The 57671-nt window shown below is 46.7% G+C and carries 55 protein-coding genes and 1 other RNA gene (2 of these 56 running past the window's edge); 48 read left to right on the top strand and 8 right to left on the bottom strand.

The window, feature by feature from the left end; all coding sequences use genetic code 11:
• The 6 genes in view from polA to AC4OGX_RS21420 are tightly spaced (at most 39 nt apart) and all read left to right on the top strand, a layout consistent with a single transcriptional unit that may run on beyond the window.
• Window positions 1-1168, top strand: the end of a protein-coding gene (gene polA / locus AC4OGX_RS21445) for a DNA polymerase I (RefSeq protein ID WP_493332921.1). Its footprint begins 1448 nt before the window's first position; only the last 1168 of its 2616 coding nucleotides appear in the window; its start codon lies beyond the left edge, outside the window; its stop codon occupies window positions 1166-1168.
• 1 nt (window position 1169) lies between these two features.
• Window positions 1170-1751: a dephospho-CoA kinase gene (coaE, locus tag AC4OGX_RS21440; protein ID WP_493333064.1), complete on the top strand. Its 582-nt coding sequence runs from the start codon at window positions 1170-1172 to the stop codon at window positions 1749-1751.
• Window positions 1748-2545 carry an MBL fold metallo-hydrolase gene (locus tag AC4OGX_RS21435; protein WP_493332920.1) on the top strand — a complete coding sequence of 266 codons (798 nt, stop codon included), beginning with the start codon at window positions 1748-1750 and terminating at the stop codon, window positions 2543-2545. The genes coaE and AC4OGX_RS21435 overlap by 4 nt, the downstream gene beginning before the upstream one ends.
• 20 nt (window positions 2546-2565) lie before the next feature.
• Window positions 2566-2838 carry an ACT domain-containing protein gene (locus AC4OGX_RS21430; protein WP_493332919.1) on the top strand — a complete coding sequence of 91 codons (273 nt, stop codon included), beginning with the start codon at window positions 2566-2568 and terminating at the stop codon, window positions 2836-2838.
• 39 nt (window positions 2839-2877) lie between these two features.
• Window positions 2878-4242, top strand: coding sequence for a PFL family protein (locus AC4OGX_RS21425; RefSeq protein ID WP_493332917.1), 1365 nt, complete (start codon window positions 2878-2880; stop codon window positions 4240-4242).
• Window positions 4243-4258: 16 nt separating this feature from the next.
• The gene (locus AC4OGX_RS21420) at window positions 4259-5116 is read left to right on the top strand and encodes a DegV family protein (RefSeq protein ID WP_493332916.1); all 858 of its coding nucleotides are present in this window, start codon (window positions 4259-4261) and stop codon (window positions 5114-5116) included.
• A 61-nt stretch (window positions 5117-5177) separates the two neighbouring features.
• Here AC4OGX_RS21420 and AC4OGX_RS21415 read toward each other — a convergent pair whose 3' ends face one another.
• Complete coding sequence (locus AC4OGX_RS21415) at window positions 5178-6464, bottom strand: nucleotidyltransferase (protein WP_493332914.1); 1287 nt, start codon at window positions 6462-6464, stop codon at window positions 5178-5180.
• Window positions 6465-6682: 218 nt separating this feature from the next.
• Between AC4OGX_RS21415 and mgtE the strand changes: the two genes are divergently transcribed.
• The 24 genes from mgtE to AC4OGX_RS21295 all read left to right on the top strand — a co-directional run bounded on the left by mgtE (window position 6683) and on the right by AC4OGX_RS21295 (window position 34679).
• Window positions 6683-8017, top strand: coding sequence for a magnesium transporter (mgtE, locus tag AC4OGX_RS21410; RefSeq protein WP_493332913.1), 1335 nt, complete (start codon window positions 6683-6685; stop codon window positions 8015-8017).
• A 154-nt stretch (window positions 8018-8171) separates the two neighbouring features.
• Window positions 8172-9167: a phosphate acetyltransferase gene (gene pta, locus AC4OGX_RS21405; protein ID WP_493332912.1), complete on the top strand. Its 996-nt coding sequence runs from the start codon at window positions 8172-8174 to the stop codon at window positions 9165-9167.
• A 26-nt stretch (window positions 9168-9193) separates the two neighbouring features.
• Complete coding sequence (locus tag AC4OGX_RS21400) at window positions 9194-10384, top strand: acetate/propionate family kinase (protein ID WP_493332910.1); 1191 nt, start codon at window positions 9194-9196, stop codon at window positions 10382-10384.
• Window positions 10385-10615: 231 nt separating this feature from the next.
• A complete protein-coding gene (locus tag AC4OGX_RS21395; protein WP_493332909.1) occupies window positions 10616-11143 on the top strand; it encodes a YceD family protein in 528 nt (175 codons plus the stop codon).
• A gap of 3 nt (window positions 11144-11146) precedes the next feature.
• Entirely contained in the window at window positions 11147-11326 is a 180-nt protein-coding gene (gene rpmF, locus AC4OGX_RS21390; RefSeq protein ID WP_004068723.1) for a 50S ribosomal protein L32, read from the top strand.
• 198 nt (window positions 11327-11524) lie between these two features.
• Window positions 11525-12940 carry a dicarboxylate/amino acid:cation symporter gene (locus AC4OGX_RS21385; RefSeq protein WP_493332907.1) on the top strand — a complete coding sequence of 472 codons (1416 nt, stop codon included), beginning with the start codon at window positions 11525-11527 and terminating at the stop codon, window positions 12938-12940.
• Window positions 12941-13119: 179 nt separating this feature from the next.
• Window positions 13120-15045, top strand: coding sequence for an OPT family oligopeptide transporter (locus AC4OGX_RS21380; protein WP_493332905.1), 1926 nt, complete (start codon window positions 13120-13122; stop codon window positions 15043-15045).
• 66 nt (window positions 15046-15111) lie between these two features.
• Window positions 15112-15471, top strand: coding sequence for a PqqD family protein (locus tag AC4OGX_RS21375; RefSeq protein WP_493332904.1), 360 nt, complete (start codon window positions 15112-15114; stop codon window positions 15469-15471).
• A 1-nt stretch (window position 15472) separates the two neighbouring features.
• The gene (locus tag AC4OGX_RS21370) at window positions 15473-15829 is read left to right on the top strand and encodes a hypothetical protein (protein WP_493332903.1); all 357 of its coding nucleotides are present in this window, start codon (window positions 15473-15475) and stop codon (window positions 15827-15829) included.
• A gap of 259 nt (window positions 15830-16088) precedes the next feature.
• Entirely contained in the window at window positions 16089-17069 is a 981-nt protein-coding gene (locus tag AC4OGX_RS21365; protein WP_493332902.1) for a sugar ABC transporter substrate-binding protein, read from the top strand.
• Window positions 17070-17149: 80 nt separating this feature from the next.
• Entirely contained in the window at window positions 17150-18667 is a 1518-nt protein-coding gene (locus AC4OGX_RS21360; protein WP_493332901.1) for a sugar ABC transporter ATP-binding protein, read from the top strand.
• On the top strand, window positions 18657-19613 hold the full coding sequence (locus AC4OGX_RS21355) for an ABC transporter permease (RefSeq protein WP_493332900.1): 957 nt from the start codon (window positions 18657-18659) through the stop codon (window positions 19611-19613). The genes AC4OGX_RS21360 and AC4OGX_RS21355 overlap by 11 nt, the downstream gene beginning before the upstream one ends.
• 18 nt (window positions 19614-19631) lie before the next feature.
• Window positions 19632-20006: a sensory rhodopsin transducer gene (locus AC4OGX_RS21350; protein ID WP_493332899.1), complete on the top strand. Its 375-nt coding sequence runs from the start codon at window positions 19632-19634 to the stop codon at window positions 20004-20006.
• Between the two features lie 63 nt (window positions 20007-20069).
• A complete protein-coding gene (locus AC4OGX_RS21345) occupies window positions 20070-20855 on the top strand; it encodes an SDR family NAD(P)-dependent oxidoreductase (RefSeq protein ID WP_493332898.1) in 786 nt (261 codons plus the stop codon).
• Between the two features lie 2 nt (window positions 20856-20857).
• Window positions 20858-21922, top strand: a complete 1065-nt coding sequence (locus AC4OGX_RS21340; RefSeq protein WP_493332896.1) for an alcohol dehydrogenase catalytic domain-containing protein — start codon at window positions 20858-20860, stop codon at window positions 21920-21922.
• A gap of 132 nt (window positions 21923-22054) precedes the next feature.
• The gene (locus tag AC4OGX_RS21335; RefSeq protein WP_493332894.1) at window positions 22055-23080 is read left to right on the top strand and encodes a LacI family DNA-binding transcriptional regulator; all 1026 of its coding nucleotides are present in this window, start codon (window positions 22055-22057) and stop codon (window positions 23078-23080) included.
• Between the two features lie 259 nt (window positions 23081-23339).
• On the top strand, window positions 23340-24368 hold the full coding sequence (plsX, locus tag AC4OGX_RS21330; RefSeq protein ID WP_493332892.1) for a phosphate acyltransferase PlsX: 1029 nt from the start codon (window positions 23340-23342) through the stop codon (window positions 24366-24368).
• A gap of 25 nt (window positions 24369-24393) precedes the next feature.
• Entirely contained in the window at window positions 24394-24624 is a 231-nt protein-coding gene (acpP, locus tag AC4OGX_RS21325; protein WP_493332891.1) for an acyl carrier protein, read from the top strand.
• A 55-nt stretch (window positions 24625-24679) separates the two neighbouring features.
• Entirely contained in the window at window positions 24680-25369 is a 690-nt protein-coding gene (rnc, locus tag AC4OGX_RS21320) for a ribonuclease III (protein ID WP_493332890.1), read from the top strand.
• Between the two features lie 12 nt (window positions 25370-25381).
• Window positions 25382-28942 carry a chromosome segregation protein SMC gene (gene smc, locus AC4OGX_RS21315; RefSeq protein WP_493332889.1) on the top strand — a complete coding sequence of 1187 codons (3561 nt, stop codon included), beginning with the start codon at window positions 25382-25384 and terminating at the stop codon, window positions 28940-28942.
• Window positions 28943-29041: 99 nt separating this feature from the next.
• Window positions 29042-29983, top strand: a complete 942-nt coding sequence (gene ftsY, locus AC4OGX_RS21310; protein WP_493332888.1) for a signal recognition particle-docking protein FtsY — start codon at window positions 29042-29044, stop codon at window positions 29981-29983.
• Between the two features lie 21 nt (window positions 29984-30004).
• Window positions 30005-31219, top strand: a complete 1215-nt coding sequence (gene ilvA / locus AC4OGX_RS21305) for a threonine ammonia-lyase (protein ID WP_493332887.1) — start codon at window positions 30005-30007, stop codon at window positions 31217-31219.
• Between the two features lie 84 nt (window positions 31220-31303).
• Window positions 31304-31840 (top strand): DUF1653 domain-containing protein, encoded by a 537-nt coding sequence (locus tag AC4OGX_RS21300; RefSeq protein ID WP_493332885.1) that lies wholly within the window; start codon window positions 31304-31306, stop codon window positions 31838-31840.
• A 187-nt stretch (window positions 31841-32027) separates the two neighbouring features.
• Entirely contained in the window at window positions 32028-34679 is a 2652-nt protein-coding gene (locus AC4OGX_RS21295; protein WP_493332884.1) for a penicillin-binding transpeptidase domain-containing protein, read from the top strand.
• Between the two features lie 63 nt (window positions 34680-34742).
• Here the strand turns inward: AC4OGX_RS21295 and AC4OGX_RS21290 are convergent, their stop codons facing one another.
• From AC4OGX_RS21290 to AC4OGX_RS21280, 3 genes are all read right to left on the bottom strand, one after another.
• Window positions 34743-36467, bottom strand: a complete 1725-nt coding sequence (locus AC4OGX_RS21290; RefSeq protein ID WP_493333063.1) for a BlaR1 family beta-lactam sensor/signal transducer — start codon at window positions 36465-36467, stop codon at window positions 34743-34745.
• A gap of 62 nt (window positions 36468-36529) precedes the next feature.
• Window positions 36530-36913 carry a BlaI/MecI/CopY family transcriptional regulator gene (locus AC4OGX_RS21285; protein ID WP_493332883.1) on the bottom strand — a complete coding sequence of 128 codons (384 nt, stop codon included), beginning with the start codon at window positions 36911-36913 and terminating at the stop codon, window positions 36530-36532.
• A gap of 186 nt (window positions 36914-37099) precedes the next feature.
• Window positions 37100-38269 carry a ribose-phosphate pyrophosphokinase gene (locus AC4OGX_RS21280; protein WP_493332882.1) on the bottom strand — a complete coding sequence of 390 codons (1170 nt, stop codon included), beginning with the start codon at window positions 38267-38269 and terminating at the stop codon, window positions 37100-37102.
• Between the two features lie 461 nt (window positions 38270-38730).
• Between AC4OGX_RS21280 and der the strand changes: the two genes are divergently transcribed.
• The 16 genes from der (at window position 38731) to AC4OGX_RS21200 (ending at window position 53315) form a co-directional block, all read left to right on the top strand.
• Window positions 38731-40059 (top strand): ribosome biogenesis GTPase Der, encoded by a 1329-nt coding sequence (gene der / locus AC4OGX_RS21275; protein ID WP_493332880.1) that lies wholly within the window; start codon window positions 38731-38733, stop codon window positions 40057-40059.
• A 2-nt stretch (window positions 40060-40061) separates the two neighbouring features.
• Window positions 40062-40697 carry a glycerol-3-phosphate 1-O-acyltransferase PlsY gene (gene plsY, locus AC4OGX_RS21270; RefSeq protein ID WP_493332879.1) on the top strand — a complete coding sequence of 212 codons (636 nt, stop codon included), beginning with the start codon at window positions 40062-40064 and terminating at the stop codon, window positions 40695-40697.
• Window positions 40698-40722: 25 nt separating this feature from the next.
• Window positions 40723-41742, top strand: a complete 1020-nt coding sequence (locus tag AC4OGX_RS21265) for an NAD(P)H-dependent glycerol-3-phosphate dehydrogenase (protein ID WP_493333062.1) — start codon at window positions 40723-40725, stop codon at window positions 41740-41742.
• Between the two features lie 72 nt (window positions 41743-41814).
• Entirely contained in the window at window positions 41815-43287 is a 1473-nt protein-coding gene (gene spoIVA / locus AC4OGX_RS21260; protein ID WP_493332877.1) for a stage IV sporulation protein A, read from the top strand.
• A gap of 184 nt (window positions 43288-43471) precedes the next feature.
• On the top strand, window positions 43472-44293 hold the full coding sequence (locus AC4OGX_RS21255; protein ID WP_493332876.1) for a purine-nucleoside phosphorylase: 822 nt from the start codon (window positions 43472-43474) through the stop codon (window positions 44291-44293).
• Window positions 44294-44342: 49 nt separating this feature from the next.
• Window positions 44343-45620 (top strand): amidohydrolase, encoded by a 1278-nt coding sequence (locus AC4OGX_RS21250; RefSeq protein WP_493333060.1) that lies wholly within the window; start codon window positions 44343-44345, stop codon window positions 45618-45620.
• Window positions 45621-45716: 96 nt separating this feature from the next.
• Complete coding sequence (locus AC4OGX_RS21245; RefSeq protein ID WP_493332874.1) at window positions 45717-46181, top strand: MogA/MoaB family molybdenum cofactor biosynthesis protein; 465 nt, start codon at window positions 45717-45719, stop codon at window positions 46179-46181.
• The gene (locus AC4OGX_RS21240; RefSeq protein ID WP_493332872.1) at window positions 46178-46933 is read left to right on the top strand and encodes an MBL fold metallo-hydrolase; all 756 of its coding nucleotides are present in this window, start codon (window positions 46178-46180) and stop codon (window positions 46931-46933) included. The genes AC4OGX_RS21245 and AC4OGX_RS21240 overlap by 4 nt, the downstream gene beginning before the upstream one ends.
• Before the next feature lie 78 nt (window positions 46934-47011).
• Window positions 47012-47494, top strand: a complete 483-nt coding sequence (gene rnhA / locus AC4OGX_RS21235) for a ribonuclease HI (protein WP_493332870.1) — start codon at window positions 47012-47014, stop codon at window positions 47492-47494.
• 95 nt (window positions 47495-47589) lie between these two features.
• Window positions 47590-47963: RNase P RNA component class A (rnpB, locus tag AC4OGX_RS21230), an RNA gene on the top strand.
• Between the two features lie 36 nt (window positions 47964-47999).
• The gene (locus AC4OGX_RS21225; protein ID WP_493332869.1) at window positions 48000-50135 is read left to right on the top strand and encodes a PTS sugar transporter subunit IIC/EAL domain-containing protein; all 2136 of its coding nucleotides are present in this window, start codon (window positions 48000-48002) and stop codon (window positions 50133-50135) included.
• A 158-nt stretch (window positions 50136-50293) separates the two neighbouring features.
• On the top strand, window positions 50294-50575 hold the full coding sequence (locus AC4OGX_RS21220) for a CD3324 family protein (protein WP_493332867.1): 282 nt from the start codon (window positions 50294-50296) through the stop codon (window positions 50573-50575).
• A 166-nt stretch (window positions 50576-50741) separates the two neighbouring features.
• A complete protein-coding gene (locus AC4OGX_RS21215) occupies window positions 50742-51374 on the top strand; it encodes a CatB-related O-acetyltransferase (RefSeq protein ID WP_493332866.1) in 633 nt (210 codons plus the stop codon).
• Between the two features lie 51 nt (window positions 51375-51425).
• On the top strand, window positions 51426-52127 hold the full coding sequence (locus AC4OGX_RS21210) for an alpha/beta hydrolase (protein WP_493332864.1): 702 nt from the start codon (window positions 51426-51428) through the stop codon (window positions 52125-52127).
• A 149-nt stretch (window positions 52128-52276) separates the two neighbouring features.
• Window positions 52277-52768 carry a MarR family transcriptional regulator gene (locus AC4OGX_RS21205; protein WP_493332863.1) on the top strand — a complete coding sequence of 164 codons (492 nt, stop codon included), beginning with the start codon at window positions 52277-52279 and terminating at the stop codon, window positions 52766-52768.
• Window positions 52761-53315 (top strand): flavodoxin domain-containing protein, encoded by a 555-nt coding sequence (locus AC4OGX_RS21200; RefSeq protein ID WP_493332861.1) that lies wholly within the window; start codon window positions 52761-52763, stop codon window positions 53313-53315. The genes AC4OGX_RS21205 and AC4OGX_RS21200 overlap by 8 nt, the downstream gene beginning before the upstream one ends.
• A 20-nt stretch (window positions 53316-53335) precedes the next feature.
• Here the strand turns inward: AC4OGX_RS21200 and AC4OGX_RS21195 are convergent, their stop codons facing one another.
• The 4 genes from AC4OGX_RS21195 to AC4OGX_RS21180 form a co-directional block, all read right to left on the bottom strand.
• On the bottom strand, window positions 53336-53779 hold the full coding sequence (locus AC4OGX_RS21195) for an aspartate carbamoyltransferase regulatory subunit (protein ID WP_493332860.1): 444 nt from the start codon (window positions 53777-53779) through the stop codon (window positions 53336-53338).
• Between the two features lie 33 nt (window positions 53780-53812).
• Window positions 53813-54733, bottom strand: a complete 921-nt coding sequence (gene pyrB / locus AC4OGX_RS21190) for an aspartate carbamoyltransferase (RefSeq protein WP_493332859.1) — start codon at window positions 54731-54733, stop codon at window positions 53813-53815.
• A gap of 38 nt (window positions 54734-54771) precedes the next feature.
• Window positions 54772-55308 carry a nitroreductase family protein gene (locus AC4OGX_RS21185; RefSeq protein ID WP_493332857.1) on the bottom strand — a complete coding sequence of 179 codons (537 nt, stop codon included), beginning with the start codon at window positions 55306-55308 and terminating at the stop codon, window positions 54772-54774.
• Window positions 55309-55427: 119 nt separating this feature from the next.
• On the bottom strand, window positions 55428-55805 hold the full coding sequence (locus tag AC4OGX_RS21180; RefSeq protein ID WP_493332856.1) for a putative ABC transporter permease: 378 nt from the start codon (window positions 55803-55805) through the stop codon (window positions 55428-55430).
• 153 nt (window positions 55806-55958) lie between these two features.
• Here AC4OGX_RS21180 and pheA point away from each other — a divergent pair, with 153 nt between their 5' ends.
• Entirely contained in the window at window positions 55959-57089 is a 1131-nt protein-coding gene (gene pheA, locus AC4OGX_RS21175; protein ID WP_493332855.1) for a prephenate dehydratase, read from the top strand.
• 21 nt (window positions 57090-57110) lie between these two features.
• Window positions 57111-57671: the start of an ATP-binding protein gene (locus AC4OGX_RS21170; RefSeq protein WP_493332854.1), read on the top strand. Its footprint extends 735 nt past the window's final position; only the first 561 of its 1296 coding nucleotides appear in the window; the start codon lies at window positions 57111-57113; its stop codon lies off the right edge, out of view.

Below are 57671 nucleotides of genomic sequence, written 5' to 3'. Positions count from 1 at the left end.
TGATATGGAACAGGCAGGCATCCAGGTGGAGGCGGAAGCCTTGAAGTTCTATGGAGAACAGCTGGGCGGACGCATTGTGGAACTGGAGAAAGAGATTTATGAGGAAGCCGGAGAGACCTTCAATATCAATTCCCCGAAGCAGCTGGGAGTCGTTCTGTTTGACCATATGCAGCTTCCGAACGGAAAGAAGACGAAGACCGGATATTCTACGGCAGCAGATGTTCTGGATAAGCTGGCACCGGATTACCCGGTGGTGGCTAAGATCCTGGAGTACAGGCAGTTATCCAAGCTGAAATCCACCTATGCCGACGGGCTGGCGGTCTATATCGGGCCGGATGGCAGGATCCACGGGAAGTTTAACCAGACCATCACAGCGACGGGACGGATCAGCAGCACAGAGCCCAATCTGCAGAACATCCCGGTACGCATGGAGCTGGGACGTCTTATCAGGAAAGTATTTGTGCCGAAGGAAGGCTGCGTCTTTATCGATGCGGATTATTCTCAGATCGAGCTGAGGATTCTGGCACACTGCTCGGGCGACGAGCAGCTGATTCAGGCATATAAAGAGGCAAGGGATATCCACCGAATGACGGCATCACAGGTGTTCCACACCCCATTTGACGAAGTGACCGATCTGCAGCGCAGGAATGCGAAGGCTGTCAATTTTGGGATCGTATACGGGATCAGCTCCTTTGGACTGAGTCAGGACTTAAGTATCACGAGGAAAGAGGCTGCCCAGTATATTGAAAATTATTTCGAAACGTATCCGGGGATCAAGCGTTTTCTGGATGATACGGTGGCACATGCTAAGGAGGAGGGTTATGTTGTGACTCTGTTCGGCAGAAGGAGGCCTGTGCCTGAGTTAAAGTCCAGTAACTTTATGCAGCGTAACTTTGGGGAGCGTGTAGCGATGAATGCTCCGATCCAGGGCTCTGCGGCGGATATTATGAAGATCGCCATGATCGGTGTAAACCGGGAATTGAAGGAAAAAGGGCTGAAATCAAAGCTGATCCTCCAGGTGCACGATGAGCTTTTGATCGAGGCATACGAGGAAGAAGTAGAGAAGGTAAAGGAAATCTTAAAACGCCAGATGGAAGAGGCAGCAGACCTGGATGTGCCGCTGATCGTGGACATGCATACAGGTGAGAACTGGTATGAGGCAAAATAGAATGAAGGTATTGGGAATTACAGGAGGCGTGGGTTCCGGGAAAAGTGAGGTCCTGCGTTATCTGGAAAAGGAATATGGTGCCGTTGTCTGCCAGCTTGATGAAGTAGCCAAAGAACTTCAGAAGCAGGGCGGGGCCTGTTATCAGCAGATTCTCGATCATTTTGGGACAGAAATCCTCGGAGAAGACCGGGAATTGGACAGACAAAAGCTGGCCATGATCGTGTTCCAGGATGAGAAAAAGAGACAAGTCCTCAATGAAATAGTGCATCCCCAGGTCAAGTGCTGGGTAGAGCAGGATATAAAAGAAAAGAAAGAGCAGAAGGTGCCGCTTTATGTTATTGAAGCGGCTCTTCTGCCGGAAGCAGGGTATGAGCAGATCTGCCAGGAAATGTGGTATATTTATGCCCGTGAGGAGGTCAGGAGGAGACGGCTTGAGGAATCCAGAGGCTATACGGACGAAAAAATCAGCCGGATGATCGCATCCCAGTCTTCAGAAGAAGTATTTAGAAAAACATGTCAGACCGTGATAGATAACAGTGGTTCGTTTGAAGAGACAAAGAAACAAATAGGAGAAAATATATGAGATTATGCAGCATTGCGAGCGGCAGCAGCGGAAACTGCATCTATGTAGGCAGTGAGCGCACACACCTGCTCGTAGATACAGGAATCAGTAAAAAGAAGATCGATGCAGGATTAAAAGAACTGGATGTAAAGGGGGAAGAGCTGAACGGGATTCTGATCACCCATGAGCATTCTGACCATATCCAGGGGCTGGGAGTGTTCAGCCGGAAATATGAGGTTCCCATCTATGCCACGCCAGGAACGATCGAAGGCATTAAAAACTATGGGCCTCTGGGGAAAATGCCGGAAGGGCTTTTAAATCCGATCCATATAGATGAAAGCTTTACCTTGGGCGACATTACGATCGACCCCTTTCGGATCTCCCATGATGCAAAGGAACCCTCCGGTTACCGTATGAACTGTATGGATAAGTCTGTGGCAGTGGCTACAGACCTGGGAATTTATGATGATTATATTGTTGAAAAGCTCCAGAAGTTAGACGCTGTGCTCCTGGAAGCAAACCATGATATACATATGCTTGAGGTCGGTTCCTACCCATATTATTTAAAGCGCAGAGTCATGGGAGATAAAGGGCATTTATCAAACGAATTGTCAGGACGGCTTCTTTGTGATATACTACATGATAATTTGAAGCACATCGTGCTTGGCCATCTCAGCAAGGAAAACAATTATGCGAAGCTTGCTTATGAGACAGTGAAGCTGGAAGTAACTCTTGGCGACAATGACTATAAAGGAGAAGACCTTAATATGGCTGTCGCAAACCGGGATGTGATTTCAGAGATAATTACCGTTTAGATACTTAGGAGGAAGAGAGAATGAAGAAATGTATTGTAACAGTGTTGGGAAAAGACACCGTAGGGATCACCGCAAAAGTATGTACCTATCTGGCTGAACATAACATCAATATTCTGGACATTTCACAGACCATCATTCAGGGGTATTTTAACATGATGATGATCGTGGATGTGACAAGCCTGGAAAAAGATTTTAAACTGGTATGTGATGAGATGGAAGCACTTGGTGAAAAGATCGGAGTAAATATCCGCTGCCAGAGAGAAGAAATCTTCGAGAAGATGCACCGGCTGTAAGACGAACTGTAGAATGACTGGAAGGCGAGGATAAATGCTATGATTAATATGTACGAAGTATCAGAGACGAATAAGATGATTGAGCAGGAAAACCTGGATGTCCGTACCATCACGCTCGGTATCAGCCTGCTTGACTGTATTGATCCTGATCTTAAGGAGCTGAACCGCAAGATATATGAAAAGATCACCAGACTGGCGAAGAACCTGGTTTCAACAGGAAATGACATTGAAAAAGAATTCGGGATCCCGATCGTAAACAAGCGGATCTCTATTACCCCGATCTCATTGATCGGAGGGGCAGCCTGCAAAAGCCCGGAGGATTTCGTGACCATCGCACAGACTTTAGACCGTGCGGCCAAGGATGTGGATGTCAACTTTATCGGCGGATATTCCGCACTGGTTTCCAAAGGGATGACAAAGAGTGATGAATATCTGATCCGTTCCATTCCTCAGGCACTTGCCGTAACTGAGCGGATCTGCAGCTCCGTCAATGTCGGTTCCACAAAGACCGGGATCAACATGGATGCAGTGCGCCTGTGCGGACAGATCGTAAAGGATACGGCGGAGGCAACCAAGGAGAATGACTCTTTAGGATGTGCAAAGCTTGTGATCTTCTGCAATGCACCGGATGATAACCCATTTATGGCAGGGGCATTTTTAGGGGTCACAGAGACAGATGCCGTGATCAATGTGGGAGTCAGCGGCCCGGGAGTGGTAAAAAAGGCACTGGAAAAGGTACGCGGCAAAGGCTTCAAGGAACTCTGTGAGACGATCAAAAAGACAGCATTTAAGGTGACCCGTGTGGGTCAGCTCGTAGCAGGGGAAGCATCCAAGAGACTGGGGGTTCCGTTTGGAATCGTGGATCTGTCTCTGGCACCGACACCGTCTGTAGGGGACAGTGTGGCAGAAATCTTAGAAGAGATCGGCCTGGAACGTGTCGGGGCGCCCGGAACAACCGCTGCACTTGCGATGCTCAATGACCAGGTGAAAAAGGGCGGTGTGATGGCATCTTCTTATGTGGGCGGCCTAAGCGGTGCATTTATTCCGGTCAGTGAGGATCAGGGAATGATCGATGCGGTCAATGCAGGCTCACTGACTCTGGAGAAATTAGAGGCCATGACCTGTGTATGCTCTGTCGGCCTGGACATGATCGCGATTCCGGGAAAGACAACTCCGGCCACCATTTCCGGCATCATTGCAGATGAGATGGCGATCGGTATGGTGAATCAGAAGACAACAGCAGTACGTCTGATCCCGGTCATTGGTAAAGACGTTGGAGATACGGCAGAATTCGGAGGCCTGCTTGGATATGCCCCGATCATGCCAGTGAATGAATTTGGCTGTGATGAGTTTATCAGAAGGGAAGGCAGGATCCCGGCACCGATCCACAGCTTTAAAAACTAAAACAGGGGAATAGTATATGAAAAAAATTGCGATTGTAACAGACAGTAACAGCGGAATTACACAGGAACAGGGAAAAGAAATGGGGATTTCTGTCGTACCTATGCCGTTTTTTATCGATGGGGCTCTGTTTCTGGAAGATATTACTTTGACACAGGAAGAGTTTTATCAGAAGCTGGGTGAGGATTCTGATATCTCCACATCCCAGCCGGCACCCGGGGATATTTTAGATCTGTGGGACCAGCTTTTAAAGGAGCATGATGAAGTAGTCCATATCCCAATGTCCAGCGGGCTGAGCGGCAGCTGTGAGACGGCAGTCACCCTTTCGCACGAATATGAAGGAAAGGTACAGGTTGTAGATAACCAGAGAATCTCTGTTACACAGGTTCAGTCAGTTCTGGATGCAGTGAAATTAAGAGAGGAAGGAAAATCTGCCCTTGAGATCAAGGAAATCCTGGAGAAGGAAAAACGGGAAGCGAGCATCTATATCACCGTGGATACCTTGAAATACCTGAAGAAAGGCGGCAGGATCACCCCGGCAGCAGCGGCTTTGGGGACGGTCTTAAACTTAAAGCCGGTCCTCCAGATCCAGGGAGATAAGCTGGATGCGTTTTCCAAGGTGAGAGGCTGGAAAGCTGCAAAGAGGACGATGCTCAAGGCCATCGAGACGGACCTCAAAGAACGTTTTGCAGGAAAAGAGGATCAGATGGTATTGGGAATGGCATATACCTGCAGCAAAGAGGAAGCAAAGGAGTGGAAACAGGAGATTCAGGAAAAGTTCCCTCAATATGAGATCCTGGAGGGACCCCTTTCCTTAAGTGTTGCATGCCATATCGGCCCGGGGGCGATGGCAGTCACCTGCATGAAGTGCCTGTAGAAGGTTACGGTGAGTATATGACAGAAAAGAAAGGCGGCAGAGATTTGAGATCTGCCGCTTTTTAAATCTTCAGGAGCATCTGGCTGTATTCATTTTGAAAGGCAGTTTTGTACTTATCTGTAATGACAGATTTGTAGAGGTTGGAAGCCAGGATATCATGATTGAGCATTTTCTTTCCGGCATCAGGAATGTCTTCTGTATCATACAGGCTTGTCAGCAGGGGAAGGATGCCGTTTTTTGTTACGCTGCCAAGAATCTTTTCCCGGTCTTTCCGAAAGCCCAGCAGGCGGGCATAGTAGTGGTAACCGCCGTCGATATATTCTTCCACATTCCTTTTCTTGATTCCCAGCATGATGTGCAGCAATGCCCGGTTAATGCGTGTCTGGGTCAGTTCCTTGGTCTTTAAAAGCTCGCAGAACTGTTTATAATTAAAAAAGTTATTTAACTGGCCGCTGATGCGGTTCGCCAGTTCTTCTGATACGTCCAGATAGCGGGTCAGATCCTGGGATGATTTGTTCAAAAGCTTGTACTTCATAAGCAGAGAAAAGTCATTCTGGTATACGGGGTACAGGACATGGTGGTAATCCTTTAAAAGCTCCAGACAGCAGGCGGGAACCTGGTCTTCCAGTTCATTGAGAATATTGGAAAAATGGAGGTTATCAAAGGTCCCCCCGTCCATATGGGTGCTGAGTGCAAAGCTGGAGTAGGCAAGCAGTGAGCGGATGGCAGAGGCGGAGCTGTAGTTATCCTGTAATTGTGTATCATGGTAGTGTGACTCTTCCCGTTTGATAGTGTACGGTCTGATGGAGCTGCCCAGCCGTTTCAGAGCCTTTAAATATTCGATGCCCAGGATGTTGTTTGGATCATTGAGAAGCAGAGAATATCCAGTATCCTCCATAGAAGCAGCGAGAGCCTTTTGTCTTGCTGCCGGGAAAGAAAGCCCTTCCTTTAAATAAGCCTGGAGCAGCTTTTTATATTCTTCTGGCTCTTCACAGAGAATATCAGCAACCGCTCTTAACCCCTCCAGGTCATTGCATTCGCTGCCAAAACAGAGGGAGTCCACGATCCCAAGGCTGTCCAGGAAGGAAACGGCCCCCATGGCAAAGAGCTCGGCACTTCCGGTCGCATAACAGACAGGAAGCTCAAAGACAGCTCCGGCCCCGCATTTTAAGGCCATCTCGGCCCGGATATATTTTGGCATGATAGCCGGAGTTCCTCTCTGTACATAATCTCCGCTCATGATGACAATGGCGGTATCGGCCCCGGTTATTTCCTTTGCTTTTTCTATATGATACTGGTGTCCATTATGAAATGGATTATATTCTGTGATTAAACCGACAATTTTCATAAGAATCTCCTTGTATATCAATTTATTAACCATTATACTATAAAATAGTGGGTTATAGTAGGTAGAGTTTGGTTTATAATATGTGATTTCTGTAAAATATAAGTAAAACAGGAAGAAACAGACCGGATTCTAGTACGGTGAATCCGGAGTAGAAAAGAAACGTTTAGAAATAAAAGACAGCAAGATTATTTAAAATAAAACAAAAGAGGGTGTATGGCATGGAAAATGAGATTGTATTTGAACTGCTTGAGCAGCGGAAATTTAAAGAATTGAAAGAAGAACTGGAAACCATGCATCCCGTTGACATTGTGGAGATGCTGGAGGAGTGTGACCAGAAGCAGCAGATGCTGATCTTCCGTCTTCTGGCCAAGGAAGAGGCTGCGGAAGTATTTACAGATATGAACAGTGACATGCGCGAGAATCTGATCAATGCGCTGACGGATTCCGAGCTGGAAGAGGTCATGGACGAGATGTATGTCGATGACACAGTGGATGTCTTAGAAGAGATGCCGGCGAATGTGGTGGACCGTCTCTTAATGGCGACAGATGAGGAGACAAGAAGAAAGATCAATGTACTGCTGCAATATCCTGAGGACAGTGCCGCAAGTATCATGAATGTGGATTATATCAGCCTTCGCAGGGAGATGACAGTTGCCGATGCTATCTTAAAGATCCGGCAGGTAGGTATTAATAAGGAAACGATCTATACCTGTTATGTGACAGAGAAAAAGAAGCTGATCGGGGCCGTGGACGTCAAAGACCTGCTCACAGCCGGTGAATCCAGGTTCATCGAGGAAATCATGGATGAGAATGTTCTCTGTGCAAAGACATTGGACGATAAGGAGGATGTGGCTACCACGATCAAAAAATACGGTTTGGTAGCGATCCCGATCATTGACCATGAAAACTGCCTGGTGGGTATCGTAACGGTTGACGATGCGATGTTCGTTCTGCAGGATGAGACAACGGAAGATATCAGTATCATGGCCGGTGTAAGCCCGAATGAGGATTCCTATTTCGGAACGTCTGTCTTGAAACATGCAAAGAACCGGAGTCTGTGGCTGATGCTGCTGATGCTCTCTGCCACGGTGACAGGAGAGATCCTGGGACACTATGAGGCTGCCATGGCAGTGATGCCCGTGCTGATCACCTTTATTCCCATGCTGATGGGAACAGGAGGTAACTGCGGTTCTCAGAGCTCCACTTTGATCATCCGCGGTCTGGCAGTCGGGGAGATCCAGTTTAAGGACATTTTCAGGGTCATATTTAAAGAGATCCGTGTTGCTATTGTGGTAAGCTGTCTTCTGGCGATCGTGAACGGGATCCGTATCTACATTATGTACGACCAGAATATTACCTTAGCCTTTGCATTGGGCCTTACCATGATGGCTGTTGTGGTCATGGCAAAATGTATCGGCTGCACCCTTCCTCTTCTCGCCAAGAAGTTAGGCCTGGACCCTGCGATCATGGCCGCACCGCTGATTACGACAATACTCGATACCTGTACCATATTAGTGTATTTTAATATCGTAACGGCGATATTCCACCTGTAAGGGGAGGCACGGTAATCTGCCCGTTCCTCTGCGTAATTTTTCGTTCTTCAAAACTAAAATTGTATTTAAAAATACACACGTTATCTACTTGTATACAAAAAATCTTTGCGTTATAATAAAACAAGTGAGAAAAAATGAAAGGTGGCTTTAAATCATGGGATTTATTGACGAAATCAAAGCAAGAGCAAAATCTGATAAGAAGACGATCGTCCTTCCGGAGACAGAAGACGTAAGAACTTACAAGGCTGCAGAAGCAGTTTTGAAGGAAGGAACCGCAGACCTGATCCTTGTAGGAAGCAAGGAAGAGATCGAGAAGAACGGCGCAGGATATGACATTTCCGGTGCTGTGATCGTAGATCCGGCTACAAGCGATAAGACAGAAGGCTATATCGCGAAGTTAGTAGAATTAAGACAGAAAAAGGGGATGACAGAAGAGCAGGCAAGAGAGATCCTTCTGACAAACTACTTATATTATGGGGTTATGATGGTGAAGATGGGGGATGCAGACGGTATGGTATCCGGAGCATGCCACTCCACAGCAGACACACTTCGTCCATGTCTGCAGATCTTAAAGACAAAACCGGGAACAAAGCTGGTATCCGCTTTCTTTGTAATGGTAGTGCCGGACTGTGATATGGGAGCAGACGGAACCTTTATCTTCGGAGATTCAGGTCTGGAGCAGAATCCGGATCCGGAGAAGCTTGCGAATATCGCAGTTTCCTCAGCAGAGTCCTTCAAGACACTGACAGGAAAGGAACCGATCGTAGCCATGCTGTCACACTCCACAAAGGGAAGTGCAAAGCATGCAGATGTTGACAAAGTAGTAGAAGCGACAAAGATCGCAAAAGAACTGGCACCAGAGTTAAAGCTGGACGGAGAACTGCAGCTTGATGCAGCGATCGTACCTTCTGTTGGAGAGTCCAAGGCTCCGGGAAGCCCGGTTGCAGGACATGCCAACGTACTGATCTTCCCTGACCTGGATGCAGGAAATATCGGTTACAAGCTGGTTCAGAGACTGGCAAAAGCAGAAGCTTACGGACCTCTTACTCAGGGAATCGCAGCTCCTGTCAATGATTTATCCCGTGGATGCAGCGCAGAGGATATCGAAGGCGTTGTAGCGATCACAGCAGTGCAGGCACAGGCACAATAAGAAATGAATTTCAGGAGGGTAAGAAAATGAATGTATTAGTAATCAACTGTGGAAGTTCTTCTTTAAAATTCCAGTTAATCAACTCTGAATCAGAAGAAGTACTTGCAAAAGGTCTCTGTGAGAGAATCGGAATCGACGGCAGCCTCACATATCAGCCGGCCGGCGGAGAAAAAGTAAAATCAGCAAAGGACATGCCTACACATACAGAGGCGATCCAGTTCGTGATCGATGCTTTGACAGATCCGCAGACTGGTGTTGTTAAGAGCTTAGACGAGATCGGAGCTGTGGGACACCGTGTGGTACACGGCGGAGAGAAGTTTGCATCCTCAGTTGTGATCACGGAAGAAGTGAAGAAAGCAGTAGAGGAATGCAATGACCTTGCACCGCTTCACAACCCTGCTAACTTGATCGGCGTGAACGCATGCCAGAAGCTGATGCCGAACACACCGATGGTAGCAGTATTCGATACCGCATTCCATCAGACAATGCCGGAGAAAGCATATATGTACGGACTTCCATATGCTTATTATGACAAATACAAAGTAAGACGTTACGGTTTCCACGGGACAAGCCACAGCTTCGTATCTAAGAGAGCAGCTGAGATCGTTGGAGTACCATATGATGCGACCAAGACTATCGTATGCCACCTTGGAAACGGTGCAAGTGTATGTGCCGTGTTAAATGGTAAATCCGTAGACACATCCATGGGCTTAACTCCACTGGAAGGTCTGGTAATGGGAACACGTTCCGGAGATATTGATCCGGCAATCCTGGAATTCATTGCAAAGAAAGAGAACCTGGACATTGAAGGTCTGATGAAGGTCCTGAATAAAGAATCCGGTGTATACGGACTTTCCAATGGTCTTTCAAGCGACTTCCGTGATCTGTCCGCAGCAGCAGAGGACGGCAACGGGCAGGCAAAGGTTGCTCTTGAAGTATTTGCCTATAGAGTAGCGAAGTATGTAGGAAGCTATACAGCAGCGATGAACGGCGTGGACAACATCGTATTCACAGCCGGAATCGGCGAGAATGACCAGGAGATCCGTGAGGAGATCTGCGGATACCTTCAGTTCCTCGGAATCGAGATCGACAAAGAAGCCAATGCAAAGAGAGGAGAGGAAGTGATCATTTCCACTCCGGACTCAAAAGTAAAAGTACTTGTTATCCCGACAAACGAAGAACTGGCGATCGCAAGAGAAACAGTAGCACTGATCTAATCAGTTTGTTTGACTGGTAAAAAGAAGGGAAAAAGGTGGGCGGACAAACATCCGCTCACTTCCTTTGTCAGAATATTCTGAATATGGAGAGCAAAAGGGTCAGACCCCTTTGCAGCGGAATCGAGCTCACATGGTTGAATAGTTACATTTTCTGTCAGAATCTGCATTTTTCTTGTTGACAAACTAATTTTACATGATATAATAATTTAGGTATGAATAGGAGTAATAAAGATGTTAATTAACCTATCAGACGTTCTGTCAGAACAGCACAAGACAGTGGAAGAGACAGTTGCTTTGGGATTGGAGAGTGTGGATCTAAAGTCCGGCTCGTATCCGATCGTCAGTAAAGAGCCTGTACATGTTGTCGTTTCCCATGTGAAGGACAAGGAGTTACAGATCAAGGCCGAGTGTAAGGTATGTATCATCATTCCCTGCGACCGATGCCTGGAAGATGTAAAGCAGGAGTTCGTACTGGATTTTACAAAGCATGTGGATCTTGGTATCTCAGATGCTGATCTGCCGGAAGGATTAGATGAATCAAATTTCATTGACGGATATCATCTTGACGTGGACAAATTGCTCTTTAATGAGATATTGATAGGATGGCCGACGAAAGTTCTATGCAGGGAAGACTGTAAAGGCATTTGTAACGTTTGTGGTCAGAACCTAAATCTGGGAACCTGTGACTGTGAAGACACGGGGCTTGACCCAAGAATGTCAGTTGTCCGTGATTTGTTTAAGAATTTTAAGGAGGTGTAACCTATGTCTATCTGTCCAAAGAATAAATCTTCTAAAGCTAGAAGAGATAAGAGAAGAGCTAATTGGAAGATGAGTGCTCCAAACCTTGTTAAATGCAGCAAATGTGGAGAACTTATGATGCCTCACAGAGTATGCAAAGCTTGTGGCTCTTACAACAAAAAAGAAATCATTTCTGTTGACTAATGAAAGAAGACAGAACAAAGGCTTTCCGGATGACCGGGAGGCCTTTTTTCGTGTCTTAAGGTGATAAAACTTTTATTTGTATGCAAATTATAGAAAATTTCAATATATATATATGAAAAACCAATTTGCTTTCTTTGCCCGCCTCCTTTAGGATACAAGTTGTGAAAAAATATCGAAAAATACAGAGGAGGTTTTTGAATGGATGCACTTCTAAGTGTAAACTGGACTGCATTAATAGTGCTGATTATTGCGCTGCTAATGTTCAGGGCGCTTAACTGGATCGCATATAAAGTCAATTGGACATTTGTGATCTTGATCAGTATGGTGATGGGAGCGGTGATCGGAATCGTGTTTGCTTCCGAGGGGAACTCCTATATGACATGGCTTTCTCTGCTCGGGAATATTTATGTTAATCTCATCAAAGCGTTAGTTGCTCCGGTTGTTTTGGTCTCAGTTATTTCCGGGCTGATTCAGTTAAATGATAAAGAAAAAATGAAAAGAATCGGGACAAGATCCGTATTTTGGCTGATGTTTTCATCAGCAGCCGCTATCGTGATCACTGTAGTTTTTGGAGGTCTGACAAAGATCGGGAAGGGAGCAGGGGCAGTGTTTGCCGACATCTCCAATGTCGCAGGCTCTACATTGGAGGCTTATCAGGAGATGGAAACATCCTTCGATCAGATCATCTTGAAGCTGTTTCCGACGAACGTTGCAGGCGATCTGGCGGCAGATAACATTGTTGCCATCATTATCATTGCAGTAGCGATTGCAGTTGCATATGTCAGCGTTTCAGCCAAAGAAGGGGAGGATAAAGTAAAGTCCTTTAAAGATCTGATCGAGGCAGTCAAGAAGATTGTTTTCTATATCCTTTCCTATGTGATTGATCTGACACCCTATGCGGTACTCTGTCTGACAGCGGTATCTGCAAGTCAGCTTTCAAGTGATAAAGAGGCTTTAGTGCAGGTGATTCTTCTTGTTGCAATGATTTATGCAGTGTGTCTCGTACAGACATATATAGTAAATGCATTGATTCTTAAGTTTGCGGCAAAGCTAAGTCCGCTCAGGTTCTTTCAGAAAACATTCGATGCCCAGGCCACAGCCTTCACGACACAGAGCAGTGTGGGATCCCTTCCGATCACTATCGACCGTCTGATCCGTAAGGTTGGTGTTGATGAGGAAGTTGCGAACTTTACAGCTCCTCTGGGAACGACCATTGGTATGGTAGGATGCACCTGTATCTGGCCGATCCTGCTGGCGATGTTCTATCTCAATGCAACGGGACAGCACTGGGAAGCCAGCCAGTATCTGGTTATGTGTTTCATGTGCCTGGTACTTGCCATGGGAAGCGCCGGAATGCCGGGAATCGGAATTGTAACGGCGGTGTCGCTTTTTAGTGCAGTAGATCTTCCCATCGCTGCAGTTGTACTGTTGATGCCGATCAACAGTATATCTGACATGGCACGTACACTGACGAATGTTGTGGGAGCAAATGTGGCGGCGGCTGTTGTTGCACGTAAGACAGGTCTTTTGGATGACAGTGTATTTGATGCGGAAGATGGAAGTCCCAAAAAGAAGGAGGCAGAGGCAGGATCAAAAAGTCAGCGGCTGCATTGATTACGTCAGTGTCAGCATAAAACGGAGAGCTCTCTTTCTTTCTGTTTTTTGGAAATTTTATAAAGTAGAAACAAAATGTGACGATAATTTTTAAAATTGTAGGAATTGGTTGTAAAATCCGTACAAAAATGATAAAATTATTAAATAACTATAAAGTTATATAAAGAAGGAGGGTAATTATGGACGACAATAAGAGTTTTAAACCTTATGTCAGTGCGGACAAAGTCATGCCTGAGTTTACTGTAGCATCTATCGTGCTTGGTATTATTCTGGCGATCGTCTTTGGCGCAGCAAACGCTTACCTTGGTTTGAGGGTAGGTCTTACGGTTTCTGCCTCAATTCCGGCAGCCGTTATCTCTATGGGTGTGATCAGAGTTATCTTGAAAAAGAACTCCATCCTGGAGAACAACCTGGTGCAGACGATCGGTTCTGCAGGAGAGTCATTGGCAGCAGGTGCGATTTTTACAATGCCAGCCCTGTTTTTATGGGCAGCAGAGGGGAAAGGGAGTGCACCAGGACTTGTTGAGATCACATTGATCGCATTGTGTGGTGGTATTCTTGGTATCCTGTTTATGATCCCACTTAGAAAGGCCTTGATCGTTAAGGAACACGGCACACTGCCTTATCCGGAAGGTATGGCTTGTGCAGAAGTTCTTCTTGCAGGTGAAGAAGGCGGTGCAAATGCCTCTACCGTATTCACAGGTATGGGATTTGCAGCAGCATTTAAATTCATTGTGGACGGTTTCAAGATTTTTCCAAGTGAGATTACATATGCTCCAAAGGCATATCCAGGCGGTGCCGTAGGTACACAGGTTTATCCGGCCTTAGTCGGTGTAGGCTACATTTGTGGACCAAAGGTATCCAGCTACATGTTTGCAGGCGGTATCCTCGGATGGCTTGTAATTATGCCGGCAATCGTACTGTTTGGTAAGGATATGATCCTGTTCCCGGGTACAGTGCCGATCGGCCAGATTCTTGCAGAGGGCGGTGTCAGTGCAGTATGGACCAACTACATCAAGTATATTGGTGCAGGTGCCATTGCAGCCGGTGGATTTATCAGTCTGATTAAGTCACTTCCATTGATCGTAAGCACATTCCGCGATGCAATGAAGGATTTGAAAGAAAGCAAGAACAGTCCGAAATCTATGTTAAGAACAGACCAGGATCTGAACATGGGAGTTATCCTTGGCGGTGTTTTAGTAGTGGCATTAGCTATCTGGCTGATCCCTGCTATTCCGGTCAACCTGATCGGTGCGCTTCTGATCGTTGTGTTTGGTTTCTTCTTTGCAACTGTATCATCCAGAATCGTGGGATTGATCGGAAGCAGTAACAACCCGGTATCCGGTATGGCAATCGCAACACTTCTGCTTGCTACCCTGATCCTGAAGTCTACAGGCAACACAGGAATCTCAGGTATGACAGGTGCGATCGCTATCGGATCTATCATCTGCGTGATCGCAGCGATCGCCGGAGATACTTCACAGGACTTAAAGACAGGTTATATCCTTGGTGCTACACCTAAGAAACAGCAGATTGGTGAGTTGATCGGTGTTGTTGCATCTGCAATCGCAATTGGCGGCGTACTGTATCTTCTGAACAGTGCATGGGGATATGGTTCAACAGAACTTCCTGCACCGCAGGCAACACTGATGAAGATGATCGTAGAAGGAATCATGGACAGCAACCTTCCATGGACTCTTGTACTGATCGGCGTATTCATTGCTATTATCATTGAAATACTCCAGATCCCAGTTATGCCGTTTGCGATCGGTCTGTACCTTCCGTTCCAGCTGAGTACCTGTATCATGGTCGGCGGTGTGATCCGTCTGGTTCTCGACAAGAGAAAAACAAAGGATGAGGTCGCAAAGAAGAGAGGTATCGACAATGGTGTATTATACTGCTCTGGTATGATCGCAGGAGAAGGTCTGGTAGGTATCTTACTGGCTATCTTCGCTATTATTCCGATGGGAGCAGGAACACTCGGAGATATGCTTGACATGTCAGGCAAACTGAACCTTGGACCAATCGGTTCAATTGTATTCTTTGCAGCACTGCTGTTTACAATGTTCCCGTTTGCTATTAACAAGAAAATGAAAAACAAATAAGAGACAAAAAAGGACAGTCGCTCCATGAGAGGGCTGTCCTTTTAAAAAAGTCAGGCAGGATAGAAAATGAAGAAAAAGAGAATCAATGAAAATTTTCTGGATTTTGTACCAATGAAGAATCCGGCATATGAATGGGATATAAATGAAAAGGGAATCGTAACCGTCCATGTGGTGAATACAGGTTTTTATAATAAAGTGGCACAGAAGTTTTTTCACCGTCCTAAGATCAGCCACATCGATCTGGATCATTATGGAAGTTATATTTGGGGAACGATAGATGGTGCCAATACGGTGCATGATATATCAAAAGAGGTAGAAAAGAAATTCGGAAAAAAGGCAGAGCCCCTGTTGAACCGGTTGGTGGCTTTTTTGGGGATTCTCCATGATCATAAGTTTATCTTCTACAAAGGAAGGGATAAATGGTAATATGTGGGTATATATAATCGGGATCTTACTATTTGCCATAGCCTCGGCGGTTCTGTATGCATGGGGGCTGAACAAGGCCAATACGCAGGATGCGGAGCTGATGGAAAGCCTGTTTATCAAAGGCGCCTCAAAAGTGAGAAAACACTTAAAGCACAGCGGTGTCATCACACTAAAGGAGATCGAGCAGGAGGTTACAGGAATCAAGGCTTCTCTTTTTTACAGCAGGAAGCGTGTAGCCGTGACTAATTCCAGGGAATTTGCAAAAAAATTAGTAGAATATATGCAGGGACAAAACCAGATCGAGCCGGGAGAAGCCGGAGGCAGAAAAGGATATGTTTTAAAGCAGAGACCAGAGTAGAGATGCTGGTCTCTTTTTTTTATCAAAATAGCAAAACCCTCCTTCGTATTTGTCTATATTATATAAAAAGAGGGATAATAATTTGTGTTTATTGTTGAAAATACAAAAATGGCTTGCAATAGGGGGAGTGATATGGTAATATCAAGACATAAAAATGAATCGATTCAATTTAAGAGAAACGCCGTATTTACAAGGGATAAATCATATATAAGTGAATTGATTTATATCCCCTGGTTCCAACCAAGAAGGAGGAAGAAGAATGAAAAAAATTGCTGCATTAGTATTATCGTTATGTATGGTGTTTTCACTTGCAGCCTGTGGAGGCGGCAAGAGTGATGGCGGTCAGTCAAAGGAGAAGAACAATGCACAGGATAGCGGAGGCAGTAAAACCATTGCATTAGTGCCGCCTGCTATGATCTCCCCGTATTACAAGTCCGTGATCTCAGGTGCTCAAGAAGCCTGTGATAAACTGGGTTATGAGTTAAAGACACTGGCTCCGGAATCTGAATCTGATTATGCATCACAGGTACAGATCGTAGAAGATATGATCACCCAGAAGGTGGATGGTATCATCCTCTGTGCGATCAACAGTGATGCAATCGTAGCAGCGGTAAAAAAGGCAAATGAGGCGGATATACCTGTTGTCATGTTTAACACACAGAATGAACTGGCAGGGGGTGAGGTCGCATGCTATGTAAGATATGACCAATACGAAGCAGGGGCCAAGGTATGCGATTTTGTTGCCGAGCAGTTCGGTGACACCTTAAAGGTAGCTATCGTAGAGGGCCTTCCGTCAGACCATACAACAGAGAGAATGGGCGGCTTCGTAGACAAAGCCAAGGAAAAATATCCGAAGATCGAAGTGGTTGCCAGTCAGGCTGGAGACTGGGAGCGCGAAAAGGGCATGAACGCCGCTGCCAATATGCTCCAGGCTAACCCGGATATCAATGTGATCTTTGCTTTATGTGACGAGATGGGACTGGGTGCAGTCCAGGCTGTCAAAGAAGCTGGTTCAGATGCTAAGGTCGTAAGCTTTGACGGAAATCCCAATGCAGTTGCAAGCATCCAGGCCGGTGAACTTGTTTCCACAGTATCCATCGGCGGTCCAGGCACAGGAATGGCATGTGTGGAAGCATTACATAAGATCTTTGAAGGCGAGACAGTAGAGAAGATTGAAAATGTAGATACCGAGATCGTATGGAAAGAGAATGCGGATCAATTTCCGTCAGAGGCTGATTAGACATTTGTAAACGGCAAACATTGTAATGAAGTACGCACAGCTTTGTGCGTACTTTTCTAAAATAGGTCAGGAGGAAGCAAATGACGGATCACTATATTTTAAAAATGTCAAACATTACAAAACGTTTTCCCGGTGTCCTGGCACTTGATCATGTCAGTCTTCGTGTCAGAGAGGGAGAAGTACATGCATTATTAGGAGAAAACGGGGCAGGAAAGTCCACGCTGATGAAGATCCTTGCGGGTGCATATGTGAAGGATGAAGGAGAGATTGAGATTTTTTCCAAGAAGACAGAGCTGGGCAGTCCAAAAGCAGCTGAGGAGCTTTTGATCAGCATCATCTATCAGGAATTAAATCTGATCCCCACATTGACTGTGGCTGAAAACATATTTCTTGGGCGTTATAAGATGAAAAATTCTATCCAGGTGGACTGGAAGGCGGTGTATGAGGAGGCGGAAAAACTGCTTTGTGAACTGGATGTAGATATCAAAAGTACTTCTTATGTAAAAGATCTTGGAATCGCTCAGCAGCAGATGGTGGAGGTCGCGAAGGCACTTTCCATGAATGCAAAGATCATCATCATGGATGAGCCCACCGCTCCTTTGACAGAGAGGGAGACAAAGAACCTGTTTCGGATCGTGAAAAAGTTAAAAGACAATCAGGTTTCCATCATCTACATCTCCCACAGGCTGGAAGAGGTTATGGAGATATGCGACAGGGCTACCGTTATGAGAGACGGCTGTACTATTCAGGAGCTGGACATCCGTGATGTGACGATGGATGAGATCATCCGTCTGATGGTGGGCCGGGAATTAAAAGAAAAATACCCGCGGATCGAAAAAGAGATCGGTGGAGAGGTATTTAAGGTGGACAACCTCTGTGCAGGAACCAAAGTACAGAATATCAGCTTTTCTGTGAGGGCAGGGGAGGTGCTCTGCGTGGGCGGCTTAGTCGGTGCAGGCAGGACCGAGACAGTCAGGGCGGTCTTCGGGCTGGATGCCAAGACGGACGGGCATATCTTGATAGAAGGCAAGGAATGTGTCATTAAAAATCCAAAGGATGCCATTGATGCGGGGATCGGATATGTGACAGAGGACAGGAAAGGCGAAGGGCTGGTTTTAAAGCTGGGAGTCGGAGAAAATGTGACTCTGGCTGCTCTGGATGTATTTCGGTCGGGGATTCATCTGGATCTGGGCAGAGAAAAAAGTACGGTAAAGGAATATGTCAGTAGATTGAATATCAAGACACCCTCTATTTATCAGCGGGTGGAGAATCTTTCAGGAGGCAATCAGCAGAAAGTTGTTCTTGCGAAATGGCTCTTATCAAAATGTAAAGTGCTGATCTTGGATGAGCCGACCCGGGGGATTGATGTGGGTGCGAAAATAGAGGTTTACCATCTGATCAACGAGCTGGCAAAGGAAGGAAAGGCAATACTGGTTATTACATCTGAGATCCCTGAACTATTAGGGATCTGTGACAGGATTATTGTAATGGCAAGAGGAAAGATAAGCGGCTCTCTGACTAGAGAAGAAGCAGATCAGGAATCGGTCATGACGCTGGCTGTGGGTGCAGAGGAAAGGGGAAAACAGAATGAAGATTAAAGCAAAAGAGAGAAAAGGTACAAGCTATGTGGGAATATTGATCGCACTCGTGGTGCTGTGTGTGGCATTGAGCCTGGCCAGCGACAGCTTTTTGACGGCATCCAACCTGCTGAACGTATCCCAGCAGATATCGACAAACTTTCTGATCGCGATCGGAATGACCTTCATTATCCTTCTGGGCGGGATCGATCTTTCTGTAGGCTCTGTCATTGCAGTAACCGGCCTGATGATGGGAATCATGATGAAGAACTGGAACCTGCCGGTCTTTGCAAGCCTGCTTTTAGGCCTTGCTTTTGCTGCAGCGGTCGGACTGGTGACGGGACTTTTGATCACAGGCTTTGACCTGCCGCCGTTCATTGCAACGTTAGGTATGATGTCGATCGCCAGAGGTGCAGCATATACCATCACAGAAGGACAGCCGATCTATACATTCCCGGAAAGCTTCCTGGCTGTCACAGGCAGATACAATGGCATTCCTATCTTTACGATACTGATCATGATCGTAATGTTCATCATTGCCGCATATGTGCTCAAATACACCAAGTACGGAAGGTACATCTATGCGATCGGAGGAAATGAAAATTGTGCCAAGCTTTCAGGGATTAATGTAAAGAAGGTTAAATGTATTGCGTATGTGATCAGTGGCTTCTGCTGTGGTGTTGCAGCGATCGTGCTGACCTCCAGGCTGGATTCCGCGGTACCAACAAATGCGGATGGTGCGGAATTGGATGCCATAGCGGCAGTTGTCATCGGAGGAACTTCCATGAACGGAGGAGAAGGAACCCTGGTGGGGACGATCATAGGTACCATGATCATCGGGATCGTTGCCAACGGCCTGAACCTTTTGAATGTACCGCAGGGGGCGCAGAGAATGGTAAAAGGCGGGATCATCGTTTTGGCGGTAATCGTAGATGTGATCAGGAGAAAGCGCAGCGAGAAGGCTTGATATAAGGAGGAAAAAGAAGTGAAGACCGGTATGGGACATAAAAAATGGTGTATCCCGGATCTGTACATGAAGGAACCAGGTGATATGCCGACGCCGTCACATGAAAGCATTACATTATTAAATACGGGAGAACGTCCGTCTGTTGTTAGTATGGAGCTTTTGTTTGACGGTGGGCTTGGATCCGCAAAGCTGGAGCAGATCCTGGTGGAGCCGAAAACAGCAAGACACATCCGCATGGACCGGCTGGAGGAGTGGAATCAGAAGGTACCGACCTCCACATGTTACTCAGCTATTTTAGTCAGCAGTGAAAATATCGTGGTGGAGTATGCGCGGTTTAACTGGATAGACGGGGCTGCCCAGTCATTTGCAGTGATCCCATATTTTGAGGACTAGGAAAGCGGGGATATTTTTACGAACATAATGACAGCAGGAAGTATAGAGAGGAGCAGATGAAAAATGGAAGAAAAAAGAGTCGCAGTTGTAACAGGAGGTACCCGGGGGATGGGGCAGGCAATCAGCGTGGAGCTTGCGAAGAGAGGTAATATCGTCTGCGCAGTATATCGTTCACAGGAAGAGAGTGCCATAGAGACTTTGAAAAAGCTGAGGGAGCTGGAACCTAAAAGCGGCATCTACCGGGCAGATGTTTCAAAAGAAGAGGAAGTAAAATGTTTGATACAAGAGATTGGAGAGAAATTCGGGCGGATCGATATTTTAGTAAATAATGCGGGGATTTTTGATTTCCGTTTTATTGATGAGATGGACGCAGCATATCTCACCAGGGTATTGGATACGAATTTCAAGAGTCAGTTCTATATGCTTCAGAATGCAGCGGAGTACATGAAGAAAAACAGATATGGAAGAATCGCTAATGCATCCTCTATCTCCGGGCATTTTGCAGACTGCGGGCTTGTGGCATATGCGGCAAGCAAGGCAGGGGTGGACATGCTGACGAAGATCAGTTCTGCGGAGCTTGGGCCCTACAATATCAGTGTCAATGCGTATGCTCCCGGAATCATCCATACGGATATGACAGATGAGATGATACAAAAGCGGGGAGAAGAGCAGGTGCAGGATCTGTGTCTTCGCCGGTTTGGAACGGGAGAGGATGTGGCTGCACTCGTGGGATTTCTGACCTCACCTGAGGGCGGGTATGTCACCGGGGAGATCATAGGGATCGACGGCGGGATGTTTAAAGTCCAGAATACATATCTGGCATATGCCCATGCAGGAAAGGAGGCATAAATATGAGAGGAAAGATGAAAGCGTTATTGTCATATGCACCTTATGATAACCGGCTTTCGGAGGCTGAGATCCCCACACCAGGGCCGGGAGAGCTTCTCGTAAAGGTGGAGGGCTGCGGCATCTGCGCAGGGGATGTGAAGTCCTATCATGGCGGGATCCGTATCTGGGGAACCAATGAGGAAAACCGATACATCGAACCGCCGGTGACAGGGGGGCATGAATTTTTCGGAGAAGTTGTTGAGACAGGCGAGGGGATGGAGGAGTATGTGCCCGGAGACCGGGTGAGTGCAGAACAGATCGTTCCCTGCAGGGAGTGTGAATTCTGCCGGCAGGGGAAATACTGGATGTGTACAAAATCTGCGGTATATGGCTTTAAGCAGCATATCCATGGCGGCTTTGCTAATTACATCAAGCTGCATAAAAACAGTATCATTCATAAGATCCCAAAGTCATTTACAAAAGAGCAGGCAGTCATGATCGAGCCAATAGCATGCGGAATGCATGCAGTAGAGCTGGCAGGGATCGGACACGATGATGTCGTGGTGATCGCAGGACTTGGAGCGATTGGGACCTCTATGGTGAATCTGGCGAAGCTCTGTCTGCCGAGGCTGGTGATCGGGATTGATGTGAAGGAATTCCGTATGGAGATGGGGAAAAAATATGGAGCGGACTATGTATTAAATCCTACGGTGTGCGATGTGGCAGAAGAGATCAAAAGACTGACAGGCGGCTATGGCTGTGATGTATATATAGAAGCTTCCGGAAGTCCGAGAAGTGTCACGCAGGGGCTGGAATCACTAAAAAATCACGGGAGATATATACAGATGGGAGTATTTGCTGAGGAAGTAAAGGCTGACTGGAATGTGATCGGAGACGGAAAGGAACTGATGATCAAGGGATCCCATCTGTCAGCGCTGACCTTCCATTCCGTCATAGAAGGCATAGAAAGCGGACTGATCAAGACAGAGGGGCTGATATCACATACCTTCGCATTAGAGGACTGGGAAAAGGCATTTCGGGCAGCAGAGGAAGATCCTGAGGCAATGAAAATCATGCTGGTTCCCTGAAAAGGAGAAAGAAAAACACCGCAACTGCTGAAAAATACAGAAAAATCTGCTATAATATAGCAGGCTGTCCATATAATAAATCCGTAATACAGGGCAGCTGTTCACCGGTCAACGGAACGGATCTTAAGGCCGGTGGGAAAGGAAACAGTTGTGGCGGTTATAAAAGATGTTGCAAAACTAGCCGGTGTCTCGGTAGGCACCGTATCGAAATATTTAAATACTCCGGAGTTATTAAAAGAAGAGAAGCGGGAAGCAGTTGAGGATGCGATCAAAAAGCTGAATTATAAACCAAACTTATTTGCAAGGAATTTAAGGGTACAGGATTCAAAGACCATAGCAGTCATCGCACAGGAAATCCGAAATCCATTTCATGCTGCGCTGTTTAATACGATCCGCAGAGAGGCGATGAAGTATAACTATTCAGTAGTACTGTATTCGATCAACGATGTAAACGGGAGTATCGATAAACTGTTTGAGTCACTGCCGGTTCACTATTTCAGCGGATTGATCCTTTGTTATTTTCATGATATGGAGCAGTCCATCTCCTTTGCAAAAAGACATGATAAGGTGCCCATGGTTATTATGAGCAATTCGGACAGATTTTTTAGTGAATATGATTCAGAAAAGATCGTCCATGCAGATTTCACACTGGGGATCCAAAAGGTCTGTGAATACCTGATCAGTATTGGTAATAAGAGCATTGCCTATATCGGGTGCAAGACAAAGGATACGGCCCATGAGCCAAAGTTAAAGGGCTTTCTGATGACAATGGAAAAGTATCATTTAGACCCCCACAGTATCATTCGTCTGGAGAAAGAATATACAATGGAAACAGGATACGAATCTGCAGAGCAGATCTTAAAGCAGGATGTACTGCCGGATGCGATCTTAAGTGATACAGATATCATGGCGATCGGAGCCCTGAACTGCCTGCGCGATCATGGGGTCAGAGTTCCGGAGGATATCATGCTTGGTTCTTTTGATAATATTGAATTTTCCAAATACTGTAATCCCAGGCTGACTACAGTGAATGTGCCGATCGAGGCCATGAGTGTAAAAGCAGTGGAGCTGCTTCTCGCCCAGATGGAAAACAGCCAGCCATCGGGCAGCGGGACTGCATTTGACTTGGAGCTGATCGTCCGTGAATCGACCAAATAACAGGAAAATCGGTTGGATGAAAAAGAAAAGAGAGTAAAGGCACCCGTGAAACAGAGGTGTTTTTACTCTTTTTTCTGCCTTTTCATATAGGGAACGTCTTCTATGGCAGCAGATTTCAGGCGGATCAGCGTTTTTGTGCATGCCTGCAGAGAGTGCACAGTGGCAGCGCATCAGGCACCTCCTCAATTATTTCAAATTCTTATTGATTTTTATAATGATGTTTAGTAGAATTAATGCAGTAGCGTTAGGAGGAAGAGAAATGTCTGAGATTACAAGAGTTGCCTTGGATGCAATGGGCGGTGACAATGCACCGGGAGAGATCATCAAAGGTGCCGTGGAGGCCGTGAAGCAAAGAGGTGATATTAAGATCCTGATGACAGGACAAAAGGAGCTGCTTGAGAAGACGTTATCGGAATATGCGTATCCAAAAGACCAGATTGAGATCGTGAATGCGACAGAAGTGATCGAGACTGCAGAACCGCCGGTGATGGCGATCCGCAGGAAGAAGGATTCTTCTATTGTAGTTGCTATGAATCTGGTGAAGAAGGGTGAGGCTGATGCGTTTGTTTCTGCGGGCAGTTCAGGAGCCATCCTGGTCGGGGGCCAAGTCATCGTAGGCAGGATTAAAGGCGTGGAGAGACCGCCGCTTGCCCCGCTGATCCCCACAGCCAAAGGGGTATCATTATTGATAGACTGCGGTGCGAATGTAGATGCAAGACCTTCTCATCTTGTACAGTTCGCAAAGATGGGTTCTATCTACATGGAGAACATCATCGGTAAGAAGAACCCGACAGTAGGAATCGTAAACATCGGTGCGGAGGAAGAAAAGGGCAATGCATTGGTAAAGGAGACGTTTCCGCTGCTGAAAGAATGTAAGGATATCAACTTCGTGGGAAGTGTGGAGGCCAGGGATATCCCGTCGGGAGCCGTAGACGTTGTGGTGTGCGAAGCATTTGTCGGGAATGTGATCCTTAAGCTGTTTGAAGGCGTGGGCGGCACACTGATCAGTAAGATCAAGGGAAGCATGATGACATCCCTAAGGAGTAAGATCGGAGCACTTCTCGTAAAACCGGCGCTGAAAGCTACATTAAAAGATTTTGATGCCAGCGAATACGGCGGAGCGCCGCTGCTTGGTCTCAATGGGCTGGTTGTCAAGACACATGGAAGTTCTACTTCAAAAGAAGTGTGTAATTCAATTATCCAGTGCGTCACATTTAAGGAACAGCGGATCAATGAGAAGATAAGAGACGTGATCACACAGGCGCAGGAAGAAAAAAAAGAAGATTAATGTAACGAAGAAAGGGAAGAGGACAATGGAATTTGAAAAATTACAAGAAATTATTGCAGACGTATTAAACGTTCCTAAGGAAGAGATTACTATGGAGACGACATTTGTAGATGATTTGGGAGCAGATTCATTAGACATTTTCCAGATAATCATGGGGATTGAAGAAGAATTCGACATTGAGATTGACAACGATGATGCAGAGAAGATCGTGACAGTAGGCGATGCGATCGAGCAGATTAAAAAGGCTGTAGAATAATAGGTAACAGATGAAAAAGCCCCTATGGGCTTTTTCATTTTAATAGGAGAAGGAAATGGGCGATAGATTAAAAGATCTGGAGAAAAAGATAGGATATGAGTTTCAGGATTTTTCACTGCTCCGGCATGCGATGATGCACAGCTCTTATACCAATGAGAGGCATCTGGAGAAGCATCACTGCAATGAACGTCTGGAGTTTTTAGGGGATGCGGTGTTAGAGCTGGTATCCAGTGAATATCTGTTTTTAGATTCCCCGAAGGTATCAGAAGGAGAACTGACAAAGACAAGGGCGAGTATGGTGTGCGAACCGGCCTTGGCATTCTGCGCAAGGGATATAGACCTGGGGTCTTACCTGCTCCTTGGAAAAGGAGAAGAGGCGACCGGAGGAAGACAGAGAGATTCCATTACTTCTGATGCAATGGAAGCACTGATCGGGGCGATTTATCTGGACGGTGGTTTTACTAATGCAAAAGAGTTTATTCATCGGTTTATACTGACGGATTTAGAAAATAAAAAGCTCTTTTTCGATAGCAAGACTATTTTGCAGGAGATCGTGCAGGCAAAAATGGATGGGGCGATCTCCTACCAGCTGGTGAAAGAGGAAGGACCAGACCATAATAAGTCTTTTTTCGTTGAAGTCAAGATCGGCGGCGAAGGGTTCGGCATCGGTAAGGGCAGAACGAAAAAGGCCGCAGAGCAGGAGGCGGCATACAAGGCGATCCTGGAGTTAAGAAAAGAAAAATAAAGCAGGTGTTATATGTATTTAAAAAGCATAGAGGTACAGGGCTTTAAGTCTTTTGCCAACAAAATCAAGTTCGAGTTCCACAACGGGATTACCGGCATCGTGGGCCCCAACGGCAGCGGAAAAAGCAATGTTGCGGATGCAGTGCGCTGGGTTCTCGGAGAGCAGAGGGTGAAGCAGCTCAGGGGCGGGACTATGCAGGACGTTATCTTCTCCGGGACGGAGAACAGAAAGCCGTTAAGTTACGCGTCTGTTGCGATCACCCTGGATAATTCGGATCACCAGCTGCCTGTGGAGTATGAAGAGGTGACGGTCACAAGGAAGCTGTACCGCTCCGGGGAGAGTGAGTACTTGATCAACGGTGCGGGCTGCCGTCTTAAGGATATCAATGAGATGTTCTATGACACCGGTATCGGAAAAGAGGGTTACTCCATCATCGGTCAGGGACAGATCGACAAGATCTTAAGCGGAAAGCCGGAGGAGAGGCGTGAGCTGTTCGACGAGGCAGCGGGTATTGTGAAGTTTAAACGCCGTAAGAACCTGTCTCTGAAAAAGCTGGAAGATGAGCGGATGAACCTGACCCGTGTCAACGATATCCTGGCAGAGCTGGAGAAACAGATCGGACCATTGAAACGGCAGTCAGAGGTGGCCAGAGAATATCTGAAAAAGAAGGAAGAACTGAAAACTTACGATATTAATATGTTCCTGTTAGAGACAGAACGGATCAAGGACCAGATCAGGGACGTTGACGGGAAACTTACGATCGCCGGTGACGAGCTGGAGGAGACCAGCATTAAGTATGAGAATATGAAGACCGAATACGAGGCCATCGAGGAGGAAGTGGATGAGATTGATTTCTCGATCGAGAAGGCCAAGGGCCAGCTCAATGAGACCACTCTTCTAAAGCAGCAGCTGGAAGGCCAGATCAATGTCTTGAAAGAGCAGATCAATACGGTCCGTATGAATGATGAGCATTATGACAACCGTTTGAATACGATCCGTGTGGAGATCGAGACAAGAAAGGCACAGCAGGAGGAGCTGACGCGCGAGAAAAGCGAGGTCGCAGGCAGGCTTGCGGAGGCTACAAAGAACGACACCCAGGCAAAGGAAGCCCTGATTGATGTTCAGACACGAATCGCCGGACAGACGGCTCAGATCGAGCAGAATAAGGCGGAGATCATGGAGCTCTTAAATAACAGGGCATCCACGAAGGCTAAGATCCAGCATTATGATACGACTCAGGAACAGATCACCACAAGAAAAGCCGAGATCGGAAGAAAGATCATTGAGGTTTCCTCCGAGGCGGAGAAGCAGAATGCAGTGCTTGCCTCTTATGAAGAAGAGGTGAAAAAGATCTCTGAGGAGATCGCAGGGTTTACACAGAAGGTCCAGGTCAATGAGCAGAAGATCGACCAGCTGCAGCAGGAACTGTCCAGGAAGCAGGAGCAGCTGCGGATCGGGCAGACCGCTTATCACAGAGAGTCTTCACGGCTGGAGTCTTTAAAAAATATTACAGAGCGCTATGATGGGTATGGCAATAGTATCCGTAAGGTCATGAGCAACAAGGACAGGGAAAAGGGACTGATCGGTGTTGTAGCGGATATCATTAAGGTTGACAAAGAATATGAGATCGCAGTGGAGACGGCACTGGGCGGCAGTATCCAGAATATTGTCACGGATAATGAGGAGACTGCAAAGCGCATGATCGCATACTTGAAGCAGAATAAGTTTGGGCGTGCCACATTTCTGCCGCTCACCAGCATGCATGGGGGCGGAGGCATCCGGCAGACGGAAGTATTGAAAGAGCCGGGAGTGATCGGCCTTGCAAATACACTGGTTGATGTGGAGCCGAGGTTCAAGGGGCTGGCCGAGCAGCTTTTGGGAAGGACTATCGTGGTCGAACATATTGACCACGGGATCCGGCTTGCCAGAAAGTACCATCAGTCACTTAGACTGGTCACTCTGGAGGGAGAGCTGATTAATCCGGGCGGTTCCATGACTGGAGGAGCCTTTAAGAATTCCAGCAATCTGCTGAGCAGGCGCCGTGAGATCGAGGAATTTGAGCAGACAGTGAAGATGCTCAAAAAGGATATGGATGACTGTGAGGCAGCAGTCAATGAGATCAAGACAAAGCGTGCCGCATGCTACAGCATTATCGATGAGATCCAGCAGAAGCTGAGAAAGGCATCGGTCGTAGAAAATACGGCGAAGATGAACCTGGAGCAGGTGCTGACAAGACAGCGCGAGGCAAAAGAACGCTATGATAATTATCTAAAAGAGCAGGCGGAATTGGAGGCTAAACTTCAGGAGCTGATCGATAACGAAGATTCCATCCAGATGGAACTGGAGGCATCCGAGGCTCTGGAAAAGGAATTGAACCAGAAGATCGAAAAGCTGCAGAAGAATCTGGAAGCAGATAAGGAGCAGGAAGCTATCCAGCTCAAGAGATCCGAGGAAGTACACCTTTCCCTTGCCAGCCTGGAACAGCAGAATGTGTTTATCCAGGAGAATACAAGCCGTATCCGTGAGGAGATCGAGAAGTTCGAGGCAGAGTTAAAGGAACTGGATATCAACAAGGGCAATGCATCTGAGGAGATCAAGGAGAAAGAGGATAAGATCCAGGATCTAAGAGATACCATAGAGAATTCCAAGGAATTATTTGCTGAGATCGAGGCAGAGATTAAGAGCCAGGTTGCAAAAAGAGATGAGCTGAACCAGAAGCACAAGGCATTTCTCGGCAAGAGAGAGGAGCTCTCCAAACAAATGTCAGAATTGGACAAGGAGTGTTTCCGTCTGAACAGCCAGAAGGAGTCCTACGAGGAGGCATCTGAGAAGCAGATCAACTACATGTGGGAGGAATATGAGATCACCTACAATCATGCACTTGAGCTTCGCAATGTGAACCTTACGGATCTTTCCTATATGAAACGTCAGATCCAGACCTTAAAAAGCGAGATCAAGAAGCTGGGTGATGTCAATGTCAATGCGATCGAGGATTACAAAAATGTGTCCGAGCGTTATGAATTCCTTAAGGGACAGCATGACGACCTGATCGAGGCAGAGGCTACTCTGGTGAAGATCATCGAGGAACTGGATGCGGCCATGAGAAAACAGTTTGAGGAGCAGTTCGCCCTGATCTCGAAGGAGTTTGACAGCGTATTCAAGCAGCTGTTCGGAGGCGGGAAAGGAACACTGGAGCTGATGGAGGATGAGGATATCCTGGAGGCAGGAATCCGGATCATCGCACAGCCGCCAGGCAAGAAGCTCCAGAATATGATGCAGCTTTCCGGCGGGGAGAAGGCGCTGACAGCGATCTCGCTGCTCTTTGCCATCCAGAACTTAAAGCCTTCCCCGTTCTGTCTGCTGGACGAGATCGAGGCGGCATTGGATGACAGTAATGTCACCCGTTTCGCGCAGTATTTACATAAGCTGACGAAGAATACACAGTTCATCGTCATTACCCACAGAAGGGGGACCATGACATCAGCGGACAGGCTGTATGGTATCACCATGCAGGAGAAGGGGGTATCCACCCTGGTATCCGTGGATCTGCTGGAGGATTCCCTGGAGAAGTAGGGGAACGCGTTGTCTGAGGGCAGCACTTCCATAGATCAGAAAAGGGAAAACCGAAGATGGGAATCATAAAAAAGAAGAACAGTTTAAGGGAGGAGAAAGATGGAGGAGAAGCAGGGCTTTTTTAAACGGCTTGTATCCGGCCTGACTAAGACAAGAGATAACATAGTCTCGGGTATGGACAGCATTTTCCACGGCTTTTCAAAGATAGATGATGATTTTTATGAAGAGCTGGAGGAAACGCTCATCATGGGTGACTTAGGCGTTAACACCACGATGGAGATCATTGAGGATTTGAAGGAAAAGGTAAAAGAACAGCACATCAAGGAGCCGGTAGAATGCAGACAGCTTTTGATCGACAGTATCAAGGAGCAGATGGATGTGGGAGAAACAGCCTATGAGTTTGAGGATCAGACCTCGGTTGTTTTTGTGATCGGTGTCAATGGCGTAGGCAAGACAACGACTATAGGAAAACTGGCTGGAAAATTTCACGACCAGCACAAAAAGGTGATCCTGGCAGCGGCAGATACGTTCCGCGCGGCGGCGGGAGAGCAGTTAAAGGAATGGGCAAACCGTGCACAGGTTGAGATGATCGGCGGCCAGGAGGGCGCAGATCCGGCATCTGTTGTATATGATGCGGCAGCTGCGGCAAAGGCAAGGAAGGCAGATATCCTTCTATGCGATACGGCCGGACGTCTTCACAATAAAAAGAACCTGATGGAAGAGTTAAGGAAGATCAACCGTGTCATAGAACGGGAATACCCGGAGGCATACAAAGAGACTCTGGTCGTCCTGGATGCAACGACCGGGCAGAACGCACTGGCCCAGGCACGGGAATTCAATGAAGTAGCAGATATAACGGGAGTGATCCTGACGAAGATGGACGGCACCGCAAAGGGCGGTATCGCAGTGGCGATCCAGGCAGAATTAGGGATCCCGGTAAAATATATCGGAGTCGGTGAGTCCATCGACGATTTACAGAAATTTGATGCAGATGAGTTTGTGAATGCGTTATTCTACAATGAGGCAGAAGAAGAGGAATAGCGGAAAGAAAGAAGGGGTAAAATGTTAACGTTAGAGAAGTTTGAGGAAGCAAGTGAACTCGTAAAGCAGGTAACCAACCCGACCAAATTGGTGTACAGCGACTATTTAAGTGAACAGAGCGGCGGCAGAGTATATTTAAAGCCGGAAAATATGCAGCATACCGGCGCATATAAGCTGCGCGGTGCATATTATAAGATCAGCACGCTGTCCGAGGAAGAGAGGCAGAAAGGCCTGATCACCGCATCTGCCGGGAATCATGCCCAGGGCGTGGCATATGCCGCTAAGAAGTATGGCTGTAAAGCAACCATCGTGATGCCGACCGTTACCCCGCTCATCAAGGTGAACCGCACGAAGAGCTATGGGGCAGAGGTGATCCTTCACGGCGATGTCTATGATGATGCATGCGCGTATGCATATGAGCTGGCAAAAAAGGAAGGATATACCTTTGTACATCCGTTCGATGATCTGGATGTCGCTACAGGACAGGGAACGATCGCTATGGAGATCGTACAGGAGCTGCCGACTGTTGATTACATCCTTGTACCTGTAGGCGGGGGCGGCCTGATCACAGGAGTGGCTACGCTTGCCAAAATGCTGAATCCGAAGATCAAGGTAGTCGGTGTAGAGCCGGCCGAGGCAGCCAGCATGACGGCAGCTTTAAAGGCAGGGGAAGTAGTGGCTTTAGATAGTGCAAATACCATTGCAGACGGTACTGCAGTGAAAGCAGTGGGCGTTCAGAACCTTCCTTATGTTCAGGAGAACGTTGACCAGATCCTTTTGGTAGAAGACGATGAACTCATCGGGGCTTTCCTGGATATGGTGGAAAACCATAAAATGGTCGTAGAAAATTCAGGACTTCTTTCCGTAGCAGCATTAAAACAGTTAGACTGCAAAGGAAAAAAAGTAGTCTGCATCTTAAGCGGAGGCAACATGGATGTGATCACCATGTCCTCTATCGTACAGCACGGCCTGATCCAGAGAGACCGCATCTTCTCTGTATCTGTCCTGCTCCCGGATAAGCCGGGTGAGCTGGTGAGTGTCGCATCCACGATCGCCGATGCCCAGGGCAACGTGATCAAGCTGGAGCATAACCAGTTTGTAAGCACGAACAGAAATGCTGCCGTGGAACTGCGTATCACGATGGAGGCATTCGGCACAGAGCATAAACATAAGATCCTGGATGCACTGGAGGCAAAAGGATTCCGCCCGAAACTGATCAGTGCAAAATTGTATTAAGAATAAGAAACAGCCGGCATACCAAGGAGAAGTTATGCCGGCGCTTTCTTTATATTAAAAACATAAAGAAAAGAGGCGTATATTATGGAACGAAAAAGACCTAAGCCAGGGGAAATCTACACACATTTTAAAGGAAGACAGTACCAGATACTGCATATTGCAATGCATACCGAGACTGAGGAGGAATTGGTGATTTATCAGGCGTTGTATGGTACCCGGAAAGTCTATGCCCGTCCTCTGGACATGTTTTTAAGTCCTGTTGATAAAGAAAAATATCCAGAGGTAAAACAAAACTATCGGTTTGAATTAACAGGAATCATAAAAGATAATGCAGAACCGGACGGTGCAGCTTCTATTTCAGAGGGGCAGACTGCGGAAAAAGAGGACAGGGATGACCTAAACCAGATTCCCCTTATTTTTCAATTCCTGGACTGCCGTTCCAATGAGGAAAAGCTGAGATATCTTTGTCAGCACAGGTTAGAAGTGACAGATTCCTTTTTACTGACAGCGGGGGAGAGCATCGGATGTACCATCACAGAGAAGACGACAGAGTTGAAGTTTGAGGAATTAATGAATTACCTGCGCATCAAGATCAAATACGAGACCGGACGATTGAGGTAGGAAAATAATAGCTTGACAATAAAGTCTTACAAATGTAGTATATAAATAAGTATTACAAATGTAGGAGATTGCTATGCGCAAAATAAGAACGTCAAGATTTTTAGTTTTATTGATTTTTTTTGGTCTGCTATTTTTCATTTTAATATGTCGGCTGTTTCAGCTTCAGATTATCCATGGCGGGGAGTATATGGAGAATTTCAGTTTAAAGACAAAGCGGGAGATTCTGCTTAAGGGAACCCGGGGGAATATTTATGACAGGAATGGAAAGCCTCTTGCGCGAAATCAGCTGGCCTATGCAGTTACCTTTGAGGATGCCATAGAATATGATACCAGCCGGGAACGCCAGTTAAGCCTGAACGGAAATATTTATCAGATAATCAGTATCATAAAGGAACATGGGGATTCCATTGAGAATAGCTTGAAGATCGGACTTGACCGGAGCGGGGCTTATCAGTTTACGGCAGAAGGTTTCTCTCTGGACAGGTTCAAGGCAGATATATATGGGAAAAGCCAGGTGGAAGACATGACGGAAAAGGAGAAGGCTTCTACGGCGGAGGATGTGATGGAGTTTCTATCAGGGGAAGAGAAGTTTTGTGTCTTTTCCGAAAACGGAGCTCCATATACAAAAGCGGAAAAAAGAAAATACGGACTGCCAGAGGATATGGGCAAAGAGGATTTATTAGATCTCTTAAGCGTGAGGTACTCCTTATTTTTACAGACATACCAAAAATATCTTCCTGTCATTGCAGCCAGAAATGTATCCCAGGAGACCTTAGCAGCGATCATGGAAAACCAGCCGGAGATAGAAGGGGTGAATGTTGAGGAGGACAGCATACGGGTATATGAAGGCGGGGAGGCCTGTGCACCGATCCTGGGGTACACAGGAACCATTTCCATGGAGGAGCTTAAGGAAAAGGAGAAAGAAGGATATTCGCTCAGCTCTGTTGTGGGGAAATCAGGAATGGAACAGTATCTGGAGGATATCCTTAAGGGAAAAGACGGAAGGAAAGAGGTCTTTGTGGATAATGTGGGGAGGATGACATACGATTCCGGAGTGGTGGAAGAGCCTGGGTCGGGGAAAGATGTTTATCTGAGTGTTGATATGGATCTGCAAAATGAGATATACAGGGCGCTGGAACAAAAGATTGCGGATCTTCTTCTGGAAAATATAATCAATGCAAAGACATTTGATAAGACAGCAGTGAGTGATGCTACAGAAATCCGCATTCCTATCTATGACGTATATGTCTCTTTATTAACGAATGAAGTCATGGACTTGTCTCATTTTCAAGGGAAAGAGGCATCAGAGCTTGAGAAAGATATTTATGAGAAATTCAGGAAAAAGAGGAAGGATGTGATATCCAGGGTACAAAAGGAGCTGGAGAATCCATCCGGCCCATTTTCGGAACTTTCAAAGGATATGCAGAAATATCAGCAGTTCATCATCGAAAACCTGGATATCTTTAAGAGGGATGAAATAGATACGGCGTCCGAAATATACAAAAAATGGGAAAATGGTGAGGCTTCCCTAAGGGAATACATACAGGAGGCCATCAAGGAGGAATGGGTCGATCTTAGCAGACTGGATTCAAACGAGGCCTATTTAAAGCAGGACGAAGTCTATAGTCTTGTGATCAGTTATATAGCGGAGGAACTAAAGCGTGATTATGAGTTCGAAAAAATTGTTTATGGACAGATGGTAATGGCCGATGAGATACTTCCTGAGCAGATCTGTATGCTTCTGTATGAGCAGGGCATCTTAAGTAAGCAGGACGCAGAGTTTGAAGGATGGCAGCAGGGGGCGATTTCTTCCTATGATCTGATCATCCGGAAAATTCAGAAATTAGAGATCACCCCTGCGGATCTGGCTTTAGATCCATGTTCCGGTTCTGCAGTCGTAGTGGATACAAAGACCGGAAAGGTACTGGCATGCGTGAGTTATCCGGGATATGATAATAACAGACTGGCGAACCAGATGGACCATGATTATTATTTCAGGATTTATAACAATAAATCCCTTCCGCTTTATAATCGTGCCACACAGCAGTTATCAGCCCCGGGGTCTACCTTTAAGCCTGTCACCATCATTGCAGGTCTGGAGGAAGAGGTGATCGTACCGTCTGCGGAGGTTTTTTGCGACGGCGTGTTTGATAAGGTGGATCCGCCTTTAAAATGCTGGAACCACCTGGGCCATGGCAGTGTATCAGGGACAGCCAGTGCACTGAAGAATTCCTGCAATGACTACTTATGCGAGATATCATACAGGCTGGGCATGACAGACTCTGGAACATTTTCCGATGATCAGGCATTGAAGGTGATCCAGGAATACGCAGAATTGTTTGATATGGACAAAAAGAGCGGAATCGAATTGACAGAAAGCACCCCCCAGATTACAGACAAATACGCGATCCCTTCTGCGATCGGTCAGGGGACGAACAATTTTTCCACCGCACAGCTGGGGCGTTATGCTGCCACACTGGCAAACGGGGGGACCAGCTTTCGTCTCTCCCTAATCGGAAAGGTAGATGAAGTGGAAAAAGAACCTAAAATAATAAGTGATATCCATCTGCCTGCCGAGGTGTGGGACAGTGTTCATACCGGAATGGAGTGGTATGCACAGGATACAGGGATCTTCGATGGATTTCCGATCCCGTCCGCAGGTAAATCCGGAACAGCGCAGGAAGTGAATACCAGGCCGGATCACGGCTTGTTTGTGGGATATGCACCGGCTGAGGAGCCCCAGATCGCGGTTGCGGTCAGGATCGTGAACGGTTATTCGGCAACCCCGGCGGTAGAATGTGGAAGAAAGATATTTGAGTCCTATTTTCATCAGAATTAAAAGACAGCCTCAGAATGATATGGGCATGACCTGCCGGATCATTTTGAGGCTGTTTGCCTTAGGTTAAAAAATACTTTCTAAAATCTGGATGGTAACCGCGGAGGCATTTCTGCCGTCAGCATACTCAGAGTCTTTGAGATTAGCCGCAAAGCAATAGGTACGGCCCTCATGTTCCAAAAATCCTACAAACCACCCATTGACGAGCTTTCCATCCTCAATACCTGTCCCGGTTTTCCCATAGAGTCTGCCGAAGGAGGTCTCCTTAAGGAATAAGGCGTCTTTGATGGCCTCTATATTCTGTACTTTAAAATCCCACTTGTTTTCAAGGAGGCCCGCTAATAGATTCACCTGTTCCACCGGGGAGATCTTTAAGGAGGATTGAGCCCAATAGGACGTAGTTCCGCCGCTTAGATCACAGTTTCCGTAAGAGATCTTCTGGTAGTAGGAGTACAATTTTGAAAGCCCCAGCTGGCGGTCCAGATTCTGGAAATACCAGTTTACAGAATCGTGCATGGCAGTATTCAATGTCTGATTCTGCTCCCATGCGTCAAAAGGCTGTTCATTTCCATCCCATTCCTTAAGAGAGTCTTTCGGAGAGATCACCTGTTCCTCCAGGGCAAAAAGCCCGCTGTATATTTTAAATGTGGAATCTGGGGAAACTCTCTGTGTACTTAATTCCTTATTATAGATCTGATACTGTTCTTCTTCCATATCATATAAAACAAAGGAGCCGTCTGTCCCCTGAAAATAAGAGGAGAGATCGAGCTCTGTCCAGCGATTATCCTTTAATCGGAAGGAAGAATCAGAAGAAGCATATGCTGTTAACAGAGGACTTAAGCAGTATACAAGCGCCAGTATCAGAAGCAGCACGCCTATACTTTTGGTTTTCTGCAGAGCAGAATCCTTTTGATATCCTGCGATCTCCACGATCCGCTGCCGGATCAGCTCTTTCCCGCCGCCCAGGGCAGAAACGAAAGAAAAGTGCATTCCCTTTTGCATATGTTTTGCATATTGAAGGATCGTATAACCGTATTCCCTGGCCTGACCGCTTCCAATGACAGAAAGGACTAAGTGGTCGCAGGCGATCTCGCGGTCTTTTCTGAGCTGTCTGAATCCATACCAGATAAAAGGGTTAAACCAGTAAACGATCTGTAGAAGGCAGACCAGGTCATTCACAAAAGCATCCCTCTGTTTATAATGCTGCAGTTCATGCAGGAAAATGAAACGCAGGTCCTTTTCTGATAATAGAATGTCCAAATCCTGGGGGATCATGACGGTGGGCCTAAGCCATCCGTAAGAAACCGGGGTCGGGAGATCGCAGGAGGCGTAAAGCCGAATACTGCGCTTTATGCCCAGTTCCCGTGAGCAGGCCGCAAACTGCTGGTACAGATCCGGCTCGTTTAGCCGATTGACCGGATATGCCTTTTTTTGCAGGAAATAGATTCCCATAGTACTGCGCAGGAAAAGGGCTGCGGCAAGAAGCATGCCTAAGATCCAGATTCCAAACAGCACCCAGTTCAGCAGACGGCCGGATGAAGCAATGGCGGTTGAAAAGTCCCGGATCCCCCAATCGGAAGTAACAGACGGGGGAGTACTTCCTGTCAATGCAGAAGCGGAAGCAGAGGCAGACCTTGAAAATAGCTGCCGTATCTTTAACAGCAGGTTTGCAGGAGCAATGCTCCTGTAAGGGAGAAAGGGTATAAGCATAGCGAATATAAAAACATACCACAGCCGATACTGTACGTTCAAAGTGATATGCTTTTTCAAACATTTTTTCAGTATCAGCATACAGCCAAGCAGGATGCAGATAAAAATATTACAGGCTAAAAAACGGACAGGGAATGTCATGATTATTCACCACGCTTTATTTTGGAATCAATGATCGTATATAAGTCCTTTAGTTCTGAATCCGACAGCTCTGTGCTCGAAAGCAGAGTAGAGAGCATGGGAGCTACCTCGCCGTTGTAAAAACGATTCAGGAAAATATGACTTTCCTGTTCCAGATATTTTTCCTGGGAAATGATCGGGAAATAGTAGTACATGCGTCCCCGCTGCTCGTAGGAGATCACCTTTTTGGCAGTCAGGCGGGATAATAATGTGTGGATCGTCTTCTGATTCCATGTATGAGTCTGCCCGGCCCGGTCACATACCTCGTTGGTGCCAAGGGGGGATTCATCCCAGAGGATTTTCATGATCTCGTATTCGGCTTCTGATATCTGTGGTAATCTTTCCATAGTTCTTCTCCTTTAATCTTACTTGTGTAATAATTATAAAGGATAAAGCCAGAGCCGTCAACTAAGATACGAAGGATGCGCAAATTGTCCGCAGGGAATAAAAAGGGGATAAAAAGGAGGACTGTGCACAAAGTCTGTGCAGCAGTCCTCTCATTTGTACCCCGGCCGGGGCAGGTATTTTATTTTCTATATGCCGTGCTTTTCGAGTAGAGCGTGGATCTTATCGGTAGGATTAAGTACCGCACCGATGGTGGTGTCATGATTCAGGGAATCAATGATCAGTGCCAGGAACTTGCTCATATCCGCGGTTACAAAATAAGGCTTATCCTTTGCAGACGGCGGAAGATAGGTCAGGTTTGTCGTGATCACGCGGTCAAGATAGCCGTTTTCGTAATATTCATCAAACTTATCGAAGCCTTCTGTGAATAATCCAAAGGTGGTACATACGAATACCCGTCCGGCCTTTCTGTTTTTCAGCTGTTTGGCGACATCCAGCATACTTTCACCGGAGGAGATCATATCATCTACGATGATGACATCCTTGCCCTCCACATCATCTCCCAGGAATTCATGGGCTACGATCGGATTCTTTCCGTTGACTACGGTAGAGTAGTCGCGGCGTTTATAGAACATTCCCATGTCCACGCCCAGGATATTGGAGAAATAAACGGCGCGGTGCATCGCTCCCTCATCCGGGCTGATGATCATTAAGTGCTCCTTGTCCACTTTCAGATCCGGTACGGAACGGAAAAGGGCCTTCATGAATTGGTACGGAGGATTGAAGCTGTCGAAACCATTAAGCGGAATGGCATTCTGTACTCTTGGGTCGTGGGCGTCAAATGTGATGATATTCGATGCACCCATTGCAACCAGCTCCTCCAAAGCAAGTGCACAGTCTAGAGACTCTCTCTTCGTACGCTTGTGCTGGCGGCCTTCATATAAAAACGGCATAATGACATTGATTCGGCGTGCTTTGCCGGTTGCGGCAGAAATGACCCTTTTTAAGTCCTGAAAATGGTCATCCGGTGACATGTGGTTTTCGTGTCCATTCACGGTATAAGTAAGGCTGTAGTTACATACATCTGTCATGATAAATAAGTCAGTCCCGCGGATTGTTTCTTTGAGAATCCCTTTTGCCTCGCCGGAACCAAAACGCGGGCAGCAGCAGTCCACCAGATAATTGTGGGATTCATAATTGACATAGAGCGGAGAGGGCTTGACTTCACTGATTGTATTCTCGCGGAAGGATACAATGTAGTCATTTACCTTCTTTCCAAGTTCTTTGCAGCTTTCCATGGCAGCGATCTTTAGGGGTGCCACAGGAAGTGTCCTTTCTAACAATTCGATGTTTGACATGATTTTCTCCTATGTTCTACGAATTTAAGACTGGAAAAATCCAGTCTCTTACATATAAGGTTATATCATTTTTAATGATGAAATTCAAGCACAGCTTGCATAAATGTGTGTACAAAACACGGTACAAACACTGGCGATACACGGCCCATACCGTTTCGGCACACGTAAGAAGCTCGAATATGACAGCAAGAGGAGCATATGCTTATACGCATAGACAGCCGGATTCATTGCAATACTGGGAGGATTTGTGATATAATGCTTGCAGTAAAGTATTGGCTTTTCCTTTTCTATATATAATAAGAAGTGTGATTTCAAAAGAAAGCTTTACAAGTTTCGGCAGATATTGTAAAATCAAGCGGGCAGGGTTGAAAGACATAACACAGTATAAAAGAAGTTATCTTAAGTCTGCCAGTTCCTAAAAGAAACGAAAAATGAAAAGTTCAGAAAGGTAGTTAATAAATATGAGTAAACCAGTAGTAGCGATCGTAGGAAGGCCAAATGTTGGAAAATCTACGTTGTTCAATGTCCTGGCAGGAGAGATGATTTCAATCGTCAAGGATACGCCGGGAGTTACAAGAGACCGTATCTATGCTGATGTCAATTGGCTGGATAAGGAGTTTACCCTGATCGATACCGGGGGAATTGAACCGGACAGCAGGGATATCATCCTCTCCCAGATGAGAGAGCAGGCACAGATTGCCATTGATACGGCCGATGTGATTATCTTCATTACGGATGTAAAGCAGGGATTAGTGGATTCAGATTCTAAGGTTGCCGATATGCTCAGGAGATCAGGCAAGCCAGTCGTACTTGTTGTTAATAAGGTGGATAATTTTAATAAGATGATGCCGGATGTTTATGAATTCTATAACCTCGGTATTGGGGATCCGGTTCCGATCTCAGCGGCATCCAGGCTGGGGATCGGAGATATGCTGGATACGGTAGCACAATATTTCCCGGAAGGTGCGGGAGAAGAGGAAGAAGATGACAGGCCGAGGATCGCCATCGTCGGAAAACCGAACGTGGGGAAATCTTCGATCATCAATAAGCTCTTAGGTGAGAACCGCGTGATCGTATCTGATATTGCAGGAACCACCAGAGATGCTATTGACACAGATATCGTGTACAATGGAAAGGAGTATATTTTCATTGATACGGCAGGGCTGCGCAGGAAGAATAAGATTAAGGAAGAGCTGGAGCGCTACAGTATCATCCGTACGGTAACAGCAGTAGAGCGTGCGGATGTGGTCCTTATGGTGATCGATGCCACAGAAGGGGTGACGGAGCAGGATGCTAAGATAGCCGGAATCGCCCATGAGCGCGGAAAAGGGATCATCATCGTAGTGAATAAATGGGATGCCATCGAGAAAAATGATAAGACTACCAGAGAATATGAAGCCAAGATCAGACAGGTCTTATCCTATCTTCCTTATGCGGAGGTCATGTTCGTATCTGCAAAGACAGGGCAGAGACTGACCAAACTGTACGAGATGATCGATCTGGTGATCGAGAACCAGACGCTGCGTGTGGCGACAGGAGTTCTCAACGAGATCATGACAGAGGCAGTTGCTATGCAGCAGCCGCCGTCAGATAAAGGCAAGAGGCTGAAGCTGTACTATATTACACAGGTTTCTGTGAAGCCGCCGACCTTTGTTATTTTTGTAAATGATAAAGAGCTGATGCATTTTTCTTATACCAGATATCTGGAGAATAAGATCAGAGAAGCCTTTGGATTCAGGGGAACCTCTCTAAAGTTCTTTATCAGGGAAAGAAAGGAAAAGGAGCAATAGTTATGGAACGTTTCATCTGCCTTTTGATCGGTTATGTCTGCGGTTTATTACAGACAGGCTATCTTGTAGGGAAGCTCAATCATGTTGATATCAGAAAAGAAGGGAGCGGAAATGCAGGCTCCACCAATGCCGTGCGGGTGATGGGGTGGAAGGCAGGTCTTATGACCTTTGCAGGAGATGTGCTCAAATGTGTTGCGGCGATCCTGATCGTCCGTTATGTTTACAGAGGCAGTGAAGCTCTGCCGCTTTTGGCGATGTATGCGGGGATGGGAGCCACACTGGGGCATAACTTCCCGTTTTATCTGAAGTTTAAAGGGGGAAAAGGGATCGCGGTCCTGGCAGGCCTTGTCGTTTCCACGGGCCCGGCGATGGTGCCGATTCCGCTGGCGGCCTTTTTGATTTCTGTGATTTTTTCCAGATATGTATCCTTAGGGTCTCTGCTTGCTTCCACCTTGTTTTTCCTGGAAGTGGTAACCTTTGGACAGTACGGCGGCTTTCATATGGCAGCCCCGTACTTGTATGAGATGTACATACTGGTCCTTGTCCTGACCCTTTTGGCATGGTACAGGCATAAAGAGAATATTAAGCGTCTGCTCGCAGGCACGGAGAATAGATTTGGTTCAGGGAAGAAAAAGTAGATTCAGATGTAAAGGAGAATGAATGATGGCAAATGTAGGTGTATTAGGAGCTGGAAGCTGGGGAACAGCACTTTCTGTCCTGTTGCATGAGAATGGACACCAGGTGACCATTTGGTCGATCGACAAGGCAGAGGTGGAGATGCTGACCCGGAAAAGAGAACATGAGACAAAGCTTCCCGGAGTAAAGCTTCCGGAAGATATGATGATCACAAATGACTTGAAAGAGGCTGTGACGGGCCGCGATTTCCTGGTGTTAGCCGTACCTTCTCCATTTACAAGAGCAACTGCTAAGAGCATGAGCCCTTATATCAAAGAGGGACAGATCATTGTGGATGTGGCAAAAGGAATCGAAGAGACGACTCTGATGACACTATCTCAGCAGATCGAACAGGAGATCCCGCAGGCAGACGTAGCGGTTCTTTCCGGACCCAGTCATGCGGAGGAGGTCGGAAGGAAGCTGCCGACTACCTGTGTCATCGGCGCAAAGACGAGAAAGACTGCCCAGTACCTTCAATCCATGTTCATCAGCCGTGTGTTCCGCGTTTATACAAGCCCGGATATTTTAGGAATCGAGCTGGGAGGCTCTCTGAAAAATGTGATCGCCCTTGCGGCAGGAATCGCAGACGGACTTGGGTATGGAGATAATACGAAGGCGGCCCTGATCACCAGGGGAATTGCAGAGATCGCAAGGCTGGGTGTGAAAATGGGTGGAAAGATCGAGACATTTACAGGGCTTACCGGGATCGGCGACCTGATCGTAACCTGTGCCAGTGTCCACAGCCGTAACAGGAAGGCCGGTTTCCTGATCGGACAGGGCAGGACGATGGAGCAGGCGATGGAGGAAGTTAAGATGGTGGTTGAAGGCGTCTATTCCGCCAAGGCAGCTGCAAAGCTGGCCAAAGAGTATGGTGTTTCCATGCCGATCGTAGACCAGGTAAATGCCGTGCTTTTCGAGGGCAAGAATCCGGCAGAGGCGGTCGATGAGCTGATGCTGCGTGAACACAAAAGCGAACATGCCTCCCTGCCATGGCCGGGTGAAGAATAAATTTTTATAGAATAATCATAAACCCCCTTTTCTGTGCATACATTGGTATCAGCAGAACAAGGGGGTAATTTTATGGATTCATTTCAGCTATACAAAGACATGAAAGCAAGAACAAACGGAGAAATCTACATCGGAGTTGTTGGTCCTGTTCGGACAGGCAAGTCGACCTTTATCAAGAGATTCATGGATCTTCTGGTACTGCCGAATATGACAGACGAACATGCGAGAGAGAGAACAAAGGACGAACTGCCCCAGTCCGCATCCGGCACTACCATCATGACCACAGAGCCCAAATTTGTGCCAAAGGAGGCAGCCGCCATCAAGCTTTCTGATGATGTGGAGGTGAAAATCAGGCTGATCGACTGTGTCGGCTATATGGTGGACGGTGCTTCGGGGCATATTGAAAACGAGGCAGAGCGGCAGGTGAAGACGCCCTGGTTCGAGTATGAGATCCCATTTACCAAAGCTGCCGCGATCGGGACCCAGAAGGTCATCCATGACCATGCGACCATAGGGATCGTCGTGACAACAGACGGCAGTATCGGGGACCTGCCGAGAGAAAATTATATAGCTGCGGAAGAAAAAACAGTAAAAGAGCTTCAATCCATCGGGAAGCCGTTTATTGTCTTATTGAATACGAAGAAGCCTTACACAGAAGAGGCAAAGGCGATGCAGGAGGAGCTGCAGGTGAAATACGGTGTATCCGTTCTCCCGGTCAATTGCGAGCAGCTTCGGACAGAGGATATCCATAACATTATGCGCCAGGTATTATTCGAATTCCCCATTGCAGAGGTGGAATTCTATATCCCGAAGTGGGTGGAAATGCTGTCCAGAGACCACCGGATCAAGGCCGATCTATTACAGAACGTAAAATCGATCATGGCAGGCTTAAAAGACATCCGCAGTGCAGCAGGAGACCCGCCGCTGGCAGACAGTCCATACATAGAAAAGGTAAATGTAGACAAGATCGAGATGGACACCGGCAGGGTAAAGATCAGAATCTCGTTTGCAGAGCAGTTCTATTATGAAGTCTTAAGCGAATTGACAGGAACACAGATCAAGGGAGAATATGAACTGATCACCGCCATGAAGGAGCTGGCAGCGATGAAGGAGGAATATACCCAGATCAAGGATGCGTTTGCAGATGTGAAAATGAAAGGGTACGGAGTGGTCAGCCCGAAGAAGGAAGAAATCGCACTGGATGAGCCTCAGATCATTAAGCAGGGGAATAAGTATGGTGTGAAGATTCATTCTGAGGCACCGTCTATCCATATGATCCGGGCGAACATCGAGACAGAGATCGCGCCGATCGTGGGGAATGAGAAGCAGGCACAGGATTTGGTAGAATATATCAAGGCGGAAAGCGAGACCCCGGAAGGTGTATGGGGAACGAATATTTTCGGGAAGTCCATTGAAGAGCTGGTGATGGACGGAATGAGGAATAAGATCACTATGATCAATGACGAAAGCCAGGTGAAGCTGCAGGATACGATGCAGAAGATCGTGAACGACAGTAACGGAGGACTGGTGTGCATTATCATATAGATAGGTGAAAAGGGCTGCTGCACCGGCTTAAATTTAGCGGTGGGCAGCCTGTCTGCGTTCTTAAGGGTCATTCAAAAATGCAGCGGCGTGGCGTTCTGAAATTCCCCTTGAGTCTTTGGAGCGTAAAGGTTATAATACTCCCAGGTATCTTTTTAATTCATCACATAGATCAGGAGTATAAAATATGAGCAAACAATATGAAAAGTTATTAAAATGTTATGAATATTACAAGTCTGTTACAGATTTTAAGCCCCGTGTCGGCTTGATCCTTGGCTCCGGCCTTGGCAATTATGCAAGAAATATGAAGGTAGAGAAAGAGATTCCGTATGGTGATATCCCGGGCTTTCCGGTCTCTACCGTGGAAGGCCATGACGGCCGTTTTCTTCTGGGATTTATTGGCGGCGTCCCGGTAGTTGTGATGAAAGGGCGCGTCCATTATTACGAAGGGTATTCCATGGAGGAGGTTGTACTGCCGACCCGGCTGATGAAGATGATGGGAATCGAGATCCTCCTTTTGACCAACGCATCCGGCGGGATCAACAGAAAGTTTAGCGTCGGAGATTTCATGATGATCACAGATCAGATCTCTAATTTCGTCCCGTCTCCTTTGATCGGGGAAAATGTATTCGAGCTTGGAACTCGTTTCCCGGATATGACACATATTTATGATGTTAAGCTGATGAAGCTGATCAGAGATACGGCAGAAGAAGAGCAGATTTCGATCCGGGAGGGTGTTTACCTCCAGACATCAGGGCCAAATTTCGAAAGTCCTGCAGAGATCAGGATGTTCGAGACCATTGGAGCGGATGCAGTGGGGATGAGCACGGCATGTGAGGCCATCGCAGCCCGGCATGCCCAGATACGGGTCTGCGGGATCTCCTGCATCTCGAATATGGCATGCGGTATCACCGGTGAGGAACTGAGCCATCTGGATGTACAGGCAGTTGCAGACAAAAGGGCGGAGGAATTTGAACGTCTGGTAACACGGATCATTGAAAAACTCTAAAATGATCAGGCAGGATAGGATCGTGGATAAGAATAGGAAGGACGATAAGATGAAGATTCGAATTTATAATGTAAGGATTCTGACTATGGAGGAGGGAAAGGGAATCTTCCGTGGAGAGGTATGGGTGAAAGGAGATACGATCGCCTATGCAGGCCCGGTCATCCTGGATTCAAAGGAAGAATGGGACCAGGAGATCGATGGGCAGGGAAATCTGCTCATGCCGGGATTTAAGAATGCACATACACATTCTGCAATGACATTTCTACGCTCATATGCAGATGATATGAAGCTGGATGAGTGGCTGAATAAGAGAGTTTTCCCGGCGGAGGCAAAGCTGACAGGAGAGGATATCTACTGGCTGAATAAGCTGGCTATTATGGAATACCTGACCAGCGGGATTACATCTGTTTTTGATATGTATCTGAATAAACCGGCGGCTGAGCGCACGGTAAAGGATACGGGGTACCGCATGGTCATCTGTGAAAGCATCAATGACTTTGGAGGTACTATCCAGGAGGTAGAGGAGGATTACCACAGATATAATCAGGACCCGGACCGTTTCATATCCTATCAGCTTGGATTCCATGCGGAGTATACGACGAGCAGGAAGCTGATGGAGGAATTAGCAGGACTTTCCCATAAGTATGGGATTCCTGTCTCCGTACATTGTTCAGAGACGAAAAAGGAAGTGGAGGACTGCAGGAGCAGGACAGGTATGACCCCGGTGGCGTATATGAATTCCCAGGGCCTTTTTGATCATGGCGGCAGCCTGTTCCATGGAGTGCATATGGATGATGAGGATTTTCAGATCATAAAGCAGAGGGGGCTTTTTGTTGTGACGAATCCGGCGTCTAATCTAAAACTTGCCAGCGGGATCGCTCCAATCAAACGTTATCTGGACATGAACATCCCGGTAGCGATCGGCACAGACGGCCCGGCAAGCAACAACTGTCTGGATATGTTCCGGGAGATGTTTTTGACTACAGGGCTGCAGAAAGCAGTCTGCGATGACCCGGAAGCAGTTCCTGCAATGGATGTATTAAGGATGGCGGCAGTAAATGGTGCTTATGCAATGGGGCTTCCGGAGTGTGATACGCTGGCTGAGGGGAAAAAGGCGGACATGATCCTGATCGATTTGCAGCAGCCTAATATGCAGCCGCTGCAGAATATCGAGAAAAATCTGGTTTACAGCGGAAGCAAGCAGAATGTGAAGATGACCATGGTCGGCGGCAGGGTGCTTTATCAGGATGGGAATTACTATCTGGATTCTTCTAAGGAAGAAATCTTTGCGAGGGCCAATGAATCGGCGAGACGTATTTTAGGATAGGACGAATGCTTACGGAAGGAGGTTCTGAGGGGGACATTTCTTCCGGAGCAGGAGGTTTGGATGCAATGTATAGATGATTAGAAAGGGGTACGGTAGATGAAAGCAGCAATTTTTACAATGGATACAGGAATATATAAGGCAAAGCAGGAGAGTGCGGCTGCAAGTGCATTAAAGAGAATGCTGGAACAAGTAGGCTTTGACGTGAAGGCAGCAGGGGTGCTGCCGGAGGACCGCAAAGTCCTGACAGCGGTATTAAAAAGACTGACAGATACGCAGAGTGTGGACCTGATCCTTACAACGGGAGCGGTAGGCATCCAGAAGCGTGACTGTGCACCGGATGTTGTGGCAGAGATTTCTGACAGGCTGCTTCCGGGGATACCGGAGGCGGTCAGGGCTTACAATCTGCGTTATTCAAAGAAGGCGATGCTGGACCGTTTAAATGCCGGGATCAGGAAAAATACGCTGATCGTAAACCTGCCGGAGGGGGCAAAAGCAGCAAAAGACAGTCTGGAATATATCCTGCCGGAATTAGTACAAGTAGTGGAGATTTTAAGTCTATGATAAGAGTAACCTATTTAAGTCACAGCGGCTTCCTGGTAGAGCTAGAGCATGCGTATTTTCTGTTTGATTATTATAAGGGAGATTTACCTGAGATTAAGACGGGGAAGCCATTTTTTGTCTTTGTAAGCCATGTACATCATGACCATTACAGGAAGGATATTTTCAGGTTAAGGGAATATCTCCCGGAACTCTATTTCATCCTATCAAATGATGTGGATGCCGAAGAAGCCAGGGACATCATCTCAATGGGGCCGAATGAGGAGAAGGAGGTTTCGGGATGCCGGATCAGAACACTGCGGTCCACGGATGAAGGTGTCGCCTTTCTGGTGCAGTATGAAGGCATCACGGTATACCATGCAGGAGATCTGAACTGGTGGCACTGGGAAGAAGAAAGCAGGGAATATAACACCATGATGCGGCGGAATTATCAATATGAGATCAATAAGCTGAACGGGGAGAAGATCGATGCTGCCTTTGTACCTGTTGATCCCAGGCTTGGCGAGCAGTATTGCCTGGGAATTGACTGCTTTATGAAGCGGACGGATACTCAGGCGGTATTCCCGATGCATTTTTGGGATAATTACGGGATCTTTGACCGGCTGCTGCTGGAAAAAAGTGCCCGGGAATATGCAGAAAAGATCCAGCGCATCACAAAAGAAGGCCAGGTCTTTGAATTGGAGAAGAAAGAGGAAAAATCTTTTGCAGAGAGTGTCAGAGAGATCATGGAGCCAGATGATTTAAGCCAGGGATGATCATATGGGCCGGCGGGAGGATGCATAAAAGGATAGAAGGAAAAGAGAGAAGGAAAGAACAGGAGTGACAGAGAGGATATGCAGGTAAAATTATATACAGACGGCGCAGCAAGAGGAAACCCGGACGGGCCGGGAGGGTATGGAGCTGTACTGGAATATGTGGATACAAAGGGAGAGCTTCATACTAAGGAGCTTTCACAGGGATATGTTAAGACGACCAATAACCGGATGGAGCTGATGGCTGTCATCACCGGGCTGGAAGCGTTGAACCGTCCCTGTGAGGTGGAGGTTTATTCTGATTCGAAGTATGTGGTGGATGCTTTTAACCAGCACTGGGTGGACGGCTGGCTGAAAAAGGGATGGAAACGCGGGAAAAATGAGCCTGTAAAGAATGTGGACCTGTGGAAACGGCTTTTGGCAGCCAAGGAACAGCATAAGGTGACGTTTCACTGGGTTAAGGGCCATGATGGACATCCGCAGAATGAACGGTGTGACGAATTGGCGACTACTGCCGCTGATGGAAGCGGACTGATCGTGGATGAGGGACTCGGACAGAATTAGTCTCTTTTCTTTCAGAAGTTCCAGTTAAAAATTGGATCATAAAATCAGTTTTAAATTCTGGACAGAAAGAAAATTACATAGTATAATAAGTAAGTTAAGTAAGACAGACAATCGCGGCTGCAAGTGCCGAAAGGCTGCAGACGAGGAAAGTCCGGGCTTCACAGGGCAGGATGCCGGATAACGTCCGGTGGAGGTGACTCCAAGGCCAGTGCAACAGAAATAAACCGCCGGGAGTGATTCCTGACTGTTGTCAGGGGGATTTCCGGTAAGGGTGGAAAGGCAGTGTAAGAGACTACCGCCTCGCTGGTAACAGAGAGGGCACATGTAAACCCCATCCGAAGCAAGACCGAATATAAGCAATGTGGCGGCCCGTCACGCTTTAGGTAGGTCGCTTGAGCCTGGTGGCGACATCAGGCCTAGATAGATGATTGTCCAACGACATAACCCGGCTTATCGTCTTGCTTAACCAGTTTTTATGAGAAGAATGACAGTGGTGGTGCCGTGAATGGATTACGGCATCACTTTTTACTATGAGGAGAAAAGGGGAGAGAGCATGTATTTGAAGGCACTTCAGGTGATTTATAAGATCGAGAACAATCAGATATTGTCTTCCATAAAAAAGGGCTTTACTCTTCTGATCCCCGTTTTACTGGTAGGATCTTTTTCCCTTTTATTTTTGAATTTCCCGGTCGCAGCCTTCCAGGCTTTTATTGACGGGTGGGCAGGAGGGGCTTTGGATACGGCCCTGAATTTTTTGTTTGATTCTACGGTGGGCTTTATGTCCGTGTATCTTGTCATCAGCATCAGCTATTATTATTCCACAACATTCAAGGAGCGCGATGTGTTCCTGCAGGTGATGGCCATGGTGGTTTCCATGGTCTGTTTTGCCGCCTCCTTCGGTGCGGCAGGCGGATCTATGGAGTTAGTTGATCTGGGGCCGGTAGGGGTGTTTACGGCAATGTTTTCTTCCATTGTGGCGACAAAGCTGTTTTACCTGTTTTATGGGAAGATCTCGGCTTCGTCCCGGTTCCGTTCAAGAGGGGCGGATGTGGACTACCGGAATTCACTTTCTGCAATATTTCCGCTTCTTTTTTGCGCCCTGCTTTTTATTGGGCTGAATCTGCTGATACAGCGTGTTTTTCATGTGGAGAATCTAAACGACCTGGTAACCAGCGGAATTGTTTATCTCTTTCACAACTTTGAGAATGGGCTCGGAGCAGGGATCTTATATGTGGTGGTATTGAATCTTCTGTGGGTCTTTGGTATCCATGGCGGAGATGCGCTGGAGCATGTGGCCCAGACATATCTTGTGCCCAAGGATTCGGTGGCCGGGGCAGTGATTTCCAAATCCTTTTTGGATAGTTATGCAATGATCGGGGGATGCGGGACCTCCATCTGCCTTCTGCTGGCTCTGCTGCTTTTTTCCCGCGAAAGAGAGAATAGACAGCTATCTTGTTCGGCGGCTTCGGCAGTGATATTCAACATCAATGAGATCCTCGTATACGGTCTTCCGGTGGTATTGAATCCTGTTCTGTTCCTTCCGTTTATCCTGGCCCCTGTGATCTCGTTTCTGATTTCCTACGGTGCGGCGGTCACCGGATTCCTGCCCATATTAGGGAGGCAGGTGACGTGGACCACACCGGTTTTATTCAGCGGATATCTCTCCTCCGGCTCTTGGAGAGGGGCGGCTGTTCAGCTTGTGATCCTGGCGGCAGGAACGGTGGTATATGCTCCTTTTATCTGTCTGATGGACCGTGTGAAGGAGCGGCAGGCACAGATGCTGTTGAATGAGCTGACCGAACATTTTAAAATGTGCCAGGAAGAGGGGGAGGAGAATATCCACCTGCTTGAGCGCCGCGACAGCAAAGGGCTTCTGGCAAGGAACATTGCCCAAAAGCTTCGTACCGACGTCGAACAGGAACGGATTACCATGGGATACCAGCCACAGTATGATCATAGGGGGAAAATGGTGGGGGCAGAAGCCCTGCTCCGTTGGAAATATATGGGCCGGAGTATTTATCCGCCTCTGGTTGTGGCGCTGGCAAAGGAAGACGGATTTTACGACCGCCTGACACAGGTTGTGGTGAAGGTTTCTATGCAGGCATGCCGCGGGCTGAAGGATCAAGGCAGCGCGGTTACGGTCTCGGCAAATATTTCGGCGGACCAGCTGAATTCTGAGCAGTTTATTAACCGCGTGATCCGCATGGCTCAGTTCTATGGCATAGAAGGATATTTTTCCCTGGAAGTGACTGAGGAGGCCTCTGTCGACAGGATGGAGGAGATCCCGCATCATATCAGCAGACTGAAGGCGGCGGGAATCAGAACAGAAGTGGATGATTTCAGTATGGGGCGGACCAGTCTGATGTATCTGCAGAACAACAATTTTTATGCTGTGAAGCTGGATGGCAGGCTGGTGCAGGGGATGCTTTTGAATGAAAGGAATCAGGAGATCATTTCTTCCATTGTATCCCTTGGAAGGAATCTTGGGTTTGTAGTGATCGCAGAATATGTGGAGACAGAAGAAATACGTGCAGTACTGGAGAAACTGGGCTGTAATCTATACCAGGGGTATCTGTACAGTCCGGCGATACCTTTGGAACAGCTTGCCGAATTGGCAAGAAAGGATGGAGAGAAGATTTGAGGAGGTGTTGATGATGTGTCAGAATAAGAAACGTAAAAACGATGTAGAGCTCCTTGCAGAGCCGGTATTACAGCGACATCTGCAGGGAGTAGAGAAAAGTCGCTGATCTCATATGCTGGCTTTGCTGCTTGAATCTGACAATCAAGGAGGAAGCTCATATGAAATATATAAATGCAAATCTGATTCTCCCGGCTGAACTGGTCGAGGAACTGCAAAAATATGTGCAGGCAGGTTATCTTTATGTTCCTGCCAAGGCCGGACAGCATAAATCGTGGGGAGAACTGACAGGTTATAAGGCAGAGCTTGAGAAGCGGAATGAATGTATCGTAGAGGAATATAAAAGCGGCTGTTCCCTGGAGGAACTGGCTAAACGCTACTGCCTTTCAGTTTATGCGATCAGGAAAATTGTTTACTATGGATCATGTAGAGGGCTGCCGTAAAGGGCAGTCCTTTTTTGGTTATGGTGTTTCGTTTTGGATTCCTTTAGAAAGAATAGTGCGGTATTATTTCGTATATTGAAAGAGCTTGTCGCTTACTGGTAACATGGAGCTTGTGAAGGATGTATGGGATATAAGAGATGTTTCGATTTTTTCAGGAGGGAGCATTATGGCGGATTTAGAAAAAAGAATTTATCCAAGAACAGGAGACGACCAGACGATTTATTTGAAGGGGGTGATCACGAATCCGTATATCAGCGTTGGAGAGTATACAATGTACAATGATTTTGTTCATGATCCGGTTTTATTTGAGAAGAATAATGTTTTGTACCATTACCCCATCAATCGTGACAGACTGATCATCGGGAAATTCTGCTCCATCGCCTGTGGTGCACGTTTTCTTTTTAACAGTGCAAACCACACGATGAAGTCTCTTTCCACCTACCCATTTCCACTCTTTTTTGAAGAGTGGGGGCTGGATAAAAGGAACGTGGCTGATGCATGGGACCAGAAGGGAGATATTGTGGTCGGAAATGATGTATGGATCGGATATGAGGCTGTCATCCTTGCCGGCGTGACCATAGGTGATGGTGCCATTATAGGCAGCCGGGCAGTGGTCACGAAAGATGTACCGCCGTATACGGTAGTGGGAGGAGTGCCGGCAAAGCCTATCAGAAAAAGATTCCGGGAGGAGGTCATCGCAGCCTTGCTGGAAGCAAAATGGTGGAATTGGCCGAAGGAGCGTATCGCACGCAGTCTTGAGGCAATTCAGACGGGAAAAATAGAAAGGTTAAAGGGGTAAAATGATGAAGGTTCAAAAAAGAAGGTACAGGGAATAGAAAAAACGAAAACTTTGATTAACGGGATTCCGGCGATCATTTGGGGAAGTACATCATGGAAGGCATATCTTTATATCCATGGGCAGAATGGATTTAAAGAAGAAGCGGAGGCATTTGCAATCCGTGCGTGCAGCTGCGGCTGGCAGGTTCTAAGTATCGACCTGCCGGGGCATGGGGAGAGAAAGGGCGGGGACAATTCCTGTTTTCCCTGGCAGGCGGTTCCGGAATTAGACAGTATCTATCAATTTATGAAACAACGGTGGGAGCGTATATCGCTGTTTGCAAATAGCATGGGGGCATGGTTTGGTATGCTGTGTCTTGTAGAAAAAGAGATAGAAAACTGCCTGTTCGTTTCTCCGGTCCTTGATATGGAGCGGCTGATAGCCGATATGATGAGCTGGGCCAAGGTTACAGAGGTACAGTTGGAGAAAAAGAAGCGGATTCCAACGTCCTTCGGGCAGACCCTCTCCTGGGAATATTGGCAGTATGCAAAAAGAAATCCTATTCAGACATGGAATGTGCCTACCAGAATCTTATATGCCGGCAAAGACAACATGATCCGGCGGGAAACCATTGAGCAGTTTGCCGCCAGATTCCATTGCGAGGTTACAATTATGGAGAATGGGGAGCACTGGTTTCATACAGAAGAGCAGTTAAGGGTACTGTATGATTGGATGGAGGAATGTTTAAGAAATAGGAATGAAAAGATCAAGTAATAAGGAGGGGAGTTAACAAATCGGGAAACAATTCTGAAAATGGAGGTGCAAGGGGGTCTGACCCTTTTGAAAAAGTATGTTGACAAAAGCGTAACTTGTTACTATAATAATGGTAACAAGTTACGCTTTTGCGGAAGAAAGGAGTAAGAATGGAATTACAACAATTGATCAAGGATTATTCGGTAAATGAGACACTGCAGAAGCAGGGGATTTTCGCAAGTATCTTCCTGGTCCAGAATCGGCTGCAGACAGCCTGCGATAAGCTGGATGAAGAGATTACAATGAAGCAATGGCTTTTGCTGGCAATGGCAGGGACCTCAGATGAACCGATGTCGTTATCTGATTTAGGAAAGCTGATGGGGTGTTCCCGGCAGAATGTAAAAAAGATTGCTCTGTCTTTGGAAATGAAAGGGTTTTTAAAACTAGAAAAACGTAAAGGGGACAGCCGGGCAGTATGTGTAGTTCTGGATGAAAAAATGCTTCAATATTCAAAACGAGTAGGAGAAAGGCAGCAGAAAGTTCTGGAACTTTTATTCCGGGATTTTTCAGAGCAGGATACACAGAGACTGTATCAAGGTTTCATGAAGCTGCAGGAAAATATAGAAAAAATTGAACAATATGTGGAGGAAGAACATGAATAAGCAGGTTGTAGTTTATACCTCTGAAACGGGGTTTACACAAAAGTATGCAATGTGGATCGCAGAGGAACTTGGATGCGAAGCGATAAACATGAAGGAATGGATGCGTAGAAAACCCTCGGATTACCAGACTGTTATCTATGGAGGCGGTTTTTATGCGGGACAGATCAAGGGTCTGAAGAAGATGAAAAATTGCTTGAAACAGTATCCGGGAATCCGGTTGATTGTTTTTGGGACCGGGGCAACGCCGCCGGAGGAAAAAGAGATGGTAAAGGCAGCTATGGATGGGAATTTTACAGACGAAGAGCGCGGTAAAATACCAGCATTCTATTTTCAGTCAGGATTAAACTATGAAAATATGAGTTTGAAATATAAACTGATGATGAAAGCATTTATTTCAATGCTAAAGAAAAAGACAGATCTGACCAAGGAAGAGAAGGTTATGATGGGAATGCTTGCACATTCATACGACTTCTGTAAAAAAGAAAATATCCGGGAATTGATAAACTATTCTGAAAATGGCGTGCAAAAGGGTCTGACCCCTTTGTAAAAAAGCCAGACCCAAATCTCCTACTTATTATCTGTATACTTTTCTTCGCAGTATTTGCAGCGGTAAATCTGCTTCTCCTCATCGGTCAGGACAAACACGTGGTCTAAGCCCTGCTCGATGGAAGTGATGCAGCGGGGATTCTTGCAGCGGATGACATTTCTGATTTCTTTCGGAAGTGTCAGACGCTTTTTGTCTACGATCACTTCGTTCTGGACGATATTGACTGTGATGTTGTGGTCAATGAATCCCAGGATGTCCAGATCCATGAAATCGATAGGACACTCGATCTTCATAATATCCTTCTTTCCCATCTTATTGCTTCTTGCATTCTTGATGATTGCCACACAGCAGTCTAACTTGTCAAGATGCAGGTATTTATAAATCTCCATACTTTTGCCGGCTTCGATATGGTCCAGTACGAACCCTTCGGAGATGCGGCCAACGTTCAATGTATTTTTCACCATAGTGTACCTTCTTTCTTTTAATCTATCCTGCTGTTAATCCACATGGATGCTAAGCAGAGTGAGGATAAGCGCCATACGGACATATACTCCGTACTGCATCTGGCGGAAATATGCAGCTCTCGGGTCGTCATCGATCTCAACAGAAATCTCATTTACCCTTGGAAGCGGATGAAGCACGTACATATCCTCAGGAGCCAGCTTCATTTTTTTCTTATCCAGGATATAGAAATCTTTCATGCGGACATAATCTTCCTCATTGAAGAAACGTTCCTTCTGCACACGAGTCATGTAAAGGATATCCAGATCCGGGATCGCATCTTCCAGGCGTACGACCTCTTTGTAAGGAATATTCTGCTTATCCAGCACATCGTGGCGCATATAATCAGGAAGTCTTAACTCTTCCGGTGAGATCAGAATGAACTTGATCCCCTCATAACGAACCAGAGCGTGGATCAGTGAGTGGACAGTACGTCCAAACTTCAAGTCACCACACAGACCGATGGTCATGTTATTCAAACGTCCCTTTACATTTAAAATAGTCAGCAGGTCGGTCAGTGTCTGGGTCGGGTGCTGGTGCCCTCCGTCACCTGCATTGATCACAGGGATGGAAGAGTGCTGGCAGGCTACCATCGGAGCTCCCTCTTTTGGATGGCGCATGGCACAGATGTCAGCGTAGCAGGAAATCGTGCGGATCGTATCGGAAACACTTTCTCCTTTCGCAGCAGAACTGGAATCGGCAGAAGAGAAGCCCATGATGCTTCCGCCTAAGTTCAGCATAGCAGCCTCGTGGCTTAACCTTGTTCTGGTGCTTGGCTCATAGAATAAAGTTGCAAGTTTCTTTCCGTCACAGGCATGGGCATATTTATCAGGATGTGCCTCGATATCCTGTGCAAGATTTAAAAGTTCGTCAAGTTCCTCTACGGAGAAATCCAGAGGACTCATTAAATGTCTCATAAACAACCTCCTCATATGCCGCACAGGCATATTTAATCTTATCTGTATTCGAGTAATTCTTCAACGGGTTTACGCTTTGGCGCTTCCGGATCTATATCTGGATACCCAACAGCGATCAGTGCAGCAAGTTCCCGGTCTTCTGGAAGCTCCAAAAGCCTGGTGATCCCGTCCTCATCGAAAATCCCCATGATTACCGTACCAAGTCCGTGCTCTTTTGCTGCAAGACAGAAGGTCTGGCATGCGACCCCCACATCAAACATCTGCCATCTGTCCTTTTTCTTGGTAGTATAGGAGCCATCGCGCTCGAACCCGCACCGCCCCTTTATAAAAGTGACAGCGATCAGCATTGGTGCCTGACGAACAATATTAGAATTATTATTGCGGGTGAATTCATCGGCAATCTTTCCAAGAAGGGAAGAATCTTCGATTGCGATATATCGGGTAATCTGAGTGTTTTTCCAGGAAGGGGAAAAGGATGCTGCGTCAACAATAGAATCAATAATTGAATGGTCGATCATATCCGGCTTAAACTGGCGGATGCTTCTTCGAGTTTTAATACAGTCAATAACGTTCATTTGTTTACCTCCCTATCTGAAATTCTCTTCAACTAATCATATACTAAAATAAAGGGATTTTCAACTGAAAATTTGAAGGTTTTTGACAGGGAGGATCAGGCCGGTATTTGCTGCAGATCTCACCGCAGGATTTTCTCAAAGAGCAGTCCTGCACCGAACCACAGAGGGGCATAATCAAATCTTATGACTCCTTTCAGATTGTATTTGGAATTGCTGTAATCCCAGGGACAGGCATGATGCTTCTTAAGGAAACTGCCGGATAAAAATTCCCCGATAAAGATACAGCATGTGTAGACGCTGCCCCTTAAAAAAGGATTTTTCCCCTTTAAAAGCCGGCATACAGGGGATAAAAGACAGGCTGCACCGTAGATCGGGAACATCCAGATAGAGGTGCGCCCGACTAAGGTGAATTCTCTTTTTTTAAATGAGTCAAGGGCTGTAAAAATAATCTCCATGCACCAGCCCACAGTGCCGCAAATGATAAATTTATTCTTCATATAGAGAAGTATGTTTCAAGATCCCATCTTTTATACGCGGATATTGCAGGAAAAAAAGATATTGGCTTATACCTTCAAATGTATTATAATATTCCTTACCTTATTGAACATGAGTAGTCCAATAAGTATCGTTTGTGCAAAGGAGAAATAAGGATGGCTACATTGGAAGAACTGAGATTACAGCTGGATGAGATTGATGATCAGCTTGTGAAGCTGTACGAGAACAGGATGCGGGTATGTAAAGAGGTCGGTGAATTCAAGGTGAATTCGGGCAGGAAGGTATTCGACAAGCAGAGGGAACGTGAGAAGCTGGCAGCAGTCTCTGCCAAGGTATCCGGCAGCTTCAACAAGAAAGGAATCCAGGAACTGTATGAGCAGCTCATGTCCATGAGCCGGAAACTCCAGTATCAACAGCTTGTGGAGGCAGGTGCATTGGGACGGCTTCCATTTATTGAAGTAGATTCATTGAACAAAGACAAAGCGCGCGTAGTATTCCAGGGAGTGGAAGGCGCTTATGGACAGGCTGCAATGCAGCATTACTTTGGGGAGGGCTGCAACAGCTTCCATGTGCGTACATTCCGGGATGCAATGGAGGCCATTGAGGAGGGCGCTGCTGACTATGCAGTGCTTCCGATCGAGAATTCTTCCGCGGGGGCAGTGAACGAGATGTATGATCTGCTTGTAGAATTCGAAAACTATATCGTGGCAGAGACCATTATCCCCATCACTCATACTCTTTCCGGCCTGCCGGGGACAAAGCTGGAGGAGATCCAGAGAGTATACTCCAAGGCTGAGGCACTGATGCAGACATCCCGTTTTCTGGATGAGCACAGCAGCTGGCAGCAGATCAGTGTGGTGAATACGGCCATCGCCGCCAGGAAGATCCTGGAGGACCAGGATAAGACGCAGGCGGCTGTGTGCAGCGCTTATGCGGCCCGGGTCCATGGGCTGTCTGTCTTAAAGGATGAGATCAATGATGAACCGAATAATTCTACCAGGTTTATCGTGGTGACGAACCAGAAGATCTTTTTACAGGATGCGTCCAAGATCAGTCTCTGTTTTGAGGTGCCTCACGAGAGCGGCTCCCTTTACCGCATTCTGTCCCATTTTATCTATAATGATCTGAATATGACAAAAATAGAATCCCGTCCGATGGAAGGCCGGAACTGGGAATATCGGTTTTTCGTGGACTTTGAAGGCAACATGGCGGATGCGGCCGTAAAAAATGCCATCAGAGGGCTCCGGGAAGAGGCAAGAAATTTAAAAATACTTGGAAATTATTAAAAAATGTAAAGAGGAATCGAGATGCGTACAAATGAATTAATGCTCTACAAAAATATGGAATATGGAGAACTTCTTCTTGATATGACATTTTTGATGGAGAACTATGATAATGAATATTATAACAGGGAAGATTTGAGGAGCCTTGTGTTCGAGTGTGTGAATTCGCTGCTCGAGTTATCTACGAGCCATGGCTTTGAGGGAAATCTGTGGCATACCTACCTGACATTCCTTCTGGCAAGCGATGAGAATGCCTACAGCACATCCTGCGAGATCGTAGGAGCGGTGGAGGGAAGCATCAATGAGATCGCGCTTCACGATTTTGCTGTTTTCAAAGAATTGTTTGACTATGACTTCAACGGTCTAAAAGAACAGCTGGATGTGGGCTGCCTCTCTGTCCTGATGAATTATAAGAATGTTAATGAGGGCAGCAAGGTATTCAATAAAAGGATACGGGACAGGATCTGCAGCTTGGCAAAGGCACTTGGCGGTGCCGAAAATGTGGAGGTGTTCAAGGATATCCTGACACAGTTTTATAAGGAATTCGGAGTAGGTAAGCTGGGGCTTCACAAGGCCTTTCGTGTT

The sequence above is a fragment of the Faecalicatena sp. genome (assembly GCF_058819085.1).
Note: the sequence above shows the minus strand (reverse complement) of the source record. Positions and strands in the feature narration are given on the sequence as shown.

What these genes read in the sequence shown, in the direction of transcription:
- coaE (WP_493333064.1), top strand. Translation starts at nt 1,170, where the DNA reads ATGAAGGTATTGGGAATTACAGGAGGCGTGGGTTCCGGGAAAAGTGAG.
- AC4OGX_RS21435 (WP_493332920.1), top strand. Translation starts at nt 1,748, where the DNA reads ATGAGATTATGCAGCATTGCGAGCGGCAGCAGCGGAAACTGCATCTAT.
- AC4OGX_RS21430 (WP_493332919.1), top strand. Translation starts at nt 2,566, where the DNA reads ATGAAGAAATGTATTGTAACAGTGTTGGGAAAAGACACCGTAGGGATC.
- AC4OGX_RS21425 (WP_493332917.1), top strand. Translation starts at nt 2,878, where the DNA reads ATGATTAATATGTACGAAGTATCAGAGACGAATAAGATGATTGAGCAG.
- AC4OGX_RS21420 (WP_493332916.1), top strand. Translation starts at nt 4,259, where the DNA reads ATGAAAAAAATTGCGATTGTAACAGACAGTAACAGCGGAATTACACAG.
- AC4OGX_RS21415 (WP_493332914.1), bottom strand. Translation starts at nt 6,464, where the DNA reads ATGAAAATTGTCGGTTTAATCACAGAATATAATCCATTTCATAATGGA.
- mgtE (WP_493332913.1), top strand. Translation starts at nt 6,683, where the DNA reads ATGGAAAATGAGATTGTATTTGAACTGCTTGAGCAGCGGAAATTTAAA.
- pta (WP_493332912.1), top strand. Translation starts at nt 8,172, where the DNA reads ATGGGATTTATTGACGAAATCAAAGCAAGAGCAAAATCTGATAAGAAG.
- AC4OGX_RS21400 (WP_493332910.1), top strand. Translation starts at nt 9,194, where the DNA reads ATGAATGTATTAGTAATCAACTGTGGAAGTTCTTCTTTAAAATTCCAG.
- AC4OGX_RS21395 (WP_493332909.1), top strand. Translation starts at nt 10,616, where the DNA reads ATGTTAATTAACCTATCAGACGTTCTGTCAGAACAGCACAAGACAGTG.
- rpmF (WP_004068723.1), top strand. Translation starts at nt 11,147, where the DNA reads ATGTCTATCTGTCCAAAGAATAAATCTTCTAAAGCTAGAAGAGATAAG.
- AC4OGX_RS21385 (WP_493332907.1), top strand. Translation starts at nt 11,525, where the DNA reads ATGGATGCACTTCTAAGTGTAAACTGGACTGCATTAATAGTGCTGATT.
- AC4OGX_RS21380 (WP_493332905.1), top strand. Translation starts at nt 13,120, where the DNA reads ATGGACGACAATAAGAGTTTTAAACCTTATGTCAGTGCGGACAAAGTC.
- AC4OGX_RS21375 (WP_493332904.1), top strand. Translation starts at nt 15,112, where the DNA reads ATGAAGAAAAAGAGAATCAATGAAAATTTTCTGGATTTTGTACCAATG.
- AC4OGX_RS21370 (WP_493332903.1), top strand. Translation starts at nt 15,473, where the DNA reads ATGTGGGTATATATAATCGGGATCTTACTATTTGCCATAGCCTCGGCG.
- AC4OGX_RS21365 (WP_493332902.1), top strand. Translation starts at nt 16,089, where the DNA reads ATGAAAAAAATTGCTGCATTAGTATTATCGTTATGTATGGTGTTTTCA.
- AC4OGX_RS21360 (WP_493332901.1), top strand. Translation starts at nt 17,150, where the DNA reads ATGACGGATCACTATATTTTAAAAATGTCAAACATTACAAAACGTTTT.
- AC4OGX_RS21355 (WP_493332900.1), top strand. Translation starts at nt 18,657, where the DNA reads ATGAAGATTAAAGCAAAAGAGAGAAAAGGTACAAGCTATGTGGGAATA.
- AC4OGX_RS21345 (WP_493332898.1), top strand. Translation starts at nt 20,070, where the DNA reads ATGGAAGAAAAAAGAGTCGCAGTTGTAACAGGAGGTACCCGGGGGATG.
- AC4OGX_RS21340 (WP_493332896.1), top strand. Translation starts at nt 20,858, where the DNA reads ATGAGAGGAAAGATGAAAGCGTTATTGTCATATGCACCTTATGATAAC.
- plsX (WP_493332892.1), top strand. Translation starts at nt 23,340, where the DNA reads ATGTCTGAGATTACAAGAGTTGCCTTGGATGCAATGGGCGGTGACAAT.
- acpP (WP_493332891.1), top strand. Translation starts at nt 24,394, where the DNA reads ATGGAATTTGAAAAATTACAAGAAATTATTGCAGACGTATTAAACGTT.
- rnc (WP_493332890.1), top strand. Translation starts at nt 24,680, where the DNA reads ATGGGCGATAGATTAAAAGATCTGGAGAAAAAGATAGGATATGAGTTT.
- smc (WP_493332889.1), top strand. Translation starts at nt 25,382, where the DNA reads ATGTATTTAAAAAGCATAGAGGTACAGGGCTTTAAGTCTTTTGCCAAC.
- ftsY (WP_493332888.1), top strand. Translation starts at nt 29,042, where the DNA reads ATGGAGGAGAAGCAGGGCTTTTTTAAACGGCTTGTATCCGGCCTGACT.
- ilvA (WP_493332887.1), top strand. Translation starts at nt 30,005, where the DNA reads ATGTTAACGTTAGAGAAGTTTGAGGAAGCAAGTGAACTCGTAAAGCAG.
- AC4OGX_RS21300 (WP_493332885.1), top strand. Translation starts at nt 31,304, where the DNA reads ATGGAACGAAAAAGACCTAAGCCAGGGGAAATCTACACACATTTTAAA.
- AC4OGX_RS21295 (WP_493332884.1), top strand. Translation starts at nt 32,028, where the DNA reads ATGGAGAATTTCAGTTTAAAGACAAAGCGGGAGATTCTGCTTAAGGGA.
- AC4OGX_RS21290 (WP_493333063.1), bottom strand. Translation starts at nt 36,467, where the DNA reads ATGCTGATACTGAAAAAATGTTTGAAAAAGCATATCACTTTGAACGTA.
- AC4OGX_RS21285 (WP_493332883.1), bottom strand. Translation starts at nt 36,913, where the DNA reads ATGGAAAGATTACCACAGATATCAGAAGCCGAATACGAGATCATGAAA.
- AC4OGX_RS21280 (WP_493332882.1), bottom strand. Translation starts at nt 38,269, where the DNA reads ATGTCAAACATCGAATTGTTAGAAAGGACACTTCCTGTGGCACCCCTA.
- der (WP_493332880.1), top strand. Translation starts at nt 38,731, where the DNA reads ATGAGTAAACCAGTAGTAGCGATCGTAGGAAGGCCAAATGTTGGAAAA.
- plsY (WP_493332879.1), top strand. Translation starts at nt 40,062, where the DNA reads ATGGAACGTTTCATCTGCCTTTTGATCGGTTATGTCTGCGGTTTATTA.
- AC4OGX_RS21265 (WP_493333062.1), top strand. Translation starts at nt 40,723, where the DNA reads ATGGCAAATGTAGGTGTATTAGGAGCTGGAAGCTGGGGAACAGCACTT.
- spoIVA (WP_493332877.1), top strand. Translation starts at nt 41,815, where the DNA reads ATGGATTCATTTCAGCTATACAAAGACATGAAAGCAAGAACAAACGGA.
- AC4OGX_RS21255 (WP_493332876.1), top strand. Translation starts at nt 43,472, where the DNA reads ATGAGCAAACAATATGAAAAGTTATTAAAATGTTATGAATATTACAAG.
- AC4OGX_RS21250 (WP_493333060.1), top strand. Translation starts at nt 44,343, where the DNA reads ATGAAGATTCGAATTTATAATGTAAGGATTCTGACTATGGAGGAGGGA.
- AC4OGX_RS21245 (WP_493332874.1), top strand. Translation starts at nt 45,717, where the DNA reads ATGAAAGCAGCAATTTTTACAATGGATACAGGAATATATAAGGCAAAG.
- AC4OGX_RS21240 (WP_493332872.1), top strand. Translation starts at nt 46,178, where the DNA reads ATGATAAGAGTAACCTATTTAAGTCACAGCGGCTTCCTGGTAGAGCTA.
- rnhA (WP_493332870.1), top strand. Translation starts at nt 47,012, where the DNA reads ATGCAGGTAAAATTATATACAGACGGCGCAGCAAGAGGAAACCCGGAC.
- AC4OGX_RS21225 (WP_493332869.1), top strand. Translation starts at nt 48,000, where the DNA reads ATGGATTACGGCATCACTTTTTACTATGAGGAGAAAAGGGGAGAGAGC.
- AC4OGX_RS21220 (WP_493332867.1), top strand. Translation starts at nt 50,294, where the DNA reads ATGAAATATATAAATGCAAATCTGATTCTCCCGGCTGAACTGGTCGAG.
- AC4OGX_RS21215 (WP_493332866.1), top strand. Translation starts at nt 50,742, where the DNA reads ATGGCGGATTTAGAAAAAAGAATTTATCCAAGAACAGGAGACGACCAG.
- AC4OGX_RS21205 (WP_493332863.1), top strand. Translation starts at nt 52,277, where the DNA reads ATGGAATTACAACAATTGATCAAGGATTATTCGGTAAATGAGACACTG.
- AC4OGX_RS21200 (WP_493332861.1), top strand. Translation starts at nt 52,761, where the DNA reads ATGAATAAGCAGGTTGTAGTTTATACCTCTGAAACGGGGTTTACACAA.
- AC4OGX_RS21195 (WP_493332860.1), bottom strand. Translation starts at nt 53,779, where the DNA reads ATGGTGAAAAATACATTGAACGTTGGCCGCATCTCCGAAGGGTTCGTA.
- pyrB (WP_493332859.1), bottom strand. Translation starts at nt 54,733, where the DNA reads ATGAGACATTTAATGAGTCCTCTGGATTTCTCCGTAGAGGAACTTGAC.
- AC4OGX_RS21185 (WP_493332857.1), bottom strand. Translation starts at nt 55,308, where the DNA reads ATGAACGTTATTGACTGTATTAAAACTCGAAGAAGCATCCGCCAGTTT.
- AC4OGX_RS21180 (WP_493332856.1), bottom strand. Translation starts at nt 55,805, where the DNA reads ATGAAGAATAAATTTATCATTTGCGGCACTGTGGGCTGGTGCATGGAG.
- pheA (WP_493332855.1), top strand. Translation starts at nt 55,959, where the DNA reads ATGGCTACATTGGAAGAACTGAGATTACAGCTGGATGAGATTGATGAT.